The organism is Hominilimicola fabiformis (genome assembly GCF_020687385.1).
GTDB classification, from domain to species: domain Bacteria; phylum Bacillota; class Clostridia; order UBA1381; family UBA1381; genus Hominilimicola; species Hominilimicola fabiformis.
Map to the genome: position 1 here is coordinate 1 of NZ_JAJEQM010000018.1, position 57671 is coordinate 57671.

50 protein-coding genes and 2 pseudogenes (1 of these 52 running past the window's edge) are annotated in these 57671 nt (G+C 40.1%); 9 read left to right on the forward strand and 43 right to left on the reverse strand.

Annotated features, from left to right (window positions below; all coding sequences use genetic code 11):
• Positions 1 to 67: 67 nt before the first annotated feature.
• The 6 genes from LKE05_RS11755 to LKE05_RS11780 form a co-directional block, all read right to left on the reverse strand.
• Positions 68 to 1270 carry a hypothetical protein gene (locus LKE05_RS11755; protein ID WP_308456989.1) on the reverse strand — a complete coding sequence of 401 codons (1203 nt, stop codon included), beginning with the start codon at positions 1268 to 1270 and terminating at the stop codon, positions 68 to 70.
• A gap of 94 nt (positions 1271 to 1364) precedes the next feature.
• On the reverse strand, positions 1365 to 1901 hold the full coding sequence (locus tag LKE05_RS11760) for a hypothetical protein (protein WP_022230686.1): 537 nt from the start codon (positions 1899 to 1901) through the stop codon (positions 1365 to 1367).
• A gap of 659 nt (positions 1902 to 2560) precedes the next feature.
• Entirely contained in the window at positions 2561 to 3145 is a 585-nt protein-coding gene (locus tag LKE05_RS11765) for an accessory gene regulator ArgB-like protein (protein ID WP_118446990.1), read from the reverse strand.
• Between the two features lie 3 nt (positions 3146 to 3148).
• Positions 3149 to 3319: a hypothetical protein gene (locus tag LKE05_RS11770; protein WP_022230684.1), complete on the reverse strand. Its 171-nt coding sequence runs from the start codon at positions 3317 to 3319 to the stop codon at positions 3149 to 3151.
• A 90-nt stretch (positions 3320 to 3409) separates the two neighbouring features.
• Positions 3410 to 4702 carry an ATP-binding protein gene (locus LKE05_RS11775; protein WP_147514645.1) on the reverse strand — a complete coding sequence of 431 codons (1293 nt, stop codon included), beginning with the start codon at positions 4700 to 4702 and terminating at the stop codon, positions 3410 to 3412.
• A complete protein-coding gene (locus tag LKE05_RS11780) occupies positions 4684 to 5400 on the reverse strand; it encodes a LytR/AlgR family response regulator transcription factor (RefSeq protein ID WP_022230682.1) in 717 nt (238 codons plus the stop codon). Before LKE05_RS11780 ends, LKE05_RS11775 begins: the two co-directional genes overlap by 19 nt.
• 330 nt (positions 5401 to 5730) lie before the next feature.
• Between LKE05_RS11780 and LKE05_RS11785 the strand changes: the two genes are divergently transcribed.
• The 4 genes from LKE05_RS11785 to LKE05_RS11800 all read left to right on the forward strand — a co-directional run bounded on the left by LKE05_RS11785 (position 5731) and on the right by LKE05_RS11800 (position 8368).
• Positions 5731 to 6060 (forward strand): plasmid mobilization protein, encoded by a 330-nt coding sequence (locus LKE05_RS11785; protein ID WP_022230681.1) that lies wholly within the window; start codon positions 5731 to 5733, stop codon positions 6058 to 6060.
• Positions 6021 to 7361 (forward strand): relaxase/mobilization nuclease domain-containing protein, encoded by a 1341-nt coding sequence (locus LKE05_RS11790; RefSeq protein WP_022230680.1) that lies wholly within the window; start codon positions 6021 to 6023, stop codon positions 7359 to 7361. Before LKE05_RS11785 ends, LKE05_RS11790 begins: the two co-directional genes overlap by 40 nt.
• Before the next feature lie 123 nt (positions 7362 to 7484).
• Entirely contained in the window at positions 7485 to 8054 is a 570-nt protein-coding gene (locus tag LKE05_RS11795; protein ID WP_022230679.1) for a hypothetical protein, read from the forward strand.
• Entirely contained in the window at positions 8051 to 8368 is a 318-nt protein-coding gene (locus tag LKE05_RS11800; protein ID WP_022230678.1) for a hypothetical protein, read from the forward strand. Before LKE05_RS11795 ends, LKE05_RS11800 begins: the two co-directional genes overlap by 4 nt.
• A gap of 32 nt (positions 8369 to 8400) precedes the next feature.
• On the opposite strand, the gene LKE05_RS11805 is transcribed toward LKE05_RS11800, so the two are convergent.
• The 27 genes and pseudogenes from LKE05_RS11805 to LKE05_RS11935 all read right to left on the reverse strand — a co-directional run bounded on the left by LKE05_RS11805 (position 8401) and on the right by LKE05_RS11935 (position 34477).
• Entirely contained in the window at positions 8401 to 8850 is a 450-nt protein-coding gene (locus LKE05_RS11805; RefSeq protein WP_022230677.1) for a hypothetical protein, read from the reverse strand.
• Between the two features lie 461 nt (positions 8851 to 9311).
• Positions 9312 to 9677: a cysteine-rich VLP domain-containing protein gene (locus tag LKE05_RS11810; RefSeq protein WP_118445735.1), complete on the reverse strand. Its 366-nt coding sequence runs from the start codon at positions 9675 to 9677 to the stop codon at positions 9312 to 9314.
• The gene (locus LKE05_RS11815; protein WP_022230676.1) at positions 9674 to 11740 is read right to left on the reverse strand and encodes a DUF3846 domain-containing protein; all 2067 of its coding nucleotides are present in this window, start codon (positions 11738 to 11740) and stop codon (positions 9674 to 9676) included. Before LKE05_RS11815 ends, LKE05_RS11810 begins: the two co-directional genes overlap by 4 nt.
• Before the next feature lie 3 nt (positions 11741 to 11743).
• Positions 11744 to 11956 (reverse strand): transposon-transfer assisting family protein, encoded by a 213-nt coding sequence (locus LKE05_RS11820; protein WP_022230675.1) that lies wholly within the window; start codon positions 11954 to 11956, stop codon positions 11744 to 11746.
• Positions 11953 to 12693, reverse strand: coding sequence for a hypothetical protein (locus tag LKE05_RS11825; RefSeq protein ID WP_022230674.1), 741 nt, complete (start codon positions 12691 to 12693; stop codon positions 11953 to 11955). The genes LKE05_RS11820 and LKE05_RS11825 overlap by 4 nt, the downstream gene beginning before the upstream one ends.
• Before the next feature lie 3 nt (positions 12694 to 12696).
• Positions 12697 to 14727 carry an ArdC-like ssDNA-binding domain-containing protein gene (locus tag LKE05_RS14090; RefSeq protein WP_022230673.1) on the reverse strand — a complete coding sequence of 677 codons (2031 nt, stop codon included), beginning with the start codon at positions 14725 to 14727 and terminating at the stop codon, positions 12697 to 12699.
• 13 nt (positions 14728 to 14740) lie between these two features.
• On the reverse strand, positions 14741 to 15535 hold the full coding sequence (locus LKE05_RS11835) for an antirestriction protein ArdA (protein WP_022230672.1): 795 nt from the start codon (positions 15533 to 15535) through the stop codon (positions 14741 to 14743).
• Between the two features lie 9 nt (positions 15536 to 15544).
• On the reverse strand, positions 15545 to 17608 hold the full coding sequence (locus LKE05_RS11840) for a type IA DNA topoisomerase (protein WP_022230671.1): 2064 nt from the start codon (positions 17606 to 17608) through the stop codon (positions 15545 to 15547).
• A gap of 83 nt (positions 17609 to 17691) precedes the next feature.
• Entirely contained in the window at positions 17692 to 18003 is a 312-nt protein-coding gene (locus tag LKE05_RS11845) for a hypothetical protein (protein WP_022230670.1), read from the reverse strand.
• Positions 18004 to 18088: 85 nt separating this feature from the next.
• A complete protein-coding gene (locus LKE05_RS11850) occupies positions 18089 to 18721 on the reverse strand; it encodes a DUF4366 domain-containing protein (RefSeq protein WP_022230669.1) in 633 nt (210 codons plus the stop codon).
• On the reverse strand, positions 18711 to 18989 hold the full coding sequence (locus LKE05_RS11855; RefSeq protein ID WP_022230668.1) for a DUF4315 family protein: 279 nt from the start codon (positions 18987 to 18989) through the stop codon (positions 18711 to 18713). Before LKE05_RS11855 ends, LKE05_RS11850 begins: the two co-directional genes overlap by 11 nt.
• A gap of 21 nt (positions 18990 to 19010) precedes the next feature.
• Positions 19011 to 19757: an adenine nucleotide alpha hydrolase family protein gene (locus LKE05_RS11860; protein ID WP_022230667.1), complete on the reverse strand. Its 747-nt coding sequence runs from the start codon at positions 19755 to 19757 to the stop codon at positions 19011 to 19013.
• Between the two features lies 1 nt (position 19758).
• Positions 19759 to 22293 (reverse strand): C40 family peptidase, encoded by a 2535-nt coding sequence (locus LKE05_RS11865; protein ID WP_147514647.1) that lies wholly within the window; start codon positions 22291 to 22293, stop codon positions 19759 to 19761.
• 15 nt (positions 22294 to 22308) lie between these two features.
• Positions 22309 to 23106, reverse strand: coding sequence for a hypothetical protein (locus LKE05_RS11870; protein ID WP_022230665.1), 798 nt, complete (start codon positions 23104 to 23106; stop codon positions 22309 to 22311).
• Positions 23107 to 23301: 195 nt separating this feature from the next.
• Positions 23302 to 24321: a DNA (cytosine-5-)-methyltransferase gene (gene dcm, locus LKE05_RS11875; RefSeq protein ID WP_022230664.1), complete on the reverse strand. Its 1020-nt coding sequence runs from the start codon at positions 24319 to 24321 to the stop codon at positions 23302 to 23304.
• Positions 24314 to 26701 carry a VirB4-like conjugal transfer ATPase, CD1110 family gene (locus LKE05_RS11880; protein WP_370816300.1) on the reverse strand — a complete coding sequence of 796 codons (2388 nt, stop codon included), beginning with the start codon at positions 26699 to 26701 and terminating at the stop codon, positions 24314 to 24316. Before LKE05_RS11880 ends, dcm begins: the two co-directional genes overlap by 8 nt.
• Complete coding sequence (locus LKE05_RS11885; RefSeq protein WP_431835069.1) at positions 26688 to 27122, reverse strand: PrgI family protein; 435 nt, start codon at positions 27120 to 27122, stop codon at positions 26688 to 26690. The genes LKE05_RS11880 and LKE05_RS11885 overlap by 14 nt, the downstream gene beginning before the upstream one ends.
• Positions 27123 to 27132: 10 nt before the next feature.
• Positions 27133 to 28002, reverse strand: coding sequence for a VirB6/TrbL-like conjugal transfer protein, CD1112 family (locus tag LKE05_RS11890; RefSeq protein WP_022230662.1), 870 nt, complete (start codon positions 28000 to 28002; stop codon positions 27133 to 27135).
• A pseudogene (locus tag LKE05_RS11895) lies at positions 28002 to 28097 on the reverse strand (Maff2 family mobile element protein); the annotation flags it as partial. The pseudogene LKE05_RS11895 and the gene LKE05_RS11890, both read right to left, overlap by 1 nt.
• An 85-nt stretch (positions 28098 to 28182) precedes the next feature.
• Positions 28183 to 29808 (reverse strand): recombinase family protein, encoded by a 1626-nt coding sequence (locus tag LKE05_RS11900; RefSeq protein ID WP_002594230.1) that lies wholly within the window; start codon positions 29806 to 29808, stop codon positions 28183 to 28185.
• A gap of 127 nt (positions 29809 to 29935) precedes the next feature.
• The gene (locus LKE05_RS11905; RefSeq protein WP_002594231.1) at positions 29936 to 30130 is read right to left on the reverse strand and encodes a transposon-encoded TnpW family protein; all 195 of its coding nucleotides are present in this window, start codon (positions 30128 to 30130) and stop codon (positions 29936 to 29938) included.
• Entirely contained in the window at positions 30127 to 30981 is an 855-nt protein-coding gene (locus LKE05_RS11910) for an ATP-binding protein (RefSeq protein ID WP_002594232.1), read from the reverse strand. Before LKE05_RS11910 ends, LKE05_RS11905 begins: the two co-directional genes overlap by 4 nt.
• A complete protein-coding gene (locus LKE05_RS11915; RefSeq protein WP_002594233.1) occupies positions 30978 to 31718 on the reverse strand; it encodes a replication initiator protein A in 741 nt (246 codons plus the stop codon). Before LKE05_RS11915 ends, LKE05_RS11910 begins: the two co-directional genes overlap by 4 nt.
• A gap of 130 nt (positions 31719 to 31848) precedes the next feature.
• Complete coding sequence (locus LKE05_RS11920) at positions 31849 to 32235, reverse strand: cysteine-rich VLP domain-containing protein (protein WP_002594234.1); 387 nt, start codon at positions 32233 to 32235, stop codon at positions 31849 to 31851.
• Positions 32225 to 33850 carry a relaxase/mobilization nuclease domain-containing protein gene (locus tag LKE05_RS11925; RefSeq protein WP_002594235.1) on the reverse strand — a complete coding sequence of 542 codons (1626 nt, stop codon included), beginning with the start codon at positions 33848 to 33850 and terminating at the stop codon, positions 32225 to 32227. Before LKE05_RS11925 ends, LKE05_RS11920 begins: the two co-directional genes overlap by 11 nt.
• Positions 33822 to 34217 carry a plasmid mobilization protein gene (locus LKE05_RS11930; protein ID WP_002594236.1) on the reverse strand — a complete coding sequence of 132 codons (396 nt, stop codon included), beginning with the start codon at positions 34215 to 34217 and terminating at the stop codon, positions 33822 to 33824. The genes LKE05_RS11925 and LKE05_RS11930 overlap by 29 nt, the downstream gene beginning before the upstream one ends.
• A 38-nt stretch (positions 34218 to 34255) precedes the next feature.
• Positions 34256 to 34477: a hypothetical protein gene (locus tag LKE05_RS11935; RefSeq protein ID WP_156327584.1), complete on the reverse strand. Its 222-nt coding sequence runs from the start codon at positions 34475 to 34477 to the stop codon at positions 34256 to 34258.
• An 89-nt stretch (positions 34478 to 34566) separates the two neighbouring features.
• Between LKE05_RS11935 and LKE05_RS11940 the strand changes: the two genes are divergently transcribed.
• Positions 34567 to 34692 (forward strand): hypothetical protein, encoded by a 126-nt coding sequence (locus tag LKE05_RS11940; RefSeq protein WP_007037420.1) that lies wholly within the window; start codon positions 34567 to 34569, stop codon positions 34690 to 34692.
• A gap of 152 nt (positions 34693 to 34844) precedes the next feature.
• Here LKE05_RS11940 and LKE05_RS11945 read toward each other — a convergent pair whose 3' ends face one another.
• The 9 genes and pseudogenes from LKE05_RS11945 to LKE05_RS11985 form a co-directional block, all read right to left on the reverse strand.
• Complete coding sequence (locus tag LKE05_RS11945; RefSeq protein ID WP_002569239.1) at positions 34845 to 35333, reverse strand: hypothetical protein; 489 nt, start codon at positions 35331 to 35333, stop codon at positions 34845 to 34847.
• 277 nt (positions 35334 to 35610) lie between these two features.
• Positions 35611 to 35769, reverse strand: a complete 159-nt coding sequence (locus LKE05_RS11950) for a hypothetical protein (RefSeq protein WP_308456990.1) — start codon at positions 35767 to 35769, stop codon at positions 35611 to 35613.
• 175 nt (positions 35770 to 35944) lie between these two features.
• Positions 35945 to 36073 (reverse strand): annotated as a pseudogene (locus LKE05_RS11955) (Maff2 family mobile element protein); the annotation flags it as partial.
• Between the two features lie 20 nt (positions 36074 to 36093).
• Positions 36094 to 37863: a VirD4-like conjugal transfer protein, CD1115 family gene (locus LKE05_RS11960; RefSeq protein WP_308456991.1), complete on the reverse strand. Its 1770-nt coding sequence runs from the start codon at positions 37861 to 37863 to the stop codon at positions 36094 to 36096.
• Entirely contained in the window at positions 37860 to 38327 is a 468-nt protein-coding gene (locus LKE05_RS11965) for a PcfB family protein (RefSeq protein WP_147514132.1), read from the reverse strand. Before LKE05_RS11965 ends, LKE05_RS11960 begins: the two co-directional genes overlap by 4 nt.
• A 51-nt stretch (positions 38328 to 38378) precedes the next feature.
• Complete coding sequence (locus tag LKE05_RS11970) at positions 38379 to 38501, reverse strand: hypothetical protein (protein WP_308456992.1); 123 nt, start codon at positions 38499 to 38501, stop codon at positions 38379 to 38381.
• A 27-nt stretch (positions 38502 to 38528) separates the two neighbouring features.
• Complete coding sequence (locus LKE05_RS11975) at positions 38529 to 38714, reverse strand: 4Fe-4S binding protein (RefSeq protein ID WP_022230658.1); 186 nt, start codon at positions 38712 to 38714, stop codon at positions 38529 to 38531.
• Positions 38715 to 38794: 80 nt separating this feature from the next.
• Positions 38795 to 44020 (reverse strand): S-layer homology domain-containing protein, encoded by a 5226-nt coding sequence (locus LKE05_RS11980; protein ID WP_308456993.1) that lies wholly within the window; start codon positions 44018 to 44020, stop codon positions 38795 to 38797.
• Positions 44021 to 44111: 91 nt separating this feature from the next.
• On the reverse strand, positions 44112 to 44993 hold the full coding sequence (locus LKE05_RS11985; protein WP_022230656.1) for a DUF6017 domain-containing protein: 882 nt from the start codon (positions 44991 to 44993) through the stop codon (positions 44112 to 44114).
• 790 nt (positions 44994 to 45783) lie between these two features.
• Between LKE05_RS11985 and LKE05_RS11990 the strand changes: the two genes are divergently transcribed.
• From LKE05_RS11990 to LKE05_RS12005, 4 genes are all read left to right on the forward strand, one after another.
• Positions 45784 to 46050 (forward strand): hypothetical protein, encoded by a 267-nt coding sequence (locus tag LKE05_RS11990; protein ID WP_295575594.1) that lies wholly within the window; start codon positions 45784 to 45786, stop codon positions 46048 to 46050.
• A 216-nt stretch (positions 46051 to 46266) separates the two neighbouring features.
• On the forward strand, positions 46267 to 46848 hold the full coding sequence (locus LKE05_RS11995; RefSeq protein ID WP_308456994.1) for an RNA polymerase sigma factor: 582 nt from the start codon (positions 46267 to 46269) through the stop codon (positions 46846 to 46848).
• Positions 46849 to 47224: 376 nt separating this feature from the next.
• Positions 47225 to 51010 (forward strand): hypothetical protein, encoded by a 3786-nt coding sequence (locus LKE05_RS12000; protein WP_308456995.1) that lies wholly within the window; start codon positions 47225 to 47227, stop codon positions 51008 to 51010.
• Between the two features lie 464 nt (positions 51011 to 51474).
• Positions 51475 to 57162 carry a glycosyl hydrolase 115 family protein gene (locus tag LKE05_RS12005; RefSeq protein ID WP_308456996.1) on the forward strand — a complete coding sequence of 1896 codons (5688 nt, stop codon included), beginning with the start codon at positions 51475 to 51477 and terminating at the stop codon, positions 57160 to 57162.
• Between the two features lie 45 nt (positions 57163 to 57207).
• On the opposite strand, the gene LKE05_RS12010 is transcribed toward LKE05_RS12005, so the two are convergent.
• A protein-coding gene (locus LKE05_RS12010) for an AraC family transcriptional regulator (protein ID WP_308456997.1) crosses the window boundary here: on the reverse strand, positions 57208 to 57671 show its 3' portion. It continues 379 nt past the right edge of the window; only the last 464 of its 843 coding nucleotides appear in the window; the start codon falls outside the window, past its right edge; it ends in the stop codon at positions 57208 to 57210.

Sequence of the window (57671 nt, forward strand, 5' to 3'; positions counted from 1 at the left end):
TAAAAAAATTCCTCCTATGATTTATTTATATTCTATCATAGAAGGATTATTTTTTACAGACTTTTTCTCACACTCTCGGCGCACCTATCAAGCCTATGTCACAAGCAATCGCACCTGATGAATGATTACTGTTAGAGGACATATAGATATATGCGTTTGTAGGTGTATCGCTGTCAAATTTCAATTTTGCCTGAGAAAGCAGAACTTTTGAGGACATTGACTTGTAGCCGTCATAGCTTATTGACTTTTTATAAACATATGCGCCTGTATTACCCTCTAACGCCCACACTTCCGGCGCTCTTATCGCTGATGAATAAGAATGAGAATACGGCTGAGGCTCGCTTCTGCCGCTTGTATTGCTGCCGTAAACGCCGTCTGCTCTTACGGAATGGGAATATAAAGCATAAGAAGTCCAATCCTTAACCTCTGCGGCTGTTGTTGCCGTTCCGTAGAAATTGCCGAATTGAAACAAATAAAATTTACTTGTATTGTATGGCTCGTACTTAAATACCACCGTTCCGTCATTAGACTGCGCCACATACCAATTTGTTTTTCTGTTCTTTGACAGGTATTGAATAGCATAGAACGGTTCATTTGCTGTCAAATTATCCTGTTTTATACCGTTAGCGTTATAAACATAAAACTTTGTTGATGATGTGGTTGTCGATTGGCGGCTGCCTGCGTCCGTGTACGGAACAGGATTATATTCTGCGCCCTGACTGTCCGCTAAGACAATATCCATAGGAGGCTCAACATTTTTGTTGTATTCCTGTTTTGCGTCATTCACTGTTTCAGGAATATTATCGTCAACAATAATTGAACCCGAACGGCTAAGGCTGTTCTTCATAACTCTGTCGCGCTGAATTTCAGATTGAAAAGTAGGTATGCCTGTTTCTGAAAAATCAATCTGCAATGCCGAATATTCGTCTTTGGTTTTGTTATGGAACAGTAAAACAACAAGGTTTCCATTTTCATAGTCAACATTATTAAAAGTCATTGTCAAAACATTGTTATTATCAAATGACATATCGGCATTGTCAAAATTGACAATGCTGAATTCGTCGTTGTCGTTCCACTCCGAATTGATTTCTGACGCTGCTATTTCCGTTTTCCACGCATTGCTTGACGGAATGGCAATACTGAGTGGCGTATTGTCATTTAGATAGTCTAATGGTTCATATATTCCATTACGCTGTTCAGCAAGAACTATGGTAGAGTTTAACAATATAAATATCAATGAATAAATAATAAGTATTTTTGTTGCTTTCATCAAAATCAAATAATCCTTTCTATAAAATTTAGAGAACATATATTTAATTAAAATGGAGTATGCTCTTTACAAGCATACTCCATAAACTGTTGTATTATTTTGAAATAGTATATGCGTAATATGAGGCATTACCTGCGGTGTAGTATGTGCTTACTCTAAAGTAATAATCCCCGTCACTTCCTGTACCATCAAGTGTACCCTCGCTGCTCTTAGGGACATCTTCAGCTACTGCCAAGCAAACATTTTTTGAATTGTATAATGCTACATTGTATTTAGGACCGCCTTCCCATATTGAAAGTCCAAATTTTACAATGCTATTGCCGTCAGCAGAGAAAGAGTTTGTCTTATTTCCTACTCCTGTTTGGATATTAGGAATATAAACTCTTCCGCTCGCATTAGCTAATGCGATTTCCGGCTCTTCTTTTTCTGCAAAATCAAGCGATATATTAGGGTCATAAATCGTGATTTTTATTCCGTCTTCGGTACGATAGGTTACTGGGTTATCCGCTGATGCAGCTTTTGTGTCCACTTCAGAACGCATAGGAATGTTTGCCGCAAATGCCGAAATGCTCATAGCCGATACTGCCATAATAGCAGCCAAACCCATTGTAATAATCTTTCTCAATTTCATAATAAATCGTCCTTTCTTGTCATAACGCCAATTCGCCTGCTTTCATAAAACAAGCTCTTATACATCACTTGACAAATCAAAGGAATTTGTATATACTGAGGTAATAAGAGAGGTACTCTATTTATCTTTAATCAGGCTTGCGTGCGTAGATTTAAGATTGAGGGTATCTCTTGTTTTATGTCTAACATAAAATCAGCATTATATTTGTTTTTTTGTTTTTGAAACTTTGCATTATCCATACAGAAAATCCATAAGACCGTCCTATGCCGATACGCGTATCATTTTGCCGGCTTGATATATGCTTTTCTGCAACATCAAAATATCGGGTTTGCCCCTATGTGATAAGCTCACTAAACTAACATTGAGAAATAGCATTTATCGCGCATATTCAGATTTTACAAACTGTCCGTATCAGACAATGCACCGTTTCGTATGTACTCAATCCCTGTTTATAAATCATAAACAATTTACCATATATCCCATAGGTATATTGTGATTGGTTGTGAGGGGATATATAATAAGCTGTTTTGCTTATATCTGCATTATACGGCAGGAAAATTTTGATGTCAATAGCTTTTGCCTAAGCGGTCGTATATTTGCCCCAGCGGTTAAAATTTGACAAAAAATTACCCTTATCCTTTTTTGGATAAGGGTAATTCTTAATTGTGTTTTCGTACAGTTAAATACATTTTACCGGCTATAACAAACACAGCAACACTTATAATACTAAGCGATATGATTTTAGATAATATAAGCTGACGAAAGACTATGGCTGTTACACTCCAGCATACCGCACTTATGATTATTAAAATTCTCGCCGTTATTCCGAATATCCGCTGTTCTTTTTCGTCAAGCGGCTTGTTCGCCGCTTCAACAGGTGAAAGAATAGAAAGTATTATCAGCGCTGTTAAGGTAAGCAAGCCCCATACGGTCATACTGTACGGAACATACCTTACAACTGCCAATACAACCGGACACATAATGCAAGATGATAAATAACATTTCAGCGATGTTGAGAAATGATACCCTCCGCAATATTTACGCAAGATTTTATATACGAGCCAGAATAAAATACATTCCCATATCATACCCATAGCAAGTCCTATAATTATCATAGTAATATCTGTAATCAATATATTTAAGATAATTTCAAGGGCATATACATATTCGTCATATTGTTCCTGTTTTATGTAGTTATTGAGGATTGCATACATAATTGCTTTCTCTGAAATTTTATGTATCATAGCTTAAAACTTTCTGTACTTTTTTATGCTGTTCGGCGGCGTCGGCTGACCGTTTACAATACAGCAGGTTGAGTTTGTGTGAAAAAGAAGAAATGCAGGTACAATAACAGGCAATGCCTTGATTGCAAATGACGCTCCTTTTTGACACAACTTTTTTACTCTACTTAATAGCATAGTAAATTCCTCCTTCTCTTTTGATGAAATTATTTTAGCAAATAATGTTATTTAAGTCAACCCAAATTGCCTAAGCGGTCGTATATTTGCCTAAGCGGTTAAATTTTGTATTATTATCGTTGTGGAAAATATCTTTTGTTCTTTGTTATATTTCCAATCCAAAGAACCATTATAAGCTGATAATGCTCTGCTGATACTGTTCATTCCTATACCGTGCAGCTTCGCATTATCCTTGTGAGTTTTTAGTCTGCCGTTTATTACAATAGGCTCTATATCTGATGTATTTTCTATCTTTATAACTATAAAATTTTGATTTTCAGTATGTATATTCAAATAAATTTTTTTCTCTGATGAATGGGCGCAGCTTTCCATAGCATTATTTATTAAATTAGAAAATATAGTTACAATATCCATATCGTTAAAAAACGACAGCTCGGCTCGTATGGGATCTATCAAAAATTGTATATTTTGATTTTCACATTCTTCTTTCTTCTTAGATAAAAGCACATTTAAGATTTTATTATCTGAATATTCAATAAATTTAGGCTGAGAAAATTTGCCGCAAATAGATTTTATATATTCCTGAGCGGTTTCATTATCAGCTCCGATTAAAGAGCTTAAAGCACCTATATGTTCTTTGAAATCGTGATTAAGTATTGAGGCTTGCTGATTATTTTCTTTTAACATCATATATTCGTCATAATCAAATTTTTCTTTTAATTGCTGAGCTTCCAACTCTGCTTTCTCTGTTTCCATTATCATCAATTTTTGATTTATTGCAAAAATAATAATATTCATTATTATTAGTATGAAGCACACCAATGACAATAAGTGTGATGTTGTATTGACTTTCATCACAAGCATAATTATAATAACAGTCAAAATAGGAATAGATAAAAGTCCAAGAGAGGTAGCTTGTACATTTTTCTGTTTTTTGCAGAATACGCGGCTTATTATCATTATTCCAATTAAATATAAGAGTTTGCTTGCAAATGTCAATATAAGCGACTGTGAAGATGTCATTGCTATGGTATTGTCAGGTATAATTCTAATATATGGAATAAATATAACTAAAAATTCACACGCCGAAGTTATAGCCGCGAGTAAAATACTTTGAAACAATGCGCTTTTCCAGCTAATGCGATAACATACGCCAAAAATAACAAGGTGTATTACAACAAAAGTTAAAGTATTTACAACTATCTTTCCGCGTGCACATATAAACAAATCAGCAATATAAACTAATGCAATTATTGCATAACAAAGATACTTATTTCTTTTTCTGTAAAATAAAGTGTCAGCATAATAAATAAAAATTATATATTCAAATATTATTGCTAATACCATTCCTAAATCAATCCGCATTATTTTTCTCCAATCCATTTAGCAAAGTTTTTTTGAAAATCCTCTTGCTTACGCCGCGACAAATATATTTCATATTCTGTCTCCCTATATCCGCAATAGATTTTATCTTTGCCATATCTTTTTATATAACTGAAATTTATACAATATCCCCTAAAAGGCTCAAAAAAATTTGTGTAATCTTTTACTTGTTCAAAAACCGTCTGATACGGAATACTTACAATAATTTCACCTTTGGTCGTTATAATATGTGTTTTCTTGTTTTGAACATATATGTAAATAATATTACTGATAAATATTTGTATGTTTTCCGAATTTACCATTACATTGATGAATTGATTATTTTTGTATAGCTCCTGTATAGCTGAGTCAATTCCATAGACCAAGCGGCGCCTGTCTATTGGTTTTGTCCAAAATCTGAACGGTCGCACATTAGACGCATTATCAAAATATGCTTCGTAATTGGTTACAAAAAAGAATAAACAGCTTTTATTTGTTATACTTATTTTTTCAGCTAAACTAATACCGTCCATTTCAGCCATTTCAATGTCTAAAAATATAATATCATAGACAGTGTCGGACTGTAACAACTTTTGCGGTGAACTAAAAATGTCGATTGAGTGTTTTATTTTCTTTTCATTTAAAACATCTTTTATAAGCCTTAACTCATTATTTAAGGCTATTTTATCATCATCACATAAAGCTATACACAGTGTCATTATTTCATCTCACTTTCAATGTAAATTAAAAATATTTTTCAGTAAATTCGTAATATCTTTATGTATATTACAACACAATCACAATAAATAAATTTTATTATAAAAGCTATAAATTGTCAAGATTTTTACACTGTTTTGCTATATTTTCATTAAAGATGTGCAGAAAAACTTATTTTTATTTGTTACCCATATATAAGGGGTTTTTGCTACCAGCAAGCAAAGCCGCCGGGTACCCGAACGGCGATTTTTTGTTTGTCTATGCCTTGCAAAAGTCACAAAAAATATTTTGGGAACAAATCCCAAACCCAGATAAAAAACGGAGGTAAATATATGGAAAAGCGAAAAAGAAATATTCAAATCAAATTCAGAGTAACAGAAGAAGAAAAACAGTTAATTGAGCAGAAAATGGCGCAGCTACCGACACGACAGATAGGCGCGTATTTACGGAAAATGGCGATTGACGGTTTAATTATTTATACTGACACAACCAACATTAAGGAAATGAACAAGGAATTACATTCTATCGGCGTTAATATAAATCAAATTGCAAAGCGCGTAAATGAAACTGGCTCCATTTATGAGGAAGATATAAAGGAAATTCAAGAAAGGTTAAATAAAATATGGCAATTACAACGAACCATACTATTGACACTACCCTAAGAAAAGCCATTGACTATATTTTAAATCCCGATAAGACAGACGCAAAGCTGCTTGTTCACGCATACGCCTGTACTCCTGAAATTGCAGATATTGAATTTGATTGCACAAGAGAACACGCATATAATAAGGGAGAACATCTCGCGCGTCATATCATACAGGCATTTTCGCCGGGTGAAACCACACCCGAACAGGCTCACGAAATCGGAAAGCGTTTCGCTGATGAACTGCTGGGCGGTAAATTTGAATACATTTTGACAACGCATATTGACAAGGGACATATTCATAATCATATAATTTGTAATGACGTCAGTTTTGTTGATTACAAGCATATCCACATCAATGAAAAGTGGTATAACCATTCACGCCGCATAAATGACAGACTATGCAAGGAATACGGATTATCCGTTGTCGAACCAAACGCTGAAAGGAAAAATAAAAATACCAAGTATGAGAATAAACCGACAAGCTGGAGGGCGAAACTGAAAACCGAGATTGACAAGATAATTCCGCAAGTAAAAGATTTTGAGGATTTTTTGCGTCTTATGGAATTACAGGGCTATGAGATAAAACGAGGTCAATATATATCTGTCCGCGCCAAAGGGCAGGAACGGTTTATACGTCTGAAAGCTCAAACGCTGGGCGAAAGATACAGTGTTGAGGGAATTACAAAACGGATTGAAAAATCGCGCAAACGCAAGCCGATTATTCGTGATAACCGTATCAGCCTTATTATTGATATTCAGAATTGCATTAAGGCGCAAGAAAGCAAGGGCTACGAGCATTGGGCTAAAATCAATAATCTTAAACAGGCTTCAAAGACGCTTAATTATTTGACCGAGCATAATATAAACAGCTATTCGGAATTGGAAAGCCGTATTGATGAAACGTGCAAACAGTTTGACGATACCGCCGACAAGTTCAAATCAGTTGAACGGAATTTGAACGACATAAATATTTTACGAAAGCATATAAGCACATATAAGGCGCTCCGTCCTGTATATGATAAATATGTCAAGTCGAATAACAAGGCAAAGTTTGAAAAGGAACACCAACGGGAAATTATTTTATTTAAGGCTTCTCATAAATATTTATCGCAGGAGCAGACCGATAGAAAATTACCGACGCTTGAAAGCGTAAATGTTCAGCGTATGGAATTAGAGGAGCAGCGGCAGAAATTATATACCGATTACAGAAAAGCGAAAAAAGAGGTGTCCGAAATTGATATTGTAAAAGCTAATGTTGACGCTATGCTGCACACTCCGCAAAGGAGCGAACCGACAAGAGAAAATCAGATAGAATAGTCATTCGGCGTTTTATACAGGCTGATGTTAAAACCTTGTGCGCTTTTCCGGCTGGGCGCGGCATATAGTAAGTGATATAATTAGTATAGAGAAAATATATTTTAATTTCAGGAGGTTTTCACTATGAAAAAGAAAATTATTACACTAACACTAATCGCTGCATTATCAGCGACAGCGACAACAGCGTTTGCCGCCCCGATTCCAAGAGAAAGCGCGCCGCTTAATGCGACAGAAGCACAAATCCAAATCACTGAAAATATTGTAGGTGATATTCTTGATGAAGTGCAGACGGGCAAGCTCGGTTACACATTAGCTGCCGGATATGCTAATACAAAAATCCGCAAGGCTGTAATGGCAAATCAGACAGACGGTAACGGTTACGGTATCTTATCGCCAATCGCGCAGAACGCAATCCGCGTTATGAGGGATAAACAGTTAAGACCTGACGCATACGCAAAAGCGGAGGAAGAATTAAAGGTATTGATTGCAGATGTGATTACAGCGGTTCAGAACGGTATGGATATTGACACTGCAACAAAAACGGCTTATGAGAAAATCTATCAATCAGCAGACACATCATTTAATTATGACGAGCAATTTTCACTTGATACCTGTTATCGAGATATTCCCGCTGTCGGAATGGAAATGTTTACAGTCGCAAGGAAATTGTTATTGGAGGCTGCCGTAAAATGAAAATTGAAGAAATAGATAATTGTGATGATTTAGACGATATAAAGGTTTTCGCAATATTGGTTACTGATGTTCCAAGCAAATATGTAGCCCAAGCAAAGAAAATAGACGGAAAGTATTATAAAGAGGATTGTTTTGGAATAGAGATTTCATATCACGCTGACGAGGACAAATATGTTATATCGTCCGAATATGATAAACAACTGTATTATGTGGATTTTAACGGTAATTGGCATTGGTTGGATTATACTTTTACACAAGCAGAAAAAGACGCAGCAATAGAGTTATGCAAAAAGGATTTACAAAAGGAAGCATAACCAAAGCGGTTATGCTTCCTTTTTCTCTTTGACTATATAATATTCTTTTCTAACAACTCGGTAACTTCTCTTACGCTACGTCCTTGTGAATGTATGGCATTGAGCAAATTTTGGATTTCTTCGTTTGTTGGCTTTTGTACACTATTCTTCGTTTTAGGAGTATGGTCATTTATATATTTTTGAATAAGTAATACTAATTCGTTAATCCCAATTTCACCCAAATTCTTTATTCCCCATATTTGCGGCAAAGTCAAATTTAGTAGTTTTTCTAAATCAATAATATTTTTAAATCGTATAATAGCAGACACGACTCTTGCAGACAAACAAAGTTGTGAGAGCGGAATGTTTTTGTAGATTTCGGATTTTACATTAAAAATTTCTGCTAATGTATAATCAGATGTTTTATATTTATTCGTTAATTCTTTTATGTTTTGTTTATCTTGTTCTGATAATTTTTGATATAGGGTAGATTTTAAATCCATATGTAACAACTCTTTTCATTAAATAAAATTGCATAATAAAAGTGCGTCGCTTCAATAGAGGCAACGCACAAAAAATGCGATACTCTATTGTCTGCGAAAACAATTTTTATACTTTCCAATATACGTTGTAACATATGGCACAAAGTATTAAAAAGAGTACGCATTTTTATCATATGATAAAAATGTTTTTCTTCGTGCCAAAAAAAATTGTATGCAAAAAAAGCTATAAATATAAAAATTGTTTTCGCATTTATAAATATATCATAAATTACTATTATTGTAAATACCTTTTTACATCAAAAAAATAAGACAGGAATAACGGCTAATATAACAGTTATTCCTATCTATATTTAATATAAAATGTCCGCGTTTTCAATCCTATTTTAAGGGTATTTGATATGCTATCATTACTTTATCAATTTTAGGCTTTGAAACACTTGATTTTATGCGGTTTTATTCCCTTAAAATGCGGACATAGACCGCTTATTTCTTTTCCGTTCAGCGTCTTTACGCAATCGTATCTTTCGGCGGCATTTATCACAATATTTTGAATTGCGCCCTGTCGGCGTATATTCATTACCGCAAACCGTACATTTTTTCCTGTTCTTCGGCTTCATCAGCTTTATGTACAATTCCTTATCATTCGGCAAAACCGCTGTTCTGAACCATTTACAATTAAGTGAATATGAAATACTTTGAGGGCAGACGCAAGGCTCGCCGTCATCAAGTAAAATACAATTCCCGTTGTCATAATTACAGCATTGATTTTTTATCAATGCTCGGCTCCGCCGCGCCTGTTCGGGCGTCATTCGTATAATATCACTCATAGCGTTTCCTCACGCGGCTTTTTCTGCGGCTGCGGCTTATCAGTATTGTTTTGTTCCTTTTGCAATCTGTCTAACTTTGCTTTAATTGAGGGCTTGACCTCGACCGCCGTTATTTTTCCGTTAATTCTCATAAACATTTCAGGTTTAGCAAAACGCTCTGAAAACTGCTTTATCTGGTCTTTATCAAGGCTGCCGAAGTTGTCGCCAGATAATCCTGCTAATACAAATGTTCCTGCGATAATATCGTACATATTATCCTCTGCGTCATAAAGCGCACGGTTTAATTCCATTCTCTCATTTTTGCCCTCGTCATTACAAATAAGACCGACAGGCTCCGCAAACGGATATACAACTTCAATTCTGCCGCCAACCTCTTTCTGGAGGGCTTCAAGACCTGTCGAAATTTCCTTTATATAAGGCTCCTGCATAGGCGGCACAATTAGAACGGTCATTTTTTGCGGCTCCGTAGGTACGGTAACGCGATATTCGTCAGGTATGTTTTTACCGTCATACACTTTGTCAAACTCCGTCCAGCCTGTTTCTAAGACAATACCGTCAAGCAAATATCCGCCATGATCGTATGCGTGATGTTTGCCGTATTCTTCATAATTCATATTTCTTTCATCAAGCATATCTCGGTGTGCAATATACTTTCCGTAATCTGCCCAATTAGATATATTGTCAACAATATTATAATACTCCATATTGTATGTAATATTTATTGCGTCCGTTATATTTTTACATTCGCCGGCTTTAAGCGCGGTTTGAAAAACGGTCATTTCAGTATCTTCCAATTCCGATATACGCATAGCAAAATAATTTAGCGCGTCAACGCTTTCATACATAGTTAAACACTTTTTTAAATCATCATTGCCGCAAGCGTAATCATCAAAAAAGTATGTATCAGGGCTTGCGTTTTCAGGTAAGCCTATTTCTGCAAATGTCCGCTTTACCGTTTCCGCGTCTGTCGGGAAAGACAGTTCCGTACCGCTTGTTTCTCTGTTTCCGTTGTCATATTCGGAACGGTTGACGATAAAAGCTGCAAATTTATAGTCATTCATATTTTTTAACACTCCTTTTTCATTTTTTTGTTTTTCGGCTGTCTGTTCAATATTACGGTTGTAATCGGGATAATTGAACGGTTCACCATTAAAGGTTATTTCCCGTATGGGCTCAAATTTTGATAATACACCTTTTTGCAATTCCGCAAATTCCTGATAATCACTTTTTGTAAAAGCTCCGTTTTCTATCATTTCAGATTGAGATAATACCCAGCCAGAACCGCATAGGAAAGAGAACATTTTTTTATTATCGGAAATAAAGGTTAAGGAATTATCCGAATTGTTATAAAACGGCAATGATTTTTTTTCGGAATTATATAGATTGCGTTCACTTTTTCCCAAATAAACATTACCGTCTTTTCCGAGAAAAGCCGTCAGACCTTTATAATTATTTAATGCCGCCGATGTTATATGAACCCCTGTAAATTCGGGAGCTTCTGTATATTCCTTTAATCCTTTGAAATATGCCTTTTGTTGACCGTCATAATTTATGACGATAATATCCCTTAAATCAGGCTGATAAACAGCAGCGCCGGCGGCTTTATTTATCATTAAGCCTACGTCTATTTCCATAGGCGTTTTATACTGTTCAAGCGGTTCGGAACGAACAATCTCATACATATCCTTATTTATATAATTTCCTTTTTCTCTTTCAGACTTTAAGCTATATCCGCATTTTTTGTCATAATCCGATTTCAGATGATAGACAGAATATTGATTTTTTCTAAATTCCGTTTCATAAGCATTAAGGCGGTTCATCAGTGCGTCGCCCTCGTGTCCCAATACGGAAGATATGAGATGTTTAATATAAAATGTGTCGCTTTCTAACATTTTATCCGCAAGTATTTCACGCTGCCTTTGTTCCATAGGAAATTTTGTCCTGTATTTCAAATTATGCGCTCTTAAAAATGCGTCTATTTCAAAAGCAAGTTCAAATACTTCGTCTAATTCGTAATCCTGAGTAGCACCGTCCGGCTCTCTAAAATCTTTTTCATCTGCCATAGGCTAATCCTCCATATCAATATCAGGTTCAAGCTCCAGCTTAGAAAATTCATCATTCGTCATACGCTCCAGCTTGTCAATAACCGTTTCCGTAATTTCCTTTAATTCCGTATCTTCAATGTACGGAACAGAAAAACGGAGCTCTTTTAAAAGCTCCGTCTTATCAGATGTATCATAAATACACATCAAATTTATTTCGTCCTGTGAAAATGTCATAGTAAAATATCCTCCTTTTGTTGTTGTGTTTTTGATTTCATCGGTTCGGATTTACCCTTGTTTTCCGCAAGCTGCTTTTTGATTGATGGCTTTTTCGCTGTCCGTTCTGCAATTATGGCATTGTATAAATCAATATCTGCCTGCGTTAGTAAATCTGCTTCGCCAAAATCTTTGCTTAATTCGACGTGGGTTATAATATCCTCCTTTTCAGCTTCCGTCATTTTATCAAGCTGCGCCTTGATTTTCTTTTTTGACAAATCCGCAATATGATTGTCAATATTGCCGCATTTCAGCTTTTCAAGTCGTTTATGCTCGCACGATAGAGTAAATTTTAATTCTTCATCAGCGGAAACACTATCGGCACACACCGAAACATTTATAACGTGTTTAAAATGCTTCGGATAATCTAATTCATAAAGATTGCCCTTGATGACTTCATTTTCAAAACCCGTTATTTTAATAGCATAGGCAATAATATTGTCGTGTGCCTGTTCGCCATAGTATGTCCAAGTATTATATGCTGATGTATCTTTTGTAAAGACGTCCGTTTCACAATAACAGTATGTACCGTTCAGACGCGACATAAAAAGTAAATACTTATCTTCTGCACTGTCGCTTAACGCTGCCGTATGTATTGTATCAACATCAAGAAAAAAATCATTTTTGTAATGCTCTGTATTTATGTTCATTATTCGGCGCAGCGAATTTATAATATCCACATTTTCAAACTTACGCATAGCTTAAACCTCCAAAGCCGCATTTTTGACCTTTTCGGATTTTTGCGGCTGTTTATCTGCCTGCGCCTTTGCTTCCGCCAACTGCTTTTTGATTGACGGCTTTTTCTTAGATGTCTCATTTTTGGAAGGCGTTTTGCCTTTCTTAACTTTTTCCGCTTCATTTGCCGCGATAATATCCATAATAGCGACAGGTTCGCCATTCTTCGCCTTTGCTTCAAGCTCGTCAATGGTAGGTGTGTCTTTGGAATTGTCCTCCGGCTCAAATACTTTTGCGCCGTCTGCCGCGTCTGCGTCCGACAATTCAGAAAATCCGTCCTGTTCGGCTATCTTCGCCGGTTCCTCGTTTCGTTTCTGAAATTCAGACGGTAATGTACCGTCTAATGGTCTGATATACTCCACCTTGTCAGCAGCGTTAAGGACTTCGCCTGTTAATGGCTGCTGCCACGCTTTTATTTTCGGCTCCCAATGAAAACCGTTTGCCTTTAATTCGGCGCGGATATTATCGTCCGGCTTTTCATTAAAAAATACTTGCAGATAATTAGCGTCTGTATTGATTGCAGCGTATCCGCCGTTAAAATCCCAGCCCGTAAATTGTGTATAATCCGTTTCCTGTTCGGTCTGCTCAATATCCTTTGCAAGCTCTTTATAATACTCGTCAATGCCTAATATAATTTCATTCGCCGTTTTTTGTATTGTGTCAAGGGAAGCGTTTAACTCCGGTAATTCCTTATCTTTGCTCCAACCCGCAACATATCCGAAAGAATAATCGGAAGTGTCAATCCCATATCGCTGACAAACGGTATAGGCGACGCTTTCAGCTTCAACCTCCATTGTACGATTGTTCTTTTGTTCTTCGGGCGTCAATTCCGTTGATTTTTCTTTGAGAATATTGTGTAGTTTAGCGTGTGCAATTTCGTGTATCAGCGTTTTTAACTGCTGAACCTCGCTCATACCGTTTTTTACGGCTATTCGCTGTTCTTCAAAATTACAATATCCCTTTGCTCCCGTATCTATATCCTCATACCCAATAGGCATAGGCGATATTTTTTCAAGTGCGGCATAAAACTTTTTGAAATCCGCAACATTGCCCGTAAGCTCGTCAACTCCCAAACTCGGCAGCGGTTCGCCCTCCGTCTGCGACAAGTCAAATACGGTAGCAACTCGGAAAGTGGGGATAGTTACTTCTTTTTCCTCTGTAAGCGGTTTACCGTCCCAGCCTATAATCGGCTTGTTTGTTGCCGGATTTATTTTCTCAATCTGCTTTTTTGTTTTGTATGAGGACGGCGCGATTATTTTAATACCGCGTTCACCTCGTTTTACTGTGCGTTTGTGATTATCGCGCCATGCGCCAAATCCCGCCACCATAGAAGCGTCGGGCTTTTGCATTAAAATCAAAAGCGAATTTCTAAAACTGTAATTATGGAATTTTGACATACACGCAAGATATTCCGCATATTTATCGCCGTTAAATATGTCTTTCACTCCGTCCTCCAGCTTTTTCAAAATCTCGCTCAATTTTTCATAGGGCGTTTCGCCGGATAATTCTATCGCCTGTACAGAAGCCCTTGACGGCTCCGATTTTTCAGGCGCTTTTGTTGCTTGTGCTTTTGCCATTAGCTCAACCTCTCTTTCAGTTATAATATTTTCCAAAGGCTGCGGCTTCGTATTGCCGAACCCTCTTATTTCTGTTTTCATATTTGCGTTATTTCTGTAAAACATAATAAGCGTATCAAGCGCTTTATTAAAAATAGATTTTGCGGCAGTCGGAACGGAGGGCGTAAAATCTATTACGCCCGTTTTACCGCTTCCAACCCAGCCACTCACAAACTCGTTGAAATTTGACCTTATACCTATACGCCGATATTCCGTAACCTTTTTATAAAAGAAATCGTTGCATTGTGTTTGTATTCCCAAAATCAACGTGCCTGTCTGCGGATTATACATAAAACGGCGGTTTTGGATTTTCTGAATATCAAATGTTTCCGTATTAGTATCAATCCGCATAATTCCGTTTGTTATGTCAATACGTTTCATCAGATACCAAACCTCATAGGCTCAAATCGTTTTTTTGCCTTAACGGTACGGATTGCGTCTTTTCGGATTTTGACTTATTTTCCGCAAGCTGCTGACGAATTGACGGCTTTTTTTCTTCTGTTTTTACAGCGTCTTTCTGTTCAGCTTCAATATCGGGTATAGAGCTTATACGGTATTCGTCAGGAATATCATCACGGCTGCCGTTGTATATCTCTTTAAAATCACTTTGATTACACACAACATAACCGTAATCCGTAAATACACCGTTTTCATTCAGCGCAGTATCATCTCCATACTCCTTATAATCAATGTAATTTTCCAATGCTTTCAGTGTGTTCATATCATAACAGCCCAATTCATTGATAAGGTAATATCCCAAATCATACTCGTCTGTAATATCTGGATATATTTCGTAGCAATCAAGATTTTCAGTTAGATTTATCAAATCCTGTACACTGTCTGAATGTTCGCCCATTTTAACGATAGCCTTAAAATGCTGTACTTCCGCGTCCGACATTTCATCTAATTTGTCTGCGAGATAATTTAATTCGTCAAGGCTCTCATATTCGCTCAACATATCATATATCCCGTCAATATAACAATCATAGTCTGTAATAAACCATTCCTCATACGGCGAACCGAATACATCTTTTCCGCCTATACCTATACGCCTAAATACATCTTGCATTTCATCAGGAGTAACAGGGAACTTCACCCATTCGCCTACTAAATATCCCTCGTTATATTTTCCAAGATTGGTAACATAAGCGGCCAAGTGAAAATCTGGTGTGCCTTCTGTATCTGCCATATATCAACCTCACTTTCCGTCAAAATCCAGCCTGAAATGTACATACTTATCGTTGCTGTCGATTAAAACCACGTCCGCGTCATAGGTCTTATCCTTTTTCTCGGAATACAAGCCTTTTACCTTTGTTCTGCCTTTTGCGAGCAAATCAGACGCCATTTTCTTTGTAATCTCTTTTCGCTTGCTTGTGAAAAACCTGTCATTTTTCCACATAACGAATTTACAGCTTTTATTAGCGCAATAAAAGTTATTTTTGCTTTCGTGTACGTCCGAACCGCAGCGGGGACATATACCGATAACCTCACGCGGCGCGCGGAATATCGCTCTGTCCTCGTCTGTGATGAATGAATATGTGGTTACAAGCTCCCTTGTCAAATCCTCAATTCCTTTCATAAACTGCTCCGGCGGATAATTGCCCTTTGCAATCTCGGCAAGGTTATTTTCCCAATCGGACGTTAGAATAGGTGATGTGAGCTTTTCGGGAAGAACGCTGACAAGACTTATACCGTTATGAGTTGCAACAATAGACTTGCCCTTACGCTCTGCAAAACCTGTCTGTACCAGCTTTTCTATAATTGCCGCTCTTGTCGCCGGCGTTCCCAAGCCCTTGCGTTCCGCTTCGTCCGTTGTTTCGGCGGCTCCTGCCGTTTCCATTGATGATAATAGAGTGTCCTCCGTAAACGCTTTCGGCGGTGAGGTATAACCCTCTTTGACTTCTGATGAAACGGTAACGGTTTCGCCTTTTGTAATACAAAATACATCTTCGGCGCGGTCTGTGTCCGAATGAATATATCTTTTAAAAAGCTGTTCGATATTTTTCCAGCCCTCAAATAAAATGATTTTACCCTTTGCCGTAAACTGTACGCCGCCGCACTCCAAAACTGCGGTAATCGTTTCATACTCATACGGGGAATTAACCGCACATAACAGCTTGCACATAATAAGGTGAAGTATATTACTTTCGCCGTTTGGTATTTCCGCCAAGCTGATATTTTCAATTTCTGCCGTCGGAATAATAGCGTGGTGGTCTGATACCTTTTCATTATTGAATAAGCAGAATGTATCAGGCTTAAAATCCGTACAGTTTGAGAACGGCGCGAATTTTGACGCTATATGAACGATTTTAATAACAGTATTGTGCATATCGTCCGTTAAATATCGGCTGTCGGTTCTCGGATATGTAATCAGCTTCTTTTCATAAAGCGATTGAGCATAGTCAAGCGTCTGTTTCGCCGTATATCCGAATATTCGGTTTGCTTCGCGCTGTAATGTTGTGAGGTCAAACAGTTTCGGCGCGCCTGTTTTCTTTTTCTCTTTAACAGCGGAAATACAAACGGCCTGCCTTTCGTGGCAAGCCGCTTGTAAATTCTGCGCTTCGTCTTTGTCGGAAATCTTATCGCTTACAGCCTTAATATTGCCGCCGTCAATTTCAACGGTATAATATTTTTCTTTCCTGAACATTGAAATTTTGCTGTCCCGTTCTGCTATCATAGCAAGGGTAGGCGTCTGAACGCGTCCTATATTCAAATGCTTTCTATACAGTGATGTAAACAGTCTTGTTGCGTTTATACCGATAATCCAATCAGCTTTTGCGCGGCATAACGCGGAATTATAAAGATTATCATACTCGCGTCCGTCTTTGAGGTTATTAAATCCCTCGCGGATTGCGCTTTCTTCCATTGAGGAAATCCATAAACGGAAGTACGGCTTTTTGCAGCCACACATATTATATACAAATCTGAAAATCAATTCGCCCTCGCGTCCTGCGTCGCACCCGTTTATAATCTCGGTTATGTCGTTTCGGTTCATTAAACCGCTGACAACCTTATACTGATTTTCCTTGCCCTTGTTTATGGCAAACTGCCATTTTTCAGGTAGGATAGGTAAATCCTCATATTTCCATACCGCGTATTTTTCATCATACGCCGCTGCGTCCGCCAAGCCTGCAAGATGTCCGATACACCAAGTAATGATATATCCGTTTCCCTCAAAATATCCGCTTTTCTTAGCGGTTATGTTCAAAGCCTTTGCGTAGCTCTGGGCTGCCGACGGCTTTTCCGCAATTACTAATTTCATTTATTTAATCATTCCTCCTTTATTTTTACATACAAAAACAGCACCCAACAATGAGTGCTGTTTTTGTGGTTGTATATTATCCTTTATAAAACAGTTATAATATCCTCTGAAATACCGTATTTTTTTGCAACTGCTTTTACTAACGCTCTTTCTGAATGGTATTCCGTATTATCCACTAATGTTTGGTCGTCATATAATTCCTCATCATCTTCATCAAATAACATTATATGCTCAACTCGATATATGCCAATTAAGTTTTCTGGCATTTCTATGGATAATTCAACACGTCCTATTTCTCCTATTACATCAGGTAGTCCGCTATCATCTACCGCCCAAACTTCACCATCACTAACTACAATCATTCCATTACCTGTATATTCATCAACCTTACTCATATACAATCTCCTTTCTACTTGTTAGTAAGTATAAAATTTCTTGAATAAATATTATATCATAAACAAAGTAATATTGCAATATATTTTATTCATCTTCTGTATATGTATCGTCCTCGTTTTCGGTTTCCTCGTCCTCGCCGTCGGTAAATTCAAAATCTTCCAAATCGGGGGCGTTTTCCATATTCTTTTTTGGAAGATAAACCTTGAAATAGTACGCGCCAAGACCGCCTATACCTATAATCGCAATCAGAATAAGCATTATACTTGAATTGCCTGACTTTGATTTATCGGTTTTCGGCGCGGTTTTCGTCTTACCGTCCGGCTCCGCCGACGGCGACGCCTGCGCCTGCGGTGTAGGGCTTGCTTTTACTGCTGCGGGTACTGCCGCGCTGTTTTCCTTTGCAAGCGCTTCAAGGTCGGATATATCAACCTTATTCAAGAAATACACATTATCGTTTACATTCTGCTTGTCGATAACGATAAAAAATACGCTGCCGTCCTTTGCGGTTACGCTTATAAACTGCAATTTATCACTGTCGGAAATGTTGTCTACAACGTGCCCCGCGCCCGCTGTTGATATGGTACGCGCCGGCTTCGGCGTTTCCGTTGCCGCCGGCGCTGCTGCTGTACTGTCATAGTTTGCGTGTGCGGTTATTCCGCACATTCCGCCAAAGCATAATAAAGCTGCTGATAATATCGCAATAATTTTATTCTTCATTCGTGCCGTCCTCCTGCTGCTCGTTTTCCTCAATAGCCTTTAATTCCTCCTCGTACTCGTCGGGAAGAAGAACATCACCCTTTGCATACGCGCTTAAAAGTACGGTAAGCTGGGGAGTGCTAAGTTTAACAGCCTTAACGAGATTTACAATCTGCAAATTCTCGGCTTCGACTTTCTGCGCTTCAAGATTGCGTAATTTTTGCTGATACTCGCTTATCTTTGCTTTTGTCCTTATAATATCCTTTTCGATTTTTTCAAGTGTTGCCATAATTAAAATACCTCCATAAAATTAAATTTTTTGTTTTGCGATAAATTCATCAATCTTTTTATCGACTTCGGAAAATGTATTCCCATATTTGAACTTTTGACTTGCAAGGTTTTTGTCCTTTGATAATATTTCAAGCTCATTCCATAGGTCAGGGTGGTATTGCTTCAAATATGCAAACTCGCCGTAAGTCGCGTTAGGACAGAACCAACAACCGCCCCTTTTGTGATACTTATATATTGGGGACAGCAAATCATACTTGCTGCATAAATCATAAGCCATTTGTTCAGTATAGCCATATTCGGCAAGTAATGATATTTTATTTGTACCGTCAAGCCTTGTAAGCCTCGCCGGTTCGTCTGCGGCTATTCCGACATATTGTACAAATCCGCCATTTACATTTTTCAAATAATCCTGAATTGCTTTTATTTTTATACGGCTGTTAATTGTACACATTCCACCTATCGGAAAACCGCTTTTTCTTCCATTTCTTAACGGATTTTTAGATTTTGTGATTATCTGATGAAAACAATCTAAATAATCTTTTGTCGCGTGTAATATTTCAACCGTATAACCCCATTCTTCAAAAACGGGAATAGCTCTGTTTTTGATAAAGTCTATATGTTCGGGTAATTCGCCTGAAATACCGCGTTTCTTATCAAACATTACCTCGCTGAAAATGACGGTTGACGGCGGCAAGTTATGAATATGACTAAGTATTATTGCCGCCGTACTGTCCTTGCCACCGCTCCAACTGTAAAGATAACGCATATCAACCGCCCCCAAGTCTGCCAAAGGCGTAAAAATGCGAACTCCAATAGGAACTATCAATACTCGCGTACTGAATAGGGTTGCCGCAATGTATCATCATACCGTTACCGACAAATATTCCGACGTGGGTTACAGGCTCGCCCGCGTTATATGTGCCTGTAAAAAATATAATGTCGCCGGGTTTTGCGTCCGCTCTTGACACAACCGCGCATTGATTAAAAATACCCTGCGCTGTTGTACGGGATAGAGGATATACGCCTGACGCCTGATATACCCAGCATACAAAACCGCTGCAATCAAAACTCGTTGACGGTGAAGAACCGCCCCATACATACGGATAACCTAAGTATTTTTCGGCTTCCGTTATAAGACGTCGGAATGTAGCGTCGTTTAATGCTTCGCCGGGTATGGTATAACTCGGCGGCGCTGCCGGATTAGAATAAATATCGTCCGCAAATAAATAATCGCGGTTGCCCTTGCTTTCAAGATATATACCGTATAATTCCCGCTGGTCGTCCGTAAGGTTCGTATTTGTAAGCATAGTAATATTCTTGTTTACAAGCGTAACATTGAGTATTTTATATTCCTTGTCGTTGCCCTCGTCGTCCGTCCTTGTTTCCGTCTGAGATGTAAGCGTTAATATATACTGCTGTTCAAACAAATCATCAAGCGGCTGTTTTACATCATCAAAAGTGAAATCCATATACAACGCCGTGAGGTAGGAAATGAGCTCATACGGATTATGGCCTATCTGCGCCAAATCGTAATTGTATTCGTCATAACCTCCGTAATCGCGTTCAATATTGTTTATCTCACTTTGTAAACCGCTTTCAAGGTCTTTGTAATAGTTTTCCGCCGCGTATATATCTTCGTCCTCCGCAAAGTATGACGATACCATAATTGAGTTAAAGCCCGTTGTACCCATAACCGCGCAAGATGAAATTGTAGTTGCTATCCAAGCAATTATTAAAGCAATAGCAAGAATGACGCCGAATACCTTTTTATGACGCTTTATAAATTCAACAACGTACACCGTAACGTCCTTTGTGGTCTTTGCGGCTCGTTTTGCCTTTTTAGCGTTCTGTTCGGCGCGCTTCGCCTGCTGGTATTTTTTCTTAATCTGCTTTTTCTGAAAAAATTTCCTCAAAGCTGATTTTTTCTTGAAATCGGGATTATCCGCAAGTGTTTTTTGAACAAAGGCCTTTGCTTCCGCTTTCTCTGCTCTGAATTGCAGACGCGCCGCTTTTTTATACGGCGCGTTTTTGCGGTTTTGTATAATCATACGCCCTGTACGGTTTCCAAACCGTAAAATGCTTTCGGCTTTCTGTTCTGTCTTATGCGCGGCTTCAATTCCTGTATTTTCGTGTTCTGTTTCGCTCACTTTTGAATGTGCCTTGTTTAATACGGTCATACCTGCCATATCCGCCGCATTTTTTACAGGGGAACGGTGGTATATATCGGATTGAGGCTTAATCTCTTTTTCAAATTTCAGACGGGTTTTAGCTTTCTTTTTCTTTTCATCATAAACACGCTGCTTTTTAACCTTGCGCTTATGAGGTAATTTGTTTTGTGCTTTTTCCGCCTTGCCTTTGAGCTTATCGGCTTTCGCCTGCGCCTTTTCCGCTCGCTTAAACTGAAAATCGCCCTTTTCGGGAATATCTAAAACAGTATCGGCGTTTTCCGCCGACTCTGTTTTGGATTGCTTTTCCTGATATAAGCGGTTTTTGCTTCCGGCTGTCTGTTTTTCGGTTTTATCCTCTGACGGACGGAATGAAAATTCCGTCTTGCTTTCCCGCGTTTCAAAAACAAAATCCTCTTTTTCCGTTACTCTGTCAAAAACCGTATCGCCTGCGTCAACCGCTTCTTTGATGTTGTACTCTGCTGTTTTTTCGGTCTTGACGCGCTTTTTCTGATAGGCTCGGTTTTTATCCGGCTGCTTCGGATTGCCGTCTGCGGAATCCTTTTCGGAATCCGCGCCGAGCTGAAAATCCGAATTGCCGTTTACACGGTCAAACGCTTCATCAGGATTATGTGTTTGCTCGGTAAAGTCATAATTTCCGTTATCTTTTAAGGCTTCGGCACTATCCGGCTGCGTTTCTTCCGCCGTACTATCTGCGGAATGTTCAGTAATATCAACATCAAATTTCTTTTGATTAAATTTGCGCTGATACCGTTTATTTCTTGCCGCCGTAGTTACGGCATTAGAAAAACCGCCACTTTTGGGCGGCTCGTTTGTCGGCGGGGAATATGGTATATCCGGCTGACTATCAAGGTTAATATTCTCTAAGTCCTCTTGCTGTTCTGTATTATTTTCGGTAGGCTTTAATATTTCCTGACTGTCTGACGGATTTTGTACGGTAGAAGTATCAAGCGGCTTTTCGGTATCTAAAAATTTCTGCTGATACCTATTATGTTCTGAAGAAGTAAAGGGCTTCGCGCTGCCTTTTGCGCTCTGCCGTCCGAGAACGGTATCGGCTTCAACCTTTTTTGAAAAATCCGTGTCCTTATTCCGCGCCTTAAATTCATTGTCTTTCATTCATTACCTCCGCTGTTAAAGTTCGAGATTATCGCGCTTTTTTGTCTGCGTCGGCTTCGGCACGCTTTTCTCTGCCGCCTTAATGGAATTTAACTCCTTGCGGATTGACGGCTTTTTATCTGCGCTTCGGCTGATATTTTCCGTCTTTGCCGCTTCCTGAGCTTTTTGCATTTTCTCTGTAACATATCCGGGTAGAAGATGTTCGTGTACCATAAAGGATTTTTCATATTCTTTCGGAATGGGCGGGGAAATTTCCGTGAATAAATGTGAATAGGCTTTTATTCTGCCTTGTATATATTTTTCCGCTTCCGCCTTATCCTTAAATGAGCGTTCTTGTTCTGCAATACAGTTATTATGACCAACTGGACTATTTGTGCCAATAGACCATTTCACTTCCCAGCGTCTTGTTTTTTCTGAACGCCAGCTTGTGTAATCATACATACGGTATGTCATTTTATATACCATATTACTGATAGATGTACAATCGTAGTTATAACAATCTCTGTCGTTTACCCATTTATTTGAAGAATGCGAAACCTCCGGTACTTGCAAATACTCAATAGCCCTGTCAAATTGTCTTGTAATTGCCGCTTTTTTTTCCCAATCCCGCGCTGACTGCCGTACTTTTTCAAAGGCGGCTGTTTCTTTTTTGACGTTATTATCACGCATAGCCTGTATTTTTTCAAGCGGTTGTGAAATCAAATTCAATATATCGGTTTCATTAACGATTATGGTATGCTCAACTTTAAGTGTGGCGCCGGCTGATAAATCGTCATTTTCATAAGTACGGTAATTATCGTAATCTTTGTACATATATACCTCCTGACATTTTTTATTCTAATTCCTTTAATCGGATAGGGCTTACAATCTCATAGCCGCGTCTTGCGGCAAGCTCGGCAATATCGGCAATCAGCTTTTTGCGTTCCGCGCGCTCTATATTCCTGATTGCTTCATACGCCGTAAAATCCTTGCACCCGCTGCCGTTAAGAAAATCCTTGTTTTCTCTGCTTATATCTGCTCACCTCCAAACTCACAATATTTCTTACATCTTCCCGTTTCAATATCTGAAATGAATTTAAGTATAGGGAACACCTGCGGAGGACATACGGCATTACCTAAGGCTTTTAGCCTGTCGGCTCTGCCGTCCGTCCTGTCCGTTATACGCGGAACGCCGACAGGTTCCCGTTCCCACAACTTAAATCCGTCCATTGCTTCGGGAACCCCATTAACCATTCCACCCAATCGGGATTGAGCGCCGCCGTCTCCGACTGCGGCTGTTCCTCTAATATCACCTGCGCCGCAAGGTTCGCCCCGTCCTTGCTTTTCCTCATTACCTCCGGCGGAAATTTTGACCTTATCCCGTCCGACGCTACCGGCGTCATATAGAACACCGCCGCCGACAGCGGAAGGCTCCAGATTGCGCCGTTTTTGTTCTTCTTCCGAAATATCCCGTTGTCTGAAAGATACACATTCATATTTACAGCCGCCGTCTGCTTTTTGTTGTTGTCGGAGGCAAGCGGAGTGGGAAACATCAACGCCGACGATAAAAGTTCTTGTGCGCTGATGCCACGCGCCGACACCGCAAGCTGGTAATACGAATGTTTGAACAGTGTAGCCCGCTTTTTCCAAGTCAAAAATCGTTTTGTCGAGCCCCATATTGATGAACCCAGCAACATTTTCGCCAAGCACCCAGCGGGGCTTGAGCTCTGTAATGACGCGGCACATTTCAGGCCACAAGTAGCGGGTATCTTCAAACCCTTTTTGTTTCCCCGCGCTTGAAAACGGCTGACAGGGAAATCCGCCGCTAATGAGGGTAACGCTGTTTCGTCCTGTTTTTTCAAAAAATACCTCCTTTGTTAGAGTTGTAATATCACGAAATCGGGGCACGCGAGGCCACCGCTTTTCAAGTATGGAAGTCTGGAAATCCGCCCATTCACATTGGCAGACGGTTTTAAACCCCGCTGCTTCTGCGGCGAGGTCTATTCCGCCTATACCTGTAAACAGGCTTAAATGCGTTAAATCATTCATCTTTCTGTATTTCCTCCGGCTTCGTCGTCATATACGAATACAGCTTCAAGTCTTTCGGGAAACGGTCTACAAACGGAATGATTACATTTCCGTAAAATAAAAGTCCCTCGCCCTCGCCCGACTGCGTTACATACGATAATTGGTGAGGGGATATATTAAGCTGCTTCGCTAAAATCTGTCTGTCGCCGCCTGCCTGATTGAGCATATAGATAAAATCGGAATTTTCAAAAATATTCTCAATCTCTCTTGACGATAACAGGTCTTTGACATTCTGCGTTATGCCTGTCGGAATACCGCCCCATTTACGAAAGCGTTTCCAAATCTCAACCGAATATGCCGCCGTCTGTTCCTCCTTTAACAGTAAATGAAATTCGTCTACATAATACCGCGTCGCCTTATGCTCCGCGCGGTTAATTGTTACTCTGTTCCATACCTGATCCTGAACAATCAGCATACCCAGCTTTTTAAGCTGCTTGCCGAGCTCTTTAATGTCATAGCAGACAATACGGTTATTTACATTTACATTTGTACGGTGATTAAACACGTTTAATGAACCGTTTACATACAAATCAAGCGCCGACGCGATACGCTGCGCTTCCGGCTCCGGCATAGCTTTAAGCTCGTTATATAAATCTTCCAAAATCGGCATTTTAGACGGTTCGGGATTAGCGAGGTACGGACGGTATATATTTATAACCGCTCTGTCAATCACGCTTTTTTCAATCGGTTCAAGTCCGTTCTTGCCGCCGACAATAAGCTCACACAATGAAAGTATAAAATCTGATTTTAATTGTACGGGATTTTCGTCCTCGCTGTAATTGAGGTTAATGTCCATTGGATTGATATAATCGTGCGAGTTCGGGGAAATCCGTATAATCTGACCGTTAAGCCTTGACACAAGCGGCGCGTACTCCGCTTCCGGATCGCATATAATTATATCGTCCTGCGTTACAAGGAAAGCGTTAGCAATCTCTCTTTTCGCGCTGAATGATTTACCACTGCCGGGTGTGCCTAAAATTAAGCCATTCGGATTTTTGAGCTTCTTTCGGTCAACAAGTATCATATTATTTGATAATGCGTTTAAACCGTAATATAACGCTTCATCGCCGGCTTGAAAAAGCTCCTGCGTAGTAAAGGGTACAAAAATAGCGGTTGACGAGGTAGTCAATCCGCGTTGTATCTCTATTTGATTTAATCCGATAGGCACGCTTGACATTAGCGCCTGTTCCTGCTGGAAGTCAAGACGCTTTAATGCACAGTTATATTTTTGAGCGATACCCTGCGCCGCGAAAAACATATTATCAAGTTTTTGTTTGTTATCCGCCGTATTCATCACAAGAACAGTAACAAGGAACATTCTTTCATTTCTGCTCTGCAACTGCTCTAATAAATTCTTTGCTTCACCGCCGAATGTCGCAAGGTCTGACGGTATAATATCCATATCATAACCGCTTCTGACCGCCTTTTTCTGTTCCTCAATCTTCATCTTGTCAAGGTCGGTTATTTTCCGCTTGACCGTCTTTATAGCTTCCGACTGGTCGATAGACTTAATATGAATATTTACGCCTATTCCCATATCGAGGTCGAGGAAATCCGCAAGCATACGGTCTGTTAATTCAGGCGCGAGTATCTGTAAAAATGATACAGTTCCAATTCTGCCGCCCATTCCAAACGTGCGGCTGTCGCGGAAATCAAACGAGGTAGGCGCAATAAAATCCTTTGAGGAAAGCCCCGTCTTATGTACCAAATCCCAATGAAAGCCGAATTTGTCTTTTTCGCCCTCATTGAAAGTACAGTGTAAAAGCTCTAAACGCTCTAATCCGTTAAGCGGTCTTGCCTGTACGCCAAGAGCCTTGAAGTTGCCGAGTATATCTGTTTCGATACGCTCTAACTTCTGCTTAGCCGCCTTTAAGTTATCCGCTTCAATTCCGAATGTGATAAATTTGCGCTTTATAATACCGTTGTTTCCGCGCGACAACTGATTTTTGAGCATACCCATATACTCAATGCGTATGTCATTAAAATTGTCTGCCTGTTCGGGAATATGTACGGCTTTTTCATACTCCGCCATATCGACAGTCTGATTGAGGAAAGAAAACTGTACAGAAATTGACTGGTCGAAATAGTTAAGAAAATCGCAGTAGTTTTCAAATATCTCGTTTTTATCCTCATTCCTTGCAAGCTGATAATTTATATCGAAAAACTGAATTGTTTTTGTAAAATAATTATCCTTGACTTTACATATCCCGTCCGGGTACATTTCCTTATATGGAATAGTCTGCTGTGCTGACGCTGCGCGCCTGCCCTGCATTTGCGCTTTTCTGATAGCTGCCGCAATAGCCTTTTTCTGTCGTGCTGAAAGCGGCTTATTCGCTGATATTATGTGCTTTTTCTTTTGTTTTGGTCTTGTGTTTGTATTCTGCTTCGGCAATTATTTTGACCTCCTTATCAAGTTTAATTTGGTTCATAATTGCCGAATACATATTATTTGTTTTATACGGTCTGACTCTCGGCGTCAAAAATCTTGACCGTATATAATTTCTTAAAATCTTTTCTGCCGGCTGTCCGTCCTTTTCGTACATAGCGAGGAAGAAGAACGGCAAGGCCGCGATTACAAGCGTCATAACCGCGCCGGTTGTGCCAAGCGCGCCGCGCGTAAGAAAGTATGTCGGAACAGCGACAGCGGCCGCAAGTCCAAAGCATATAAGCTGACGCTTCGTAAGGTTAAAAGCTACCTTTGTTTTTACGGTAGTTAAATCTTTTGGTACGGGAACATAAGGAATAAAAATTCCCCCTTTCATTTTTTTATTTTTAATGTGCGTTAAATATTGACTTTGACAGATTACCTGTCTTGAACAGGGAAAAGCATAGTACAACCGTATATGCCGCAATCGTAAATATGGTAGTATGCAGATTATTGGTTACAACAAAACCGTTTACCAACGCCGCATAAATGCCTACGCATACCATAATGAAAAATCCCTGAAAGCCTAATGCCACAAGTCCGCGCAAATAGTTATTTCCCATTTGCCCCCATTCGCGATTAGTCATTGTCGCAAACGGGATAGCTCCAACCGAGCAATATAAATAAATCTCTATCATACGTCCGAATATTACGACGGTAATACAAACGGATAGAATTTTCATACATAAACTAACAAGCGAGGTTTCCAAAACTAATAGGAACAGTTCGCCCATTCCCATAGCTTCAAGAGTAGTTCGTATGTCGGCAAGCGCGGAAGATATATCAATGTTCGTGTTCGCACCGATTACCCCCGCGCTGTTCGTTACAATATGCTGCGCAACGTCAAATACCGCCATAGTAATGTCAAAGGTGTGGGTAACAATATAAATTGCTACCCCAGCCTTTAAGAAATATTTGAAGAACATAAACGTGTCTATATCGTGCATATTGTTCTTTTCCGTAATCATAGTTATTAGCTCATAGCATAAGACAAAGGCTATAATAAGCCCCGCAATCGGCAGAATAACCGTCTGAGAAATATTCTGTATCAAAGAAAATATGCTTGCGTTCCAGCCCTGCGGCGTCTGTCCGACGTCCGCCGCAATCGTGGCGACTTTCTCGTTTACGTCATTAAACATTGTTGATAAACTACCCTCAATAAGCGAAATCAGAAAATCGCAAATCGCTTGTGTAATTTTATCAATTATTGAGTTCATCAGCTAAACAGCCCTGAGAGCAAGGGAACAAGTGTAGTTCCAATCAGCACGACGCCGCCGCCCGCCATAAGCTGTTTAATTCCCTGCGACTTTGCTTATGTGTGATAAAGAAGTAATAGAAGTGTAAAAAATTTTGCCGTTCCTATCCGGCACATGAGGTATGTCGGATAGGTCGGGCGGTTAGGTGTCGGGCAGTTCTACCTTGCCGACAAAAGAATAATAGATTTCGATTTCCTGTCTGCGTAACTTGCCCCGGCGTTTCCCGTCAAGGGCAACGCTTTCATGGACAACGATTTTCTCCACAAACTCCCGCAGCAGAGTAGGGGTAAGTTCTTCAATGGTAGTGTGCCTGCGTACCACATTCATAAACTTTTCAGCGTTTGCGGTGGCTTCCTGCGCTTTGGAAAGTTCTTCCCGCAGTCTGGCGGCACGTTCTTTCAGTTCTTTCTGCTCGGCTTCATAGTCTGCCGACAGCTCTGTGAAACGCTCGTCCGATATGCGCCCGGTTACGCTGTCCTCATACAGCCGCTTGAAGATAGCAGATAACTCGGCTATGCGTTTCTCGGCGGCTTCCAGCTCCTTTTTCTTGGCGGCGTTCCTGCGTCTGTCCCCGTCCTCATTCTGCTCGATTAAAAGCTTCATAAACCGGGCTTCATGCTTTGCCGCATAGCTGGTAACTTTCCGCAGATTGGAGAGTACGCCAGCGGTCAAGAGGTCAGTGCGGATAAAGTGCGCTGTGCAGTCGGCGGTGCGTTTCTTGTAGCTTCCGCAGATATAACAGTCCTGCTTGCGCTTGTCCGTCTGGTATCGCTGCTGGTACATGACGCTGCCGCAGTCGGCACAAAAGAGTATGCCGGAGAACAAGCCCACTTCGTCATAACGGTTGGGGCGTTTGCGCTGCTTGCGTAACTCCTGCACCCGTTCCCACGTTTCCCGGTCAATGATAGGCTCATGGTGGTTCTCAAAAACCGCCTGCTTTTCCGGGGGATTTTCTATGCTGTGTTTCAGCTTGTAGGACGGCTTCTCGGTCTTAAAGTTTACCAGACAGCCCGTATATTCCCGGTTTTCCAGCAGATGAACCACGGTATTGGTCGCCCACTTGCACTCATAGCCGGGGTGGTAGCGGCGGGTGCTGCCCGTCCTGCGGTATTCCAGCGTCCCCGGCGTGGGGATTTGCTGCTCGGTCAGCATACGGGCTATCTTGGTCGGACCGTTCCCGGCAAGGCAAAGGCTGTAAATCTGCCGTACCACCGGGGCGGCTTCCTCGTCAATGATAAAGTTTTCGTCCTCGTCCATGAGGTAGCCATAGACGGGCTTGCTTGTGATGGGCTTTCCGCTCATGCCCTTAGAGCGTTTTACTGCCTTGATTTTCTTGCTCGTATCTCTCACCAGCCATTCGTTAAAAATGTTCCGCAGCGGGGCAAAATCATTTTCCCCCTGTGCGCTGTCCACTCCGTCATTGATAGCGATGAAGCGGACACCTTTCTGTGGGAAAATCATTTCTGTGTACATTCCCACCTGTAAGTAGTTTCGCCCTAACCTCGACATATCCTTGACGATAACTGTCCCGACTTTCCCTGCTTCAATGTCTGCAAGCATGGCTTGAAATCCGGGTCTTTGAAAGTTCGCACCGGAATAACCGTCGTCGGTGTACCAGCGCAGATTAGAAAATCCATTCTGTTTGGCATAGGTTTCCAAAATCCTCTTTTGGTTGGAAATGGAATTGCTCTCGCCTTGCAGCTCGTCCTCATGGGACAGTCTTGGGTAAAGGGCGGTAATGAGTTGCTGGGTGGTCTGTCTTAACATAAATTCCTCCGTTTCCGACAGCCAGCCCCACTATTCCGTACCTTGATTGTACCACATGGGGCGGCTGTCTGTATAGCGGCAAAAGCGTCAAATCTGCTTCTTTACGGTCGGTAAAAATGACGGTTTTTCAATCAGGCTTATCACAGGTCAAATATCCGGCGGCGGCTTCTGCTTCCAGCACTTTCATCATCTTGTCAGCGGCGGTGTCGGTCGCCCCCTCCTTGAAAAAGCCAGACACCACAAGGATTGTGTTGCCTATCCTCGTTTCGGTCACGCAGTCCGGGCGGCGGGCAGGGCGTTTGTTTCTCTGGGTGTCGGTCATAGGCAAATCTCCTTTCCGGCAAGCAGCCGTTTCAGCTGTTCCATTTTTCCCTGTGCGGCGGCTTTCCTCAAATTCTCCCCGGTAAAGCAGAGAGGGGAACACATTTCAAGCAGGCGGTCATAAATCCGGGCGTGGGCGGTGTCCTCCGGGTGCTGCAATTCCTCCAGCGTGAGGTTGGTCGTCACAATCAGCGGCTTCCTGCTCCGGTAGCGGCTGTCAATCACATTGTAGACCTGTTCCAGACCGTATTCTGTGCCACGCTCCATTCCAAAATCGTCAATGATGAGCAGGGGGAAGCTGCAAAGGCGGGAAATATATTCGTTCCTGCCCGCAAAGCTGGCGGCAAGGTCGTTTAATATTGCTGCAAAGTTTGTCATGCACACCGGGACTTCCTGCTCCATGAGGGCGTTTGCAATACACCCGGCAAAATAGCTTTTCCCAGTGCCTACCCTGCCCCACAAGAGCAGCCCGTAGTTCCCGTCCTTTATCTGTTCCCAGCGTGCCACATATCCGGCGGCGTTCTTCATCTGCGGGCAGCTGCCGTTATCGTTGGCAAATGTCCAGTCCTGCATGGTCTTGTCTGTAAAGCCCTGCCGTTTCAGCCGTTCCACCGTTTCAAGGTGGCTGCGCCGCTTCTCGGCGGCTTCCCGTTCCTTACGGGCTGCCCGCTGGCAGTCGCACTCTGACGGGTGGCGGTCACGCCCGAAAAAGGTCTTGCCCTCCGGGAAATAGGCTTCTTTGGGTTTCCGGCATTTGCCGCAGTATAAAAGCCCGTCCTCCCCGGTGTAATCCTCCGGCTCGGCTGTGGTGTCGGTCATAGGCAGTATGGTGTTGTGGATTGTATCGGTCATAGGCTTTCTCCCTCCTTGAATGAATAGTCCGGTATGCCTTTCTTTGGCTTCTCTTTGGCAGCGTCCTCCTGCGCCCACTTGTAAATGGTGGCTGCATGGCTCTGGTACTGCTTCCCGGTGGAAGCGATGTGGCAGGAAAGGCGGTCAAGGTAATACTCCCACTTGCCGGGGAAGTCCTGTTCCAGCTCCAAAAGTTCTGTGTCAGAAAGAAATACATTTTTATATCTGCCATAAGCGGCGGGGGGCTGCCCCTCACTCGCTCCTTTTGTTTGGCTCTCTATTAGGTTGTTTATATTAGTTTGGTTAGGGGACGGTTTTCCGACCGTCATAAGGTCAGTTTTCCGGCTGTCAGTTGGTCGGTTTCCCGCCCTTATGAGGGGCGGTTTTCCGTCCGTCAGTTGGTCGGAAAACTGTACCACTGGGATAGGCGGCACTTTCACATACAGACGGTTGGCGGCAGAAAAGCCCGTCCGTCTGCGTTCCAGCAGCCCGGCAGCGTCCAGTTCGTTCAGTGCGCCCTTTATGGTGGTGCAGCCTTTATCCAGCATTTCCGCTATCTCTGCTATGGGGTAGACAATGTATGTCCGTCCCTCGCTGTCCTGCCAGCCGTTCTTCTGCGAAAGGGTGGAACGGTCTAACAGCAGCGCATATAACTCTCTTGCGGTGTGGGATAGGTCTGTTTCCAGCAGGAAACGGGGGTAAGGCAGGTAAGCGGGCAGCTCCGTTCCTGCGGTCATATAATCAGCGATAGGGTTCACCTCCTTGTGGTGTCTGTCTGTGGGTTCTGTTACGCTTTTAGGGGGCGTTTTTAAGGGAAAAGGATAAATGTATCACGCACCCTTTGACACCCTCCAAAAAAGCCTTGATTTATGCGGGTTTGAAATGCCCTAAAGCGTGACATTTCTCCCTTTGTTTCCGCTTCCGTTTGGCGGCGTTTATCCGCTTCATGCGTCCGGCGCAGTCCGGGCAGTATTTCCCCCGGTTGGATTTTGGGAAGAAGAACGCCCCGCAGACAGCGCAGCGTTTCCGGCTTCCCCGGCGCAAGAGGGCGGCTTCCAGTGCTTCATCAAGGGGCAGGACAGCGGCGGTAAACCAGCGGCAGAGCAGCGAATAGCTGATACTCTGTACACACACGCAAGGCTCGCCGTCCTCCAACAGCAGGCAGTTCCCGCTGTCATAGTTGCAGCACTCATGCACAAGGCGGCGGGCTGCCCGGTACTGGCGGTAGTCCATGCGGGGGATATTACCGTTCATGGCTCTGCTCCTTTCTGCGCTGCGGCTCGCTCCGGCGTAAAATCTGGTCGATATTGCCCTTGACAGTCTGCAAGCGGCGGTACTCCTCCCGTTTTGCCCGGTAATCGTTGTAGCCGCTGTTTTTCTCTTTGATAAGGCTTTCAATCTCTGCTTGCAGGGATTTATAGCTCGGCAGCTTGGAAATGCCGTTCTCCCTGAAATAGCGGGCGGCTGCGTCTGCTATGATAAAGTCACTTTCATGCTTCTGACGGTAGGCTGCTTTTGCTTTGGCGTTTTTCTGCTGTTTCAGCCCGTCCCGGACAGGGCGGGTCTTGGAATAGGCAAGCACCTGCCGTTGCAGCTCCTTTTTCCCGTTCAGCGTCTTTTCCACCTGCTTCAACCACGCAAGGCTTTCCTGCATGGCGGCATAGGCGGCAGAACAGGCTTCGTCCAGTTCCTCCGGGGAGGAAAAGCCGTACTGCTGATAGGCGGTAACGGTAGCTGCCATTTGCTTTAGGTTGTGCTTTGCCGCCCAGCGGTCATAGCCCACGCCCTTGCCCTCGGCTCGCTTGGCTTCCCGGTCAACCATGCGCTGCAAGGTGTTGTCTGCCGGGGTGGTTTTTGCAGCTTTTTCCCCTTGTAACGGCTTTTTAACTGCGGCAGGGTATTCGGGTATGGCTTTGGTCTGTTCGGCAGCTCTGTGGGCGTTCTGCGTGAGCAGGGCAAGGACAGCAGCCTTGTCAAAATCGTCCCCCAGCTTTCGGGCTGTGATAGGCTTTGTCCTGTCCGGCGTGAGGTAGGAAAGCCGCCCCCGGCTCTCCTTGACGGTCACACCCTCCCGCAGCAAAAGGGAAGAAAACTCGTCAAAGCTGCCAGCTTGGGAAAGTGCCTGCCGTATCGTCCGGCGCAGCTTCGCCTTGTCCGTTTCAAACTTGGTGGGCTTGGTCGGCTGTCCGGCGGCTTCTCTGGCGGCGTTCTCTTTGTCAAGGGCAAGCTGCCCTTTCTTTGCCGCCCAGTATTCCCGTTCGGTTATCCGTTCCTTGCTGCCGTTCAAGAGGTCGATTTGGTAAAGCCCCTCCCGGTGGCACATTTCCATGACTTCGCTCTTGAAATATTCCATAGCGGCGTTGGTGCAGCGGTGCTTGCAGCCCTCCAGCGTGTCGGCTGGTCTGTCCATGTAGGGCAGAAGCGGGACTTCGTAAATCCGCAGGGAGTTGATGACGATATGCACATGGATATTCCCGCTGTGGTTATGCCCGTCCGGGTGGGTGCAGATTAGGGCTTGGTGTCCGGGGAAATGCTCCTTGCAGAACTGCTCGCCCAGCTCCTGCGCCCGGTCTACGGTCAAGCCGTTGTCTGTCCCGTCCCGTGGGTCAAAGCTGATGATATAGTGGTGGCTTTTCACATCTTCCCGTTTTTGGTTTTTCTCATAGCGGAGATTGGCTCGCATACAGGCAACAGCGAAATCCTCGCCCCCGCAGTTGAGGGAAGAAATGCGGTAATCCTCCCTCGGTATCAGCCGCCCGTTTTCATCAAGGGTGGCTTTCATGGTAAACTCGTCATGCTCAAATGTGAGATAGGCTTCCGCTGCGCCATAGTCGGCGTTTTTAGAGCTGATATGTTTGAATGTTGCCAACAGCGTCACCCACTTTCTGCAAGACTTCAAACTTTAGGGCAGCAAGGTCGGAAACCGCCGCCCGTACCTCCCCGGCAAGCTGCGGATAGGGACTGTGCCACTCGTTCAGCGTCCGGGCTATCTGGTTTAAGTTGCCGCCGATCCTCCCGTATTCGGCGGTCAGCTTCCCGACAGCGGCAAGCAGCTCGTCATTGATGGGGGAAACGGTTATGATGGGGCGTATGGCTGCCCCGGTTATGGCTTGCCGGATAAACTCGGCTTGGCTCATGTGGTAAGCAGAAAGCCGCTGGGCAAACTCGGCGTATTCTTCCTCGGTCATGCGTGTTTTGACTACCCGGCTGCGGTGCGGCGTGTTGTATCGTTTCATAGGTGGTTGACCTCCTTTCTGTGCGTGGTGTCCTCTCACTAATAGGAGAAAAACAGGGTGTGAAGCGGAACTGTTTTTGAAAAATCCGAAAAATATTTTGAGGGGTTTTTCAGCGGCGCAAGCCGCATAAGCAGGGTTTGGGGAAGGCACTCCCCAACAAGATTCCCGCAGGGGCAAAATGAGCGATAAGCGAATTTTGGCACCTCGGTAGAATCTTGCTCTAAGAAACTGCCGGCCTGCCGTTCACTTGCTACTGCCACTTTTTCAGAAAATCTATAACCAGCTTTTTTTATAAAAGGCTGCGGGCTGGCGTTTTTCCCTTACTCCCTACAAACCACAAAAGAGCAGAATGGACGGACTTTCCGGCAAGAACTTTTCCGGCGGCTCGGTCTTTCCCGACAATAAGGCGTTTCGGAAGCTGCGTTTTGCCCGCTGTCTGAAAAAAATGGCAGCCTTTTTTGGTTTCACTGTCTAATACGGAACTTTTGGAAATTTGCCAAAAATGGACGCAAAAAAAGCAGCAAATCTTTTTCGGATTTACTGCTTCATGTGCCGCTGCGGTGCGGCGGGATGGATATTCAGTTGAAATAAAAGAGGATGGTGGTACTTTAGTCTATCGACTCTTTACTAACTATTAGGTAATCTTGAAAGATTTTCCTTGAATTTATCTAAAGAATGTTCATTGTTTCCCGCAAAAATAAGTGGAATTGTATATTCATATGATATGCCATTTTCATAGTCCGATAATTGTATTTTTATAGTATCATCCCTCTCATCTTTAGGTGCTATATATATGAATGAATTTTTATTTATATCAGATATTTTCCCTTTTTCAGAAGAAACAGTATAACCCCAGTCTGTTAAATTTGTCTTTATTGTAACTTCTGTTTCTGTTTCTTTTCTAGTCTGCAATGCTGTTTTATCGATTTGGATATCAAAAGGAGTCGAACCTAACAATTCACTGTTTATATTTACAAGTTCTTCTCCATTTGTTTTAGAAATATTAGATTCATCTTCATAATTTTGTTGAGATTCATCTTTTGGTGTTTCTCTGTTACATCCTAATAAAAAGCATAAAATAATTAGTACTAATACAGAAAGTTGTTTTTTTTGCATTTATTTCTCCTTTCATATTATCAAAGAAAGCACTGAGAGTACTTTCAAGAAATTATGAAATATTCTCAATGCTTTCTATTTTTTGATTATAAACTTGCCGGTAATGATACTATGTTAATTTATCTCTTTCGCGTAACCTTTGTTGCAATATACACATGCACCATTCACCCATTTGTGAGACATTTCAATCGTCTCAACTTCATAAATGCTTACTTCTCCACAAATTAAACATTGTTTGTAATTATATACATGACGTGTCGCACATTTATCCCAGTCATCATATATACCAGGCATCATATATACCAGGCATTTCATCTTCATATCCATAGTACTGGGGAGAACCCCAACTATGAGTATGAGCGGCAAATACAGTCATTGGAGCAGCTACAATTCCAGCTACTACTGAAAGTGCTAAAATAGATTTTCTTAAATTCATAAGTTCCTCCCTTTCCTTAAAAATACATAGCTCTTTGTTACATTGTCATTTTAACATAATAATTGGTAAAATGCAATAATTTATTTTCTATTTACGAGAAAATACTGTGCATATTATCTTATTTAGGAATAGTTAAGGCGGCTACCTAAATCTTTTTATTACTTTACCGCACATGAGCATTTGCGCCGGGATTATCGTTGCCGTATCCCTCCAAGAGATTGACAACACCCCAAACCGCGAGGCCTGCGCCTAACGCGATTACAAGAGTTTTTAAAACATTGACCGCTTCTGTGAAAAATTGCATAAATAAAATCCTCCTAAATTTTAATCTGTCTTTTTTTCTTCGTCCGGCACATCTACATTGTAAAGGTCGAATTGTTCATTTTCCTTTACAACCGCCGGTCTGCGGTTCAAAAATCGTTCAATGTCAAACTCGTTTTTCTTGTCTGCGTCTGATAAATACTTATAGCGCGGGTGCGCCGTTATATCGTACTTTTCAGACAAAAACGGACGGACGCCCCTTAATTGCAAAATGCACTTGCCGCCGTCCATTACCGATAATTCGTCCTGCGTCATCAGCTCCTTTCCTAATTTTTGATAATTAAGTCCGTAAGATTTTTGATTACTTCGCGTTTCGGAAGTATTGTACATATCAATCGTTTCTTTGCCGAGCGTTTCGGAAATCTCTTTAAGAGTAGTTTTCTCTTTACCTCCGAGAAATAGGGTAGTATCGCAATTACCTATAATCGTGTCGGCGTTATCCTTGTAAATAGCTTTTAGCTGACTTTGCGCCTGCAAGATTATTGACGCCGATATTTCTCGGCTTCTTATTGTGGCAATCAGCTTTTCAAATTTTGGTATTTGTCCGATATTCGCCATTTCATCAAGCAGAAATCTAACGTGTACGGGAAGTCTGCCGCCGTAAACGTCGTCCGCCTTATCACAAAGCAGATTGAATAACTGCGTGTACATCATAGCGACTATGAAATTAAAAGTATCGTCCGTATCGGAAATGATAACGAACAACGCCGTTTTCCTGTCGCCGATTTTGTCGAGCTCCAATTCGTCATATTCCATTAAGTCCCTGAGTTCCTTAATGTCAAACGGCGCTAATCTCGCGCCGCACGAAATCAAAATACTTTTAGCAGTCTTGCCGGCTGCCATTTTGTATTTCTTATACTGCTTTACTGCGAAATGCTCCGGTTCCTTTTCTTCCAGACGGTCAAAGAGTAAATCAACGGGGCTTTTATAATTCTCGTCGTCCTCTTTTGCTTCCGACGCGTTTATCATATCCAAAAGAGTTATGATGTTCTTTTCCTCGTCGGGCGCTTCGTACCAAATATAGCCTATGAGGGCGCAATAATACAGGCGTTCAGCCTTAACCCAGAAATCCTCACTTGACTTTTCGCCCTCGCCTTTGGTATTCGCAATAAGGGTATTAACGAGCTTCAAAATATCCTTTTCGCTGCGTATGTACTCAAACGGATTATATTTCATACTCTTTTTGAAATTTATCGTATTAAATGTTTTTATGATATATCCGCCTTTTTGTAACAGCTTCCCGCACTCAATTAAAACCGTACCTTTCGGATCGGTTACAACATAGCTGCTGTGCATTTGCATTAAATTCGGTTTTATGAAAAACCTTGTCTTACCGCTGCCGCTGCCGCCGATTACAAGAACATTCTTATTTCTTGCGTACTTCGGCAGCTTCGGGCGGCTGTCCATTGTAAGCCGTTCCGTATTCGTGAGAAGAACATTATTATAGAAATTCTGTCCGTCAATATACGGGGCTATGTCTGACGCCGTACCCAAGCGCGCCGAACCGTATTCAATGCCGTTTCGGTATTTCTTAGCATTTTTACCCCTGACATAAACTGCGCACTTAATCAGAAGCGCGGCTATTACTCCGATTGATATATCGATTATGTGGAACGAAAAAAGCGGAGCTTTGTAAAACTCCGCAATTCCCTGAACCAACGCTATTATTTTATTACCCTCTGTTATCCTGTATATATAGCATATCTTATCAGCAATCCAAAAGAACAGAAGATACGGGATATTTAAAAGAATAAACCTTTTGTCTATCCTCATATATCGCGCTCCTGTTCTTTGCGGCGGGCGCGGTCTTTCGGATTGATAGTCTTTGCAAGCTCGCGCATTTGAGATAACATTTTACGGATTGACGGTTTTTCCCGTAACAGCTTTTGCGAATACTCCTGAAACGCCATATTTATGACATCAATATCCTTACCCTTGAAGAATACGAGGTACTTCGGCGGTTTCGTGGAATTATCCTTTTTCAAAGCATAGTCAAGTCCGTACTTTTTCGCCACCGGCTCAAAAGATTTTATATTTTTATTCGTTATCTCAATATTTGAAAGCGCCGCGCCTGACTCTACAAGCTGCTTAATCGTCTGTTTACCCTGATAGCCCTTGTTTTTATTTTTCTGCTGCTGTCTTAGGTATTCACGAATTGCCGCCTGCAATACGCGCCCCGTCATTTTGGAAGCGCTTATAACTAACGCAACTGTTTTTTTATTTATTTCTTCCTGTATAGACATCACTCCTTGCAACAAAAAAGCGGCTGTTTATTTTCAAACAACCGCTTATTGCTTAATATTCTCTGTATCTGATTTATGGATTATTTCTTCCGCCTTATCCAAACCGTTTATAATCCACTCGTCAAATTCAGTCTGTACCGTATTTGTCGGTTCTATGCGTTCCTCCACCGTTTACACCCCTTATGTATAATCCAATTATAATACCAATGCTTTTTTAGGACAGAAATTTGAACATTTACCGCACCCTATACACTTGTCATAATCTATTATCGGTGCTTCAAAATCTTTCTGACTTAACGCTCCAACAGGACAAACATTGACAGCGGGGCATTTATGATTTTGGGGACAGTTTTCTATAATTATTTTTAATTTTTTATCCATAATATTCTTTCCTTTCGATATAAAATATTATAAAGATTATATCATATCCGGTCAACAAACACAATACACAAATCAGACAATTATTTTACCCAAGTTTCGCCGCTCTTTCCGTCAACGGTATTATGCGTATTGCTTGCTTCAAGGATTTCATAAAACGCCCAATATGACTTGTCTTTGAGGTCTGTAAATTTATTTACGGCTGACATATTCTTATTGATGTATTCCGTATCGGCGGCGCGTCCTGTTACGCGGTTTACAATCGTTACAACCTCCGCGCGTGTGATGTTGCTGTCCGGCTTAAATGTGCTGTCGCTGTATCCGTTTATCCAGCCCATACCAACAGCGCTGTAAATATAACCTGACGCCCAATGTGATTTTGGTACATCATTAAAAATATTCTTCTTTGCCGCCACTGTCTTAGCGTCCAGCGCATAGAACCTCATACACATTGTTACAAATTCGGCTCTTGTAATATGTTCGTCCGGCTTAAATGTCTTATCGTCATAGCCGGATATTACCTTGTACTTTTCAAGATAGGCGATATAGTTATTAAACCAATCCTTGCTTGATACGTCCTTAAATGATGATTTACGGCTTGAAATATTTTCGCCCTTACGCTCTGCAATATTACGGGCGAATATGGCAGCTGCTTCTGCTCTTGTCATATTATTTTCAGGCTTAAAGGCTCCGTCCTCATATCCGACTACATAAGAATTATGCGTGTTTGTCGGCATAATAAGCTGACCGTTTGCGTCGGTTGCGCCGCTGACGGAATTATTCTTGTCTTTGAGCGTAACATCAATACCCGCCGTTGTCTTGCCCTTGTTATCCGTTACGGTAATTGTATAATAATTATCGTCAAGAGTTTTGCCGCTCGGAAGCGTCAAAGTGATTTTATCGTCCTTGACGGTCTTATTGACATTGACGGTCTTTCCGTCCTTATCGACAACCTTTACAGTGTATGACGGCTTGACATATCCGCTACTGCCGCCGCTTCCTCCTGAAGAAGAACCGCCGCCACCGCCTGTTGAAGTCTTGACGGGTACAGTGATTTTACCGTTTGCGTCGGTTGATTTTGTCGCTGTCTTATTATCCTTATCGGTAACAGTTACGGAAATATCCTTGACCGCTGTATTATCCTTGCCGCTGACGGTTACAGTGGTTTGATTATCTGTATTGAGCTTGTTTCCGTCGGGAAGAATAACGCTGATTTTACCGTCCTTAACCTCAACGGCGGCATTTTCGATTTTTGCCTTTGTGTCCTCGACAATGACATTGTATGTCTTTTCTCCCTCAACAACCTGTGCATAGCCGTTTTTGTCTGTACGGTCTGTACTTGTCGGGGGAACAATCGCAATGCCCTCACTGTTTGTAAGGTCTTTTGCTTCCGTTCCGTCCTTTGCAATTACGGTAACAGGTACGCCGTTTACAGCTTTTCCGTCCTTGTCTGTAATTCCGATAATAATTCTGTTATCGGGAGTGATACCCTTTTCATCAGGGAGCTTAACCGTAACGCTGCCGTTGTCTTTATCAACACTGACGATTGCGCCGTTTACAGCGCCGTCATTGTCATTTACAGATACCTTATACGAATAATCGGGAGTAACAACCTCGCTTCCATTATCGGGATTTACGGTAGGCTTCGGCTTTTCCGTTTCGCTCGGCTGCTCTGTCGCGTCCGGCTTTTCTGTTTCTGACGGTTTATCCGTTGCGCTCGGTTCGTCTGTTGCGTCCGGCTTCTCTGACGGTTCGGGAGTTTCAAGTCCGGGTTTTGTTGTCAGAGTAGGCTCCGGCGTCGGTTTATTCTCGATTATATTTTCATTCAGCGGAGGAACAGTGATTTTTCCGTCCTTGTCTGTTATCTCGGTTCTGTCGCCGCCTGCATTGTCATAGACATTTACGCTTACGCCCTCAACCGCTTTTCCGTCATTCGTCTTTACAATTACAGATGTACGGTTATGGTAATCAATCTTTTTACCGTCGGGGAGGCATACCATAACGCCGTTATCGTCAACGGTTACAAGCGCCATATATACCGGTTCCGTTTCATCTTCGACAAGTACGATATATCCGTTTACATTCGCCGTACCGTTTTTGTCCGTGTACGCCTGATTTTTATTCGGTAATGTAGCCTGACCGTTTGCGTTTGTAACGCCCTTTTCTATATAGTCGCTGTCGCCTATGACAATCACGTTTACATTTTCCTTTGCTTCGCCGTTCTGGTCTTTGACCGTAACAGTAACGCGGTTGTCGCTGTTCATAGCCGTACCGTCGGGAAGTTTTACGACAATATCGTGGTTATCGCCTATGTGAATTTCACAATCGGGAATGACGGTATCGTTTTTGTCTGTAACGGTAACAACATAAGTATATTTTGTTTCGCCGTTATCGCCGCCGATAGTGCCGTTTTCATTACCCGTTGAGCTCTGATTATTCGGAACAATAAGCTGACCGCCTGCGTCCGTCTGACCTGTTGCGGCGTTGCCGCTCTTGTCTGAAATATTGATATTCAAGCCCTCTGCCGCTGCCTTTGTATCTGTACGAACAACCGTAATTGTCGTTCTGTCCTCATAGTCAAGCAATCTGCCCTCCGGCAGCTTAATTGTGATGTTATCGTCCTTGTCAATGCTGATTTCTGAATTGAAAACAGGCTTGCTGTCCTTATCGGTAATCAGAATACTATAATCACCGACTTTTGAATATCCGTCCTCGTCCGAATTGTCCTTATCGGTAAGCTGGGGGATTTCCTCAATTTTTAAAACTGTACCGCAATCCGTACATTCAATATGCCTGCTGCCCTCATTCTCAATCGTAGCGGGAACGTCAATAATCCAATCTGACATCTTGTGTCCTTTTGCCGATACCTCGTCGGCTCTATATGTTTCGCCGCAGTTTTTACAGGTGTATGTTGTATAGCCCAATTCTGTACAGGTAGGCGCGGTTACTGTTGTTTCGTAATCGTGAGCGGTCTTTGCCTGCTCGTTTCCGATATATGAAATTCCGCAGTCCTTACAAGTAAAGGTTGTATATCCTATACCCGTACAAGTGGAAGTTGTGATTTTTTCCTCATAGTTATGGCCTTTCGCGTCCGTGTAATCCGCGACATACGATTTTCCGCAATCCTCGCAAGTAAAAGTTGTATATCCCATTTCCGTACAAGTCGGCGCGGTTACAGTGGGAATATATTTATGCTCTGTCGGCTCCTGCTCGTCGCCGATATATTCCTTGCCGCAATCGGGGCAAGTGTAAATTGTATAGCCCTGTGATGTGCAAGTAGGCTTAATCGTCTGCTTATTGTAATTATGAGGAAGAACCTCCGTATAATCAGATTTATAGCTGTCGCCGCAATCCTCGCAAGTATATGTTGTATATCCCATTTCCGTACAAGTCGGGGAAGTTACAACAGCATTATATTTATGCTCTGTTTTATCCGTATAATCTGAAATGTAGCTGTCGCCGCAATCCTCGCAAGTATATGTTGTATATCCCATTTCCGTACAGGTCGGGGGAGTTACAACTGAATTATACTTGTGTTCGGTCTTATCCGTATAATTACCGATATATGAATGGTCGCAATTCTCACAATTATATGTGGTAAATCCCATAGCTGTACAAGTCGGCTCCGTTACTGTTTCGGAATAGGTGTGTCCTGTCGGCAGTTCAAGAATAGCGCCGCAGCTTTCGCACTTTTGCGGTTCGGTACAGGTAGCAGCCTTTCCGGGTGTATGTCCTGTCGCTGAAATTGCCTGTATCATCTTTTCATCACAATGTTTACAGTGGTATTCCATAACGCCCTCGCTCTCGCAGGTCGAATTAGTTACAGTGTGTCCCTCGTCCCATTTATGACCGCGCGGCTCGGTGTAATCGCCGACATAGGTATCATCACAATTTCTGCACTTGTATGTGGTAAAGCCTTTTGTTTTACAAGTGGGCGCGGTTACTGTCGGTCTGTAATCGTGTTTTGCAAGTGGCGTTAAATCCGTAATGTACTTATATCCGCAGTCGATACAAATATGTTCTGTATATCCGTTCTTTGTACAAGTGGAGGCAACAATATTTGTTTCATAACGGTGTCCCGTCATTGAGGTACTTTCTGTATAATATCTGCCGCACTTTGTACAGGAATGTAATTCTAAACCGCCTTGCTGACAACTCGGCTCACGAATTACAACAGTATTGTAATCGTGCCCGCTTGCGGGAGTATAATTCGTTTTCTGCAAGGCTCCGCACTCGGCACACTGGAAACGGTCAAAACCTAACTCTGTACAAGTGGGGCGCACTGTTTCCAAAAATCTGAAATCGTGAGTATGAATACTGTTTGTATTTGAGGGCGGATTATCGCTTAAAAGCCATACATAGCTTACGCCGTTTTCCGTCATACTCTCGCCGCCGTAGGTATATTCTATCTCATAATATACGGGATAATAGCCCTCGTCGGTATAATTCGGCGCGCTTGTCTTGTTACACTTTTTCGCTTCCGTTCCGTAACGAATACTTGTATTTACGCCATTCTCCGATAAGTCATTGACGGTTACGGTATGAGGTTTTCCGTCAACCTTGCCATAATAGCTTTGTACAACAGACTTTGCCGCCGCGTATTCGTTTTTCTTATATCCGCAGTCCTCACAATCCGCTGTAATGTGAAAACGCTGATTTCCCAATTCGCCGTTTACATTTTCGGTGAAGTTGTGGTTTTCCTGTTTGTCCTGCACCCGCTCTTTCGTGCCTTTGCAGAATTGACAATACTTGCCCTTTTTTGCTTTTACCGTATGCGTCCTGCTGTTGTACGGTATGTATTCCGTACTGTCAAAATCCAAGAAAAAGTTGCTGTCGCAGGGGTTAAGGGAATATACATCTTTACCGCACGAATACGCGTTAATTCCGTCAACGGAATTTACCGTACCGCAATTCTGACAAACTGATTTTGTCCAATGATACCCCGTATAGAACGCGTCAACGCCGGGTGTTCCGTCGTCAAGATTGCCTTTGCCTTTTCCGTCAATAAGCGTACCGTCCGAATAGTAGACGCCGCGATTATATGCGGTTTCGCCAGTTCGTGTGTATTCGGGTACGCGGTAGGAAATGTTGCTTGTCGGCATATCGCAGACGGGGCAGAACATTGTACCCGTAGTTACTGTTGCATTGATGTCAAACTCGCTTGTGCGCCCGTTTGCTTCAATCCATACGTCCGCCGGATCGACATATTCGTTACTCTGCGCCGCATAAGTGGTGATTGAGGGAATAACGCTCAAAGTCATTCCCGCCGCCATTACAGCGGCTAAAATTCTTTTTATTTTGTTTCTCATTTCTAAAAATCCTCCTTGTCAAGATTTAAAATTTTGTATTAAAAAACACGCTCGCATAGGCGGGGCGCGTGATTTTGGGTTGTATGTAATTTTAATTACCTCCGTACATATCGTGATTTACTTTCAAGGTGTAATAGCTGTCAATAGTGGAGGGGGCATTGAATAACGCCGCAAGTAAATATTTTCTTGTATCGTGTACGTCTGTTGTGTTATTCTTCATACAGTCTATGACATATTCGATATGCTCGCTGTTTAGTTTCAGAAGTTTGGATTTTACCGTTTCCGCATTTCGTTCCTCGCTTGCAACGGTTAAGTATTCTCTTGTTGTACATACCGTTTCAGTGATAATATCAACAATTTCATTCAGAATACCGATATTGCCGTTTAGCTTTTGACATAAAATATCATACTCAATATTTTGTTTTATAAGCTGTCTGTATGCTAAAATCTTATCCATTCCTATCCGTTCAGGCTGTTGTGGTTTTACAGGTTCGCCGTTTTCCTCCGGCTCCGTAGAATTGATTGGATAAGTATTTAATAAATCAGTATTTGATATTTCAGTATTTGATTTATTAGTATTTAATTGCGTGGACTTGCCCTGTTCAGGTTCAGCCTGTACAGGATTATCCAATGTTGGATTTTCCAATGTAGGCTCGGTCTGTTTTGGTTCGGGCGATATAGGCAATTCGTGTATGATATATTCATTTTCGCCAAGCTGCCCTTTTTCGTTTCTGACGCGGGAACGCTCAATATATCCAAACGCTTCAAGCTCATTGATTGCCGAGCGTATGGCGTCAATGCCCTCTTTATTTAAAGTTGCTAAGCCTTTAAGGGAATAATCCCAATCTTCAGGCAAGCTAAGCATAAACGATAAAAGCCCTTTTGACCGCAGGGACAAATCTTTATTTTTTAAATGATGATTAGACATCACTGTAAAATCTTTTGTTTTCTGAACTCTGAATACTGTTGCCATAGCTGATATGCTCCTTTCCTAAATATCGACATCAAAAAAAGACATTGAGTGTTCCCAATGCCTTATATATAAAATATTCTGTTTTACTTCGGCAAAATAAAAATTTTGTCGTTCTTTTGTTTTTTAATTGACCGCCTTATGTATTTATGATATACTATCTGAGAATGTAAAGGTCGGTCTTTGGTGCAAAAGGGAAATAAAAAATACCGTAAATATGCAATTCACGATATTTTTTAAACATAAAATTATTTTATTTTAAGGTTAATACTGTTTATTGACCGCTCAAAACCCTTGTGTTTATGCGATTTTTCCATAAGTCCAATAAGGACAGTCGCACCATAAACTCAGATTTCTATGAAATCTGAGTTTTTTTGTGCTTTTTAGAGTTTAAGTGACATTTCATTTAATGTTATTGGTTTAAATAAGCTGACAGTGAGATTTAATGCGTTAAAGACAATAGTGCTGTACTATGTATTTAATATAGTAAAATATAGGTATCATCTTGCTTGAAAAATCTGTGTTACTATGGCATAATTAAAACAAGATTTATATGTTTTAACATAATTGGAGAAAATGCTGATTAAGGAGGCAAATACATGAATGAAAATATTGTAGTTGTTCTATCAGCATGTATTACTGCAGCTGTAACAATTATTTACATATTTCTTGAATAAGAGGAATTTTAAATCTGAAATTGATAGAGAAAAAATTAATATTAATTTGGATAAAATTGCTGATTTACCATATAAGATTCAAGAGTTAATGAATACTATTTTAAATCAGGGCGCTAATGCAAAAAACAATAAGTGATTTTAAAGAGTTAATGTCTTTGATTTTTGCATATGGATCTAAAGAAGCTATTATGCTTATGACAAATATGCAACAATTAAATTATAGAATAGCAGACCATTCTGCTGATGCAGATAATATGGAATTAATTCCATATTCCATACTACTACTGTGTCAAATGAAATATAATTTAACAGGAATAAAAATAAATCCGGAGTATTGGTTTAGAATGAGATTGAGTGATTGTTCATCAATGGAGAAATATTAAAAAAAAGCAACTAATAGAATAGTAGAAGAACTAACGCTGGATATATTTTTAAAAATCAAACGATAAAAGGTAGTTATTATATGCTGGGAGGGTCTTATGAAACTTACGGATTTTATTTTTACTTTTAGATATGAGCGGAATATGGGTATTTGACGTGTAAGGTTGTCTGGTATGGCAAACTGGTAAGAGAGTGATTTTTAATGTTGAGGGTACTGTATGAGCCAACAAAAATGGAAAGAGGATTATATAAAGGTACAAGAGTATCTTAAAGGAAATACAGAATCGTGGGATATGTTGTACAATGAGGCTTATCCTATTGTATATAATTATGTCAATAGAATATCTATAAAAGATTATATAGGAAATAGTATGATAGATGACATAGTAAGTGAGTCGTTTGAAAGATGTTATAATAAGTTGGAAGTTTTTAAGGGGAGAAGTAAGTTTTCAACATGGGTATGTGCTTTTTCAAGATATGTACTTTTATCACAATACAGTAAAGAAAAAACAAGAAATATTCTTAATAATAAGTTAAAATATATTTCATCGATAGTATCAGAAATAGAATCGCCGGAATTAATCGTGATAAAAAAAGAACAATATAGATGTTTAAATACTGCATTTAAAGCCCTATCATCTAAACATAAATTGCTTATTAAATGTTACATATTAAAAATCATACCACCTAATACAGTTATAAAATACACTCATCTAAAATATAGTGATAGAATGATAGAACTTCAAATTGCTATTAATGTACTGCGTAGATATTATCTATTTTTATATGAGAAAGGCTAATATGGTAAAATCGTAACACTCTACAAAACTCAGATTTCTATGGAATCTGAGTTTTTTTGTATAATGAAAATCCCAAGATATTATGTAGGTTCAGTACGGCTTTAGTGATGAAAAAATAAAACTCCTTTTTATATAATATTATTATGATTGCCAGAAACAATAATAATTATATAAAAGGAGAATTAAACGATATGAATAATAAATGATATATACAGTTTATTATATAATTGATATGTTTTTTGTTTTGTATTCTACCAAATGACACAAAACATTTTCTATTGTATTATAAAATGTGAAAGTAGACAAAATATTGCATATCTTGATGAATTATGGTATTATATTTTTGAATAATCTTTAATTTGTGGAGGGGAGTATTATGCTAAATCGTATTTCTGCTACAGAACTTGATAATTGGTCAAGAAATAATCCAAGACAAGCTCAAGAAATTTTGCCGGAATTAGTAATTAGACTTGTACTTGCTACATCAGATAAAATAATTCGGCATAATTTTTCGATAGAAAAAGGAATACAATATGCAGGTTATGATGGAGTTCTTGAGTCTGAAGAAAAATCCAACTTTTTTCCGAAAGGAAAATCGGTTTGGGAATGTGGAACTGATGAAAATTTAATACAAAAATTTGATGATGATATTAAAAAAAGAACTCAAAATCCATTGGGTGTTGATATTGTATCCACTACGTTTATATTTGTTACACTGAAATTATGGAATCATAGAAAATCTATCGAAGAAAAAATAAATGAAAGTAAAAGTAAATATCATTGGAGCGATATTCAGATATTTGATGCATCTAAAATGTGTTTATGGATTGAAAAATGTCCGGCTGTTTCAAATTGGATGTTTTCTGTTATGGGAAAAAGTATAAATGGCGTTTATACGGTAGAGCAATTTTGGGAAGAATATGCAACCAGTACAATACCATTTCTAAAAGAAGAGTTTTTCTTGATTGGCAGAGATAAAGAAAAAGAAATAATATCTTCTTGGTTGACAGAAAAAAATGGATGCCATGTTTTGAAAGCAGAATCAGATTTAGAGGCAATAATGTTTTTAATTGCTACAATTTATAATTTTGAAAGTAAGGAAGAAGTGATAAATAGAGCATTAGTAGTTAAAAATACAGAAGCATGGAATAGTCTTATAAAAACACATGATAATAAAACACTATTAATTCCTCTCTTTAATTTAACAGACGAAATTAAAATTCCGAGTTATTTATTTATAATTATTCCAGTAAGTTATTTTTCGCCTATTTCAAAAATTGAGCGTGGTGACAAGAGTGTTTCTCTTATCAAACGGTATAAAAATGATTATCACAAAGCATTAGAAACTCTCGGATTGGATAGTGAAAGAATCAGTCTACTTGAACGTAATACAAAGAGGTCCTTTATATATTTGTATAGAGAAATTACTAATGAGATAAGTAAGAAACAGCCTAGTTGGCTTTCAAAAACAAATGTAGAAATCTTAATTCCGGCGTTGCTTGCAGGTGCGTGGGACGGTGACTTTAAGGGGGATAAAAAGTTAATCGAGCTGCTTAGCGGTGAAAAATATGATATTTATATATCAAAACTGACAGAGTGGATTAATATGGAAGAATCTCCTGTTTTCAGAGTGAGAAATACTTTTCAAATAATTTCTATACCTAATCTATGGATGTTTATGCTTGATAAAGTAACTGAAGAATATATGAGAAGGTTTGAAGAAAGTGCTCTAATTATATTTGGATATGTGTCTCCCAAATTTGAATTAGCTGAAGATGAACAGGCTTTTGGCGAACTGTGGGGAAAGAAATCTGAATATTCATTTTATATAAAAAACGGACTTGCAATTAGTTTAATAATATTCAACGAAAAATGCGAGGAATTAAGTAATATAAATGGCATATCGGCAAAAAACTTTGTATATTCATTGATAAAAAAAATACTTAATAACGTTATGGAGTGGCAACAATGGAGTTCAATTGCACCTCTTTTACCTACTTTTGCTGAAGCAGCTCCGGAGGCGGTGTTAGAAAAAATTGAAAATGAAGTGAAAATTGAAAATAGTCAACTATGGCATTTGTTTACTCCTTCAAAAGATATTTTGCTTGGAAGAAATTATTACACTTATATTCTCTGGACCTTGGAACAATTAGTGTGGTATGATGAATTTGCTGTACGTGCAATATTATTATTAGTAACCATAAATGAAAAAAATTTAGAATATAAAATAGAAAATTCACCGGAAACATCACTCTACGAAATTTTTTGTTTGTGGTGTCCACAGGGATGTTTAAATTCAAAAGATAAAATTGCTCTTTTAAAGAAAATAATTGTAGAATATCCTAAAACAGGATGGACTATTGCTAACTCTATTTTACCGGGGAATAAACAAATCTGTATGAATATCGCAAAACCAAAGTGGCATAGTTTTGAAACTGATTTTGCAACATCTGTTACAATTATCGAATATAATAATACTATTGATAAACTTTTAAATATAATGATAGACAATCTTGATAATAATATTGAACATTGGGAAATTATTATCAGTAAAATCGAATTATTCAAAAAATATTTTGAAAAATTAAATAAGATGTGTGTTGCTTATACAAAGAAGGCATCTAAACAAGATTGTTTGAGATTGTGTGATAAATTAAGAAGTAAAATAAGTCATAACAGGAGATATAGTTATGATGATATGCAAATTCCCAAAGAATATATTTCAAAGTTAGAAGAATTATATAATAAAATACTTCCTGATGAGCTTGACAAGTATAAGTATTTGTTTAAATGGAGTCCTGATATTTTGTCGCCAATTCCATATGATAAAAAAACTTTTGATTATTATAAAGAAACAGAATATTTATTTAATATACGAAAAGAAACTTTAGATAGAATGTTTGAAAAATATTCTTTAGACGAAATTATAGAATTTTGTGGCAATGCTGAAGATGTTAGGGATTTAGCAGTTATTTTGTATAAAAAACTTTTTGAGAGCACTTTGGATTTGGATCTCCTTATGAAATTCAAAAACAAAAATTTAAACTTGTATTCGGAAATTGCAAATGAAATATTCAGGAACATAGGCTTTGATGAAATGATTCGTAAATTGAAAAAAAGTCATCTGTCTGAAGAAGAAAAAGCAAATATCTTATGTCAAACAACAATTTCTGTTGAAAATATAGAAATTATTGATACGCTTAAAGAGAATATAAAAAATTATTATTGGTCATATATAAATGTCTATCTTGTAAAAAGTTTTGAGGAAAGAAATTTGATTGAAAAAGTGACCGCAAAATTGATAGAATACAAGCGCCCATTTTCTGCAATTAAATTATTGTCGCGATCAAAAAATATAAGAACAGAATTGATTATTTTAACGCTTGAAAAAAGTATTGAATTATTTGATAGTGTTGAAAATAATGGAATGACAATAAAACATATAGTGAATTATGACGTGACGGAATTATTCGAAAGAATATATAACGATGAAAATGTGGACACAATGACAGTTGCAAAATTAGAATGCTGGTATTTACCATTGATAAAAGATCGTATCAAACCAAAGTGTATAATCAAGGTATTGACAGAGAATCCGTCGGAATATGTTAATTTAGTTTCAAAAGTGTTTAAAAGTGATAAAGAAATAGAAGAAAATTTGTCAAAGAGGCATGATAAGAAGTATGATTCAGTAACCAATTTATCAAGAGATTTGTTATATCTTTTCAAAGATATACCGGGGTGTAATTGCGAAATTAAATCACAAGAAATTTTTGATACTTGGATTGCCAATGTAAAAAAAGCGGCCGAAGATGCCGGTTATAAAAAAGCAATAGAATTATGTATAGGAAAACTTTTGAGTTATTCTCCTGTAGGTGAAGACGGGATTTTTCCTCATGAAATTGTTAGAAACTATTTTGAAAAAATTTTTATAAAAACGGAAATTGATGAATTTATAATTGGTAAATATAATCAACGAGGAGCGCATGTATTAAGCGGTGGGATAAACGAAAAGAAAATAGGAGATAAGTATAATGAAGATGCAAAAAAACTGCGGATATCTTATCCAAACACTTCACTGATCTTAAGGAGAATGAGCGAAAATTACAATAAAGAGTCGGCATTTGATCGTGATTTAGAACTTAGTGATTTGTGGGAATAAAAATTTATCGGAACTACATTGTTTTGAAAAATTCATTCTTGAATTTTTTTGATAGACATAAACTTTTGAGAGGATTACTATGTGTACATATAGAAGTTTTCTTCGGATTTATAGTTCGAAATGTGAAAGATAGACGTATATATAAGTAATCAGTTAAAAGAGGACAGACTGAATGGTCAATTAACATTTGAAGATGTAAAGTCATTCAAGAAATAAAGCCAAGTTTACTGGCAGCGAGTAACAAACCCTTAGCAAGAGTCAGTCGTACTAACGCACTTTCGTGCGTGGGGATGTGACCGTTGATGAACATCCCATGGCTATGTCAGGGGGATATTTACTTGTGCTTAAAATCACTAAATGATAATATAGTTAAATAAAATCATTAATAAGCGAATATAGTCATAGAAAATATATCTTTATTAATATATAATTAAATTAACAAATATATTATGGAGGAAAGGTATATGAAAAAGTTTATTTCAGCACTTATTGTGACGGCAATGATGATGCCGACAGTCGTACCTATGACGGCATTGGCAGACAATACGGTAAACAATTCCGTATCGGGTTACATTTCTGCCGACACAGGTGTTAAGCTTATCGGAAAAGACAAGCAAGCTAAAATTTATGTTGACAGCAATGATTATGAGAGTGTAATTCGTGCAGTGGGAGATATGAAAGACGATTTATCGGACGTATCGGGGCAGACTGTTACGATTAATGCAGATATTCAGTCAATGTCAGATGAAGTGAAAATTTCTGGTATTAATATTTCATCGGCAAGTATGTCTGTTGACGGTTACAAGTCGCTTACGGAAAACGGCAGAGGCATTATTGCGGTGTACAACACTGACGGAACGATAGAAAAGGTGCTTATATCGGAGGACAGCATAAACAGTACAAACGGAACGGCACATTTTAAAGAACTTCCGAGTTTTGACGGTAAAACGGTAAAAGCATTTGTGTGGAAAACAGAAAATGACAAATTGACTGTTACACCGATTGCAAACAGCTATACATATACCGAAACACCGAAAGCGACTATGCCGGCAGATACCGATTGGAGCGATGCAAATATTATAGTCGGTACACTCGGAAACAGTAAGGCGATAGATTCACTTGCGGAAATGGGAGCGATTGACGTTTCAGAAATAAAAGATAAATGGGAAAGTTTTACCGTTCAAGAAAACGGCGGTAATCTTATTATTGCTGGTTCGGATAAACGCGGTACGATTTACGGCATATATGATTTCTGTGAAAAAATCGGTGTGTCACCATGGAAATGGTGGGCGGACGTAAAGCCCGAAAAAGCGGACGAATTATATATCAATCTTCCTAAAGAGGGATATACGGAAGATGAGCCGAGTGTTCAGTATCGAGGAATTTTCCTAAATGATGAATACAATTTAAACCAATGGTCAACCTCAATGGGTGACGGAAATATGAATAAGGAAACGTATGAAAAGATATACGAGCTTATTCTTCGTTTAAAGGCTAACACTCTATGGCCTGCGATGCACCAGTATTCAAACGCATTCCATTTGGACGCCGAAAATGCGGTGCTTGCCGATAAATACGGTATAGTTATGGGATCCTCACACGCTGAGCCACTTTTGAGAAATAACCTTGGTGAACTTTATCCGTATCAGCAACAATGGCTTGCGGATCACCCTGACAAAAAGCTGTACATCAATACAAAGGACGACAGCGGCAGATCGGTTTCATATATGTGGACTGATCATGACGGTGACGGTAATGCGGTTGATAATAAGGAGTTTTTGGCTGATTACTGGCGTGACAGTGTAAAGACAAACGGCAGTTACGAAAATATCTATACACTTGGTATGCGTGGTGTTCATGACGGTTCATTCTCAACAAATATGGACACAACAACCGCATTAAACGAAATTATTGCGACACAAAGAAAAATTCTTGAAGAAGAACTTTGCACAGACGGTCGTAAAATCGAGGATATACCTCAAATATTCATTCCGTATAAAGACGTACAAGCGATATACAACACAGGAGCGTTAAAAATTCCCGATGATGTAACAATTATGTGGACAGATGACAACTACGGATATGTACGTCAAAATGCGGACGATGCGGAACGTGCAAGAGCAGGTAAAACAGGTATCTACTATCATATTTCTTATTACGGTTATCCTACGAGTTATCTGTGGCTTTCAAGCACACAGCCGGGACTTATTCGTGAAGAACTTAAAAAGTCATATGATATGGGTGCAAATAAGGTTTGGATATTAAACGTAGGTGACTTGAAACCGGCTGAAAAAGAAATTGAATACTTTGCCGATTTGGCTAAAAACGTATGGTCAACATCAAATACAGAAATATCTTCAATATATGAGCAGAACGCAAAACGTGATTTTAATATGAATGAAACGGACGCAAAAGAATATGCTGATATAATGGATAAGTATTATGAAATTGCAAACGCAAAGCGACCTGAATTTTTAAGAACAGGTGATTTCTCGATGACTGCATACGGTGATGAGGGTGAAAGATATATAAACGAATATAAAGATATTTGCGCAAGAGCGGAAAAGCTATACGAAAAACTTCCGACAGATAAGCAAGCGTCATTCTTTGAACTTGCATTGTACCCTATACGTACCGCAACAAATATGGCTATCGACTATGTACAGACCGACAGAGCAAATCTGTATGTAAGCCAAAACAGAGGTGCGGCGGCTAATAAGTATGCTGAAGAAGCTGATAATGCGGTTAAGCAAATCAATACGGATATGGCTTATTACAACTCTATGCTGGACGGCAAGTGGAATAACATTATGAATAACAATCCGTCAAAATTGCAAGGTTGTGACGCGCATATAACAACAGAACTTAACGCACCGAAAGTATCATCGCTTGATTATACCGAACTTGCGGTAATGACCGATTCACAGACTGATTATTCGGATAATCCGACTATGACAGTTTCAACTTATGATACATATGATAAATTTATTGACGTAATTAACAAAGGTTACGGCGGACTTGACTATGAAATTACGTCAGACTCAAATGCACTTGTATTTGACAAGACAAGCGGAAAGTCATACGGCAGTGACAGAGTGCATATAAGTGTTGATAAATCAAAGGCGGCAGACGGAGTAAGCAATGCAACGGTTACCGTTGAGCAAAAAATAGGTGATAATGTTGTTGATACAAAGCAGATTGCCGTAACAATCGAAAATCCGACAGAACAAATTTCTGAAAAAACATATGTTGAGGCAGGCGGCGTTGTTTCGATAGAAGCTGAACACTACACAGATAAATTTGATGTAAACGGCTATGAATGGAAAGAAGAGAAAGACTTCGGCAGAAGCGGAAACACAATGAAAGCTTATCCTGAAACAGCCTCAAATGCAAAGGAAAGTGATTTGACCAATTCAGCGGCATATATGGAGTACAAGGTTTACTTCACAAATGCAGGTTCATACACATTGGACGTTTATCGTATGCCTACTCTCAATGAACGCGGAACTATGCGTTTGGCGGTAGCGACAGATGACGGTACTCCTATCGTGTTAAGCGGGACTAATAAATACAGCGGAAGCAGAAGCAAGACGGACGCATGGTCAAAAGGCGTATTATGCAACAGTGAAAAGCTTACAACAAAGATTAATGTTTCTGAGGCGGGGTATCATACTGTAAGAGTGTACAATGTGTCAACAGGCGTAGTCATAGACAAAATGGTGCTTTCTAAGAATAATATAAATTCGTATTTCGGCGCACCTGAAAGCTACAACACAACATATAACACAACAAAAGAAACATCAACCGTAACGGAAGATACGGAAGTCAGCGGTATTGACAAGACATATGAGCCAAAGGCAGTTGTAGGTAATGTGTCAGTGGAAAATAATACTGTAAAGACTGTTGATTTAATCGGCTTAACCGAAAATACACAAAATGCGGTTGTATTTACTGTCGGCTATGATAAGGACGGCAATGCGGTATCAACAGCTATGAATAAAGCTGAAATAAACGGCAAAACAACGGTAAATGTCAATTTGGCTTTGGCAGATAATACAACAGCATATGCGATATATGTAGTAGATAATTTAACCGATATGCAGCCGATTGCACCGTTTAAAACGTTCGGTAAGATTAAGTCAGAGGCAGAGGACAACTATATAACTCTAAAAACAGATTTCAGTTCTTTATACGGTAAAAAGTCTGTTGTATTGGCAGCTGATTGCGAAATATCGGAGGATATTACGGCGGATAATATTAAGTATGTATACGGCGAAACACTTGACAGTGACAGCTACAAATACATTCCGTGGAACGAAGAAGAAGGAAAATACTATATTCGTGTCGGAGTGGATAAGGACAGTACTTATGATGAAACAAAGAATACTGTAAAAAATATAACTCCTGATACTCAAGGCGAAGAAACACAAGTAAGCCTGTGGAAATTTGATACCGACTTAAACGATACTAACGGTGCAAATGCGTTTACATTGACAGGTGATACGGTAAACAATAACGGTCAGATTTTGATGAACAATTCAACAAAAGGTACTTCAACGGGAAGTGCGTCAATGCAGTATGCAAACCCTGTAGTAACTTCACAAGGCGAAACATTGACGGTTGAATTTGATATTACATTCGGTAAGCACAACGGTAAAACAATGTCATACAGCCTTACAGACGCAAACGGTAAAGCAATCGTATCAACACAAATTTGTGCATATGATTTATCCGGTAATACGAATGTTAAAATAGGCGGTAATGATGTTCTTGATGATTATTCAAAATTGTCGGTGGCAATATCAAGAGGAAATAACAGTTCATCATCAAATAAACCGACTCACTTTAAAAATGTAATTGATTTCGGTTCAAATAAGGCATATGTAACCGTATCATATGACGGCGGACAGACTGCTGAATTTACAGGAAAAATCGGCGACAGCACAGGAAGTATTGGCGGTATAAATTTCAGCTCAAGTCATGGATATACCGACAGATCGTGTATTGTTGATAATGTAAGCATCGGCAAAGTCAGCGGACCGCAGTATAAAATGACATTCGGTGCGGTTGATTCGAAGAGTGAGGAAAGTGTTGACGCGAATATTGTTGTTAAAGACGGTATAAGCGGTGCAGTGCTTACACCTAATTCAAACGGTGAATATTTGCTTTGCGAGGGTGATTATTTAATCAGTGCAACAGCAGACGGCTACCGTGACGCAGGACAAAAACTTGAACTTTCACAGGCAACCGAATCGAAAAATATCACTGTACCAATGGTTTCTGTAATGGATTTAACAAAGGCGGATATTGCGATTGAATTTAAAGACAATCAAGGTAATGATATTATGGAAAGCGTAACGGAAACAGGCGATTTCTATGTCGGAGATAAGTATACCGTTTCTGCTGATTACCGTAAAGACCAAGTTGCTAAACGTGACGGTAAGGTGTACACATATAAGTATAATGCCGAAAAGTCGGTATATACTGAAGATAAACTTGAGGAGAATAACATATTTACTCTTGTATATGATGTAGGTGGCGAATATGATTTCTATGCTGATTTTGAAAATTATACTATTGATGACAGTGTGTTGACATACGGCGGCGGAAGTCCTAAATTGACTGTTGCAAAGGATAATGAAAACAGTTATTTAAGCTATGCGTCAACGGGTTCGACGGTAGGTGTATGGCAGAAACTTGATACTATAGATTGTACAAATAAAACGGTTACGGTAAATGCCGATATTAAATTTGCACCAAAGGGAACTGCGGGTAACAGTCAATTCTCAATCGGCGATACATCTCCGAAATTTGACAGTAATAACGTGAATTACGGCTTTGTAAACAAAAGTAAAAAATATAACGGACATATAATTGCGGTTGAATACAATTCCGGAAGTACATTGTTTGTAAACGGTCAAACAGTGTCAAGCGATTTTGTCGGTTCATGGATACACCTAAATGCTGAAATTAATTTCGCTACAAAGAAGATTAATGTGACTTTGAAAAATGATAACGACATAACAGCCGAACTTAGTGATTTGGATTTCTACAGTTCAAATGATATAACGAAAATAGGCTCATTCTACTTTAGAGCCGCAAAGTCTAACGGAACGGTAGGTCTTGATAATCTTACAATGGTTTGTGAATAAAATGGTTATAACATGAAATCAGGTCGGTACAATACCGACCTGATTTTATATATTTGAGTGCTTTTTCTTAAATTGTTCGGGGGACATATCGGTGTATTTTTTAAACACACGATAAAAAGTGGTATAGTCACTGAAACCGCATTTATAAAAAATATTCATTGCATTTTCGCCTGCAAGCAACAGATTTTTTGCCATCATAACGCGACGCATATTTATATAAACGGATATTGTAAGACCTGTTTCGCTTTTAAAAAGACGGCTGATATATGACTTATTTAAAAACGTATGTTCCGCAATATCATCAATATTCAAATTGTGTGTGAAATTTTGTTCAATGTAGTTTTGGATTTCTTTGATATGCTTGTTTTTAGAGGAAGTGTCGTTTACAAGAAATTCTTTTTTAAGAATTTCACTAAGCTTCACGACAAGTTGTGCGGCATATGTGGAAACCATAAAATCAGTATCAGCTGTTGGATTTGCCGAGTAATGTTCAACGCCTTTGAAAATAT

What these genes read in the sequence shown, in the direction of transcription:
- LKE05_RS11915 (WP_002594233.1), bottom strand. Translation starts at nt 31,718, where the DNA reads ATGACCGCAGGAACGGAGCTGCCCGCTTACCTGCCTTACCCCCGTTTC.
- LKE05_RS11850 (WP_022230669.1), bottom strand. Translation starts at nt 18,721, where the DNA reads ATGAAGAATAAAATTATTGCGATATTATCAGCAGCTTTATTATGCTTT.
- LKE05_RS11975 (WP_022230658.1), bottom strand. Translation starts at nt 38,714, where the DNA reads ATGGATAAAAAATTAAAAATAATTATAGAAAACTGTCCCCAAAATCAT.
- LKE05_RS11910 (WP_002594232.1), bottom strand. Translation starts at nt 30,981, where the DNA reads ATGACCGATACAATCCACAACACCATACTGCCTATGACCGACACCACA.
- LKE05_RS11855 (WP_022230668.1), bottom strand. Translation starts at nt 18,989, where the DNA reads ATGGCAACACTTGAAAAAATCGAAAAGGATATTATAAGGACAAAAGCA.
- LKE05_RS11990 (WP_295575594.1), top strand. Translation starts at nt 45,784, where the DNA reads ATGCAAAAAACAATAAGTGATTTTAAAGAGTTAATGTCTTTGATTTTT.
- LKE05_RS11790 (WP_022230680.1), top strand. Translation starts at nt 6,021, where the DNA reads ATGGCAATTACAACGAACCATACTATTGACACTACCCTAAGAAAAGCC.
- LKE05_RS11800 (WP_022230678.1), top strand. Translation starts at nt 8,051, where the DNA reads ATGAAAATTGAAGAAATAGATAATTGTGATGATTTAGACGATATAAAG.
- LKE05_RS11900 (WP_002594230.1), bottom strand. Translation starts at nt 29,808, where the DNA reads ATGTTAAGACAGACCACCCAGCAACTCATTACCGCCCTTTACCCAAGA.
- LKE05_RS11950 (WP_308456990.1), bottom strand. Translation starts at nt 35,769, where the DNA reads ATGAATTTAAGAAAATCTATTTTAGCACTTTCAGTAGTAGCTGGAATT.
- LKE05_RS11845 (WP_022230670.1), bottom strand. Translation starts at nt 18,003, where the DNA reads ATGAGTAAGGTTGATGAATATACAGGTAATGGAATGATTGTAGTTAGT.
- LKE05_RS11930 (WP_002594236.1), bottom strand. Translation starts at nt 34,217, where the DNA reads ATGAAACGATACAACACGCCGCACCGCAGCCGGGTAGTCAAAACACGC.
- LKE05_RS11765 (WP_118446990.1), bottom strand. Translation starts at nt 3,145, where the DNA reads ATGATACATAAAATTTCAGAGAAAGCAATTATGTATGCAATCCTCAAT.
- LKE05_RS11835 (WP_022230672.1), bottom strand. Translation starts at nt 15,535, where the DNA reads ATGGCAGATACAGAAGGCACACCAGATTTTCACTTGGCCGCTTATGTT.
- dcm (WP_022230664.1), bottom strand. Translation starts at nt 24,321, where the DNA reads ATGAATGATTTAACGCATTTAAGCCTGTTTACAGGTATAGGCGGAATA.
- LKE05_RS11755 (WP_308456989.1), bottom strand. Translation starts at nt 1,270, where the DNA reads ATGAAAGCAACAAAAATACTTATTATTTATTCATTGATATTTATATTG.
- LKE05_RS11820 (WP_022230675.1), bottom strand. Translation starts at nt 11,956, where the DNA reads ATGACATTTTCACAGGACGAAATAAATTTGATGTGTATTTATGATACA.
- LKE05_RS11805 (WP_022230677.1), bottom strand. Translation starts at nt 8,850, where the DNA reads ATGGATTTAAAATCTACCCTATATCAAAAATTATCAGAACAAGATAAA.
- LKE05_RS11995 (WP_308456994.1), top strand. Translation starts at nt 46,267, where the DNA reads ATGAGCCAACAAAAATGGAAAGAGGATTATATAAAGGTACAAGAGTAT.
- LKE05_RS11920 (WP_002594234.1), bottom strand. Translation starts at nt 32,235, where the DNA reads ATGAACGGTAATATCCCCCGCATGGACTACCGCCAGTACCGGGCAGCC.
- LKE05_RS11760 (WP_022230686.1), bottom strand. Translation starts at nt 1,901, where the DNA reads ATGAAATTGAGAAAGATTATTACAATGGGTTTGGCTGCTATTATGGCA.
- LKE05_RS11785 (WP_022230681.1), top strand. Translation starts at nt 5,731, where the DNA reads ATGGAAAAGCGAAAAAGAAATATTCAAATCAAATTCAGAGTAACAGAA.
- LKE05_RS11840 (WP_022230671.1), bottom strand. Translation starts at nt 17,608, where the DNA reads ATGAAATTAGTAATTGCGGAAAAGCCGTCGGCAGCCCAGAGCTACGCA.
- LKE05_RS11905 (WP_002594231.1), bottom strand. Translation starts at nt 30,130, where the DNA reads ATGACCGACACCCAGAGAAACAAACGCCCTGCCCGCCGCCCGGACTGC.
- LKE05_RS11815 (WP_022230676.1), bottom strand. Translation starts at nt 11,740, where the DNA reads ATGGCAGATGAAAAAGATTTTAGAGAGCCGGACGGTGCTACTCAGGAT.
- LKE05_RS14090 (WP_022230673.1), bottom strand. Translation starts at nt 14,727, where the DNA reads ATGAAACGTATTGACATAACAAACGGAATTATGCGGATTGATACTAAT.
- LKE05_RS11775 (WP_147514645.1), bottom strand. Translation starts at nt 4,702, where the DNA reads ATGGATTGGAGAAAAATAATGCGGATTGATTTAGGAATGGTATTAGCA.
- LKE05_RS11980 (WP_308456993.1), bottom strand. Translation starts at nt 44,020, where the DNA reads ATGAGAAACAAAATAAAAAGAATTTTAGCCGCTGTAATGGCGGCGGGA.
- LKE05_RS11865 (WP_147514647.1), bottom strand. Translation starts at nt 22,293, where the DNA reads ATGAAAGACAATGAATTTAAGGCGCGGAATAAGGACACGGATTTTTCA.
- LKE05_RS11985 (WP_022230656.1), bottom strand. Translation starts at nt 44,993, where the DNA reads ATGGCAACAGTATTCAGAGTTCAGAAAACAAAAGATTTTACAGTGATG.
- LKE05_RS11810 (WP_118445735.1), bottom strand. Translation starts at nt 9,677, where the DNA reads ATGAGTGATATTATACGAATGACGCCCGAACAGGCGCGGCGGAGCCGA.
- LKE05_RS11960 (WP_308456991.1), bottom strand. Translation starts at nt 37,863, where the DNA reads ATGAGGATAGACAAAAGGTTTATTCTTTTAAATATCCCGTATCTTCTG.
- LKE05_RS11780 (WP_022230682.1), bottom strand. Translation starts at nt 5,400, where the DNA reads ATGACACTGTGTATAGCTTTATGTGATGATGATAAAATAGCCTTAAAT.
- LKE05_RS12005 (WP_308456996.1), top strand. Translation starts at nt 51,475, where the DNA reads ATGAAAAAGTTTATTTCAGCACTTATTGTGACGGCAATGATGATGCCG.
- LKE05_RS11890 (WP_022230662.1), bottom strand. Translation starts at nt 28,002, where the DNA reads ATGAACTCAATAATTGATAAAATTACACAAGCGATTTGCGATTTTCTG.
- LKE05_RS11825 (WP_022230674.1), bottom strand. Translation starts at nt 12,693, where the DNA reads ATGCGTAAGTTTGAAAATGTGGATATTATAAATTCGCTGCGCCGAATA.
- LKE05_RS11945 (WP_002569239.1), bottom strand. Translation starts at nt 35,333, where the DNA reads ATGCAAAAAAAACAACTTTCTGTATTAGTACTAATTATTTTATGCTTT.
- LKE05_RS12000 (WP_308456995.1), top strand. Translation starts at nt 47,225, where the DNA reads ATGCTAAATCGTATTTCTGCTACAGAACTTGATAATTGGTCAAGAAAT.
- LKE05_RS11770 (WP_022230684.1), bottom strand. Translation starts at nt 3,319, where the DNA reads ATGCTATTAAGTAGAGTAAAAAAGTTGTGTCAAAAAGGAGCGTCATTT.
- LKE05_RS11860 (WP_022230667.1), bottom strand. Translation starts at nt 19,757, where the DNA reads ATGCGTTATCTTTACAGTTGGAGCGGTGGCAAGGACAGTACGGCGGCA.
- LKE05_RS11795 (WP_022230679.1), top strand. Translation starts at nt 7,485, where the DNA reads ATGAAAAAGAAAATTATTACACTAACACTAATCGCTGCATTATCAGCG.
- LKE05_RS11870 (WP_022230665.1), bottom strand. Translation starts at nt 23,106, where the DNA reads ATGTACAAAGATTACGATAATTACCGTACTTATGAAAATGACGATTTA.
- LKE05_RS11940 (WP_007037420.1), top strand. Translation starts at nt 34,567, where the DNA reads ATGGACGGACTTTCCGGCAAGAACTTTTCCGGCGGCTCGGTCTTTCCC.
- LKE05_RS11885 (WP_431835069.1), bottom strand. Translation starts at nt 27,122, where the DNA reads ATGAAAGGGGGAATTTTTATTCCTTATGTTCCCGTACCAAAAGATTTA.